General features: G+C 74.0%; 52 protein-coding genes and 1 riboswitch (1 of these 53 running past the window's edge). Of the genes, 14 read left to right on the top strand and 38 right to left on the bottom strand.

What is annotated here, in order from left to right; translation table 11 throughout:
* From ACFRAV_RS20305 to ACFRAV_RS20290, 4 genes are all read right to left on the bottom strand, one after another.
* On the bottom strand, window positions 1-522 hold the beginning of the coding sequence (locus tag ACFRAV_RS20305; protein ID WP_382557539.1) for a glycosyltransferase. Its footprint begins 639 nt before the window's first position; the window shows 522 of its 1,161 coding nt (coding positions 1-522); its start codon is at window positions 520-522; its stop codon lies off the left edge, out of view.
* Window positions 519-1,646: a glycosyltransferase family 4 protein gene (locus ACFRAV_RS20300; RefSeq protein WP_382557537.1), complete on the bottom strand. Its 1,128-nt coding sequence runs from the start codon at window positions 1,644-1,646 to the stop codon at window positions 519-521. Before ACFRAV_RS20300 ends, ACFRAV_RS20305 begins: the two co-directional genes overlap by 4 nt.
* Window positions 1,647-2,000: 354 nt before the next feature.
* A complete protein-coding gene (locus ACFRAV_RS20295) occupies window positions 2,001-3,419 on the bottom strand; it encodes a HEAT repeat domain-containing protein (RefSeq protein WP_382557535.1) in 1,419 nt (472 codons plus the stop codon).
* A gap of 336 nt (window positions 3,420-3,755) precedes the next feature.
* Window positions 3,756-4,148, bottom strand: a complete 393-nt coding sequence (locus ACFRAV_RS20290; RefSeq protein ID WP_382557533.1) for an ankyrin repeat domain-containing protein — start codon at window positions 4,146-4,148, stop codon at window positions 3,756-3,758.
* Window positions 4,149-4,600: 452 nt separating this feature from the next.
* On the opposite strand from ACFRAV_RS20290, the gene ACFRAV_RS20285 reads away from it, so the two are divergent.
* A complete protein-coding gene (locus ACFRAV_RS20285; protein WP_351118565.1) occupies window positions 4,601-4,795 on the top strand; it encodes a hypothetical protein in 195 nt (64 codons plus the stop codon).
* Window positions 4,796-4,874: 79 nt separating this feature from the next.
* Window positions 4,875-6,587 (top strand): hypothetical protein, encoded by a 1,713-nt coding sequence (locus ACFRAV_RS20280; RefSeq protein ID WP_382557531.1) that lies wholly within the window; start codon window positions 4,875-4,877, stop codon window positions 6,585-6,587.
* Window positions 6,588-6,740: 153 nt separating this feature from the next.
* Here ACFRAV_RS20280 and ACFRAV_RS20275 read toward each other — a convergent pair whose 3' ends face one another.
* Entirely contained in the window at window positions 6,741-8,240 is a 1,500-nt protein-coding gene (locus ACFRAV_RS20275) for a PLP-dependent aminotransferase family protein (protein ID WP_382557529.1), read from the bottom strand.
* 97 nt (window positions 8,241-8,337) lie between these two features.
* On the opposite strand from ACFRAV_RS20275, the gene ACFRAV_RS20270 reads away from it, so the two are divergent.
* The 4 genes from ACFRAV_RS20270 (at window position 8,338) to ACFRAV_RS20255 (ending at window position 11,818) form a co-directional block, all read left to right on the top strand.
* On the top strand, window positions 8,338-9,024 hold the full coding sequence (locus ACFRAV_RS20270) for a YitT family protein (RefSeq protein WP_382557528.1): 687 nt from the start codon (window positions 8,338-8,340) through the stop codon (window positions 9,022-9,024).
* Complete coding sequence (locus tag ACFRAV_RS20265; protein WP_382557526.1) at window positions 9,021-9,791, top strand: glycerophosphodiester phosphodiesterase; 771 nt, start codon at window positions 9,021-9,023, stop codon at window positions 9,789-9,791. Before ACFRAV_RS20270 ends, ACFRAV_RS20265 begins: the two co-directional genes overlap by 4 nt.
* A gap of 36 nt (window positions 9,792-9,827) precedes the next feature.
* On the top strand, window positions 9,828-11,174 hold the full coding sequence (locus ACFRAV_RS20260) for an MFS transporter (protein WP_382557524.1): 1,347 nt from the start codon (window positions 9,828-9,830) through the stop codon (window positions 11,172-11,174).
* Between the two features lie 266 nt (window positions 11,175-11,440).
* Window positions 11,441-11,818 carry an RNA polymerase-binding protein RbpA gene (locus tag ACFRAV_RS20255; RefSeq protein WP_108957122.1) on the top strand — a complete coding sequence of 126 codons (378 nt, stop codon included), beginning with the start codon at window positions 11,441-11,443 and terminating at the stop codon, window positions 11,816-11,818.
* Window positions 11,819-12,023: 205 nt separating this feature from the next.
* On the opposite strand, the gene fxsA is transcribed toward ACFRAV_RS20255, so the two are convergent.
* The 4 genes from fxsA to ACFRAV_RS20235 all read right to left on the bottom strand — a co-directional run bounded on the left by fxsA (window position 12,024) and on the right by ACFRAV_RS20235 (window position 16,200).
* Window positions 12,024-12,686 (bottom strand): FxsA family membrane protein, encoded by a 663-nt coding sequence (fxsA, locus tag ACFRAV_RS20250; RefSeq protein WP_382557522.1) that lies wholly within the window; start codon window positions 12,684-12,686, stop codon window positions 12,024-12,026.
* 26 nt (window positions 12,687-12,712) lie between these two features.
* On the bottom strand, window positions 12,713-13,507 hold the full coding sequence (locus ACFRAV_RS20245) for a polyprenol monophosphomannose synthase (RefSeq protein ID WP_382557519.1): 795 nt from the start codon (window positions 13,505-13,507) through the stop codon (window positions 12,713-12,715).
* 569 nt (window positions 13,508-14,076) lie between these two features.
* A complete protein-coding gene (locus ACFRAV_RS20240; RefSeq protein ID WP_382557517.1) occupies window positions 14,077-15,696 on the bottom strand; it encodes an amidohydrolase in 1,620 nt (539 codons plus the stop codon).
* A 63-nt stretch (window positions 15,697-15,759) separates the two neighbouring features.
* A complete protein-coding gene (locus tag ACFRAV_RS20235; RefSeq protein WP_108957118.1) occupies window positions 15,760-16,200 on the bottom strand; it encodes an Lrp/AsnC family transcriptional regulator in 441 nt (146 codons plus the stop codon).
* A 231-nt stretch (window positions 16,201-16,431) separates the two neighbouring features.
* Here ACFRAV_RS20235 and ACFRAV_RS20230 point away from each other — a divergent pair, with 231 nt between their 5' ends.
* Window positions 16,432-16,875 carry a hypothetical protein gene (locus ACFRAV_RS20230; RefSeq protein WP_382557514.1) on the top strand — a complete coding sequence of 148 codons (444 nt, stop codon included), beginning with the start codon at window positions 16,432-16,434 and terminating at the stop codon, window positions 16,873-16,875.
* A 383-nt stretch (window positions 16,876-17,258) separates the two neighbouring features.
* On the opposite strand, the gene ACFRAV_RS20225 is transcribed toward ACFRAV_RS20230, so the two are convergent.
* The 3 genes from ACFRAV_RS20225 to ACFRAV_RS20215 form a co-directional block, all read right to left on the bottom strand.
* A complete protein-coding gene (locus ACFRAV_RS20225; RefSeq protein WP_382557512.1) occupies window positions 17,259-18,440 on the bottom strand; it encodes an acyl-CoA dehydrogenase family protein in 1,182 nt (393 codons plus the stop codon).
* 283 nt (window positions 18,441-18,723) lie between these two features.
* Window positions 18,724-18,867, bottom strand: a complete 144-nt coding sequence (locus tag ACFRAV_RS20220; protein ID WP_351118429.1) for an SCO1431 family membrane protein — start codon at window positions 18,865-18,867, stop codon at window positions 18,724-18,726.
* Window positions 18,868-19,027: 160 nt separating this feature from the next.
* On the bottom strand, window positions 19,028-20,407 hold the full coding sequence (locus ACFRAV_RS20215) for a peptidase C39 family protein (RefSeq protein ID WP_382557509.1): 1,380 nt from the start codon (window positions 20,405-20,407) through the stop codon (window positions 19,028-19,030).
* Window positions 20,408-20,594: 187 nt separating this feature from the next.
* On the opposite strand from ACFRAV_RS20215, the gene ACFRAV_RS20210 reads away from it, so the two are divergent.
* The gene (locus tag ACFRAV_RS20210) at window positions 20,595-21,242 is read left to right on the top strand and encodes a uridine kinase (protein WP_382557506.1); all 648 of its coding nucleotides are present in this window, start codon (window positions 20,595-20,597) and stop codon (window positions 21,240-21,242) included.
* Window positions 21,243-21,633: 391 nt separating this feature from the next.
* Complete coding sequence (locus tag ACFRAV_RS20205; RefSeq protein ID WP_382557503.1) at window positions 21,634-23,505, top strand: AAA family ATPase; 1,872 nt, start codon at window positions 21,634-21,636, stop codon at window positions 23,503-23,505.
* Between the two features lie 90 nt (window positions 23,506-23,595).
* On the opposite strand, the gene ACFRAV_RS20200 is transcribed toward ACFRAV_RS20205, so the two are convergent.
* From ACFRAV_RS20200 to ACFRAV_RS20160, 9 genes are all read right to left on the bottom strand, one after another.
* Entirely contained in the window at window positions 23,596-24,624 is a 1,029-nt protein-coding gene (locus ACFRAV_RS20200) for a hemolysin family protein (protein WP_382557502.1), read from the bottom strand.
* A complete protein-coding gene (locus ACFRAV_RS20195) occupies window positions 24,621-26,051 on the bottom strand; it encodes a hemolysin family protein (protein WP_382557500.1) in 1,431 nt (476 codons plus the stop codon). The genes ACFRAV_RS20200 and ACFRAV_RS20195 overlap by 4 nt, the downstream gene beginning before the upstream one ends.
* A 281-nt stretch (window positions 26,052-26,332) precedes the next feature.
* Entirely contained in the window at window positions 26,333-26,782 is a 450-nt protein-coding gene (locus ACFRAV_RS20190) for a PH domain-containing protein (RefSeq protein ID WP_382557498.1), read from the bottom strand.
* Between the two features lie 69 nt (window positions 26,783-26,851).
* Window positions 26,852-27,700, bottom strand: coding sequence for an ATP phosphoribosyltransferase (gene hisG, locus ACFRAV_RS20185; RefSeq protein ID WP_351118422.1), 849 nt, complete (start codon window positions 27,698-27,700; stop codon window positions 26,852-26,854).
* A 137-nt stretch (window positions 27,701-27,837) separates the two neighbouring features.
* Window positions 27,838-28,125: a phosphoribosyl-ATP diphosphatase gene (locus ACFRAV_RS20180; RefSeq protein WP_382557496.1), complete on the bottom strand. Its 288-nt coding sequence runs from the start codon at window positions 28,123-28,125 to the stop codon at window positions 27,838-27,840.
* Window positions 28,126-28,157: 32 nt separating this feature from the next.
* Window positions 28,158-28,643 carry a 6,7-dimethyl-8-ribityllumazine synthase gene (ribH, locus tag ACFRAV_RS20175; RefSeq protein ID WP_382557494.1) on the bottom strand — a complete coding sequence of 162 codons (486 nt, stop codon included), beginning with the start codon at window positions 28,641-28,643 and terminating at the stop codon, window positions 28,158-28,160.
* Between the two features lie 58 nt (window positions 28,644-28,701).
* Window positions 28,702-30,015 (bottom strand): bifunctional 3,4-dihydroxy-2-butanone-4-phosphate synthase/GTP cyclohydrolase II, encoded by a 1,314-nt coding sequence (locus tag ACFRAV_RS20170; protein ID WP_382557491.1) that lies wholly within the window; start codon window positions 30,013-30,015, stop codon window positions 28,702-28,704.
* Window positions 30,012-30,656: a nicotinamide riboside transporter PnuC gene (locus ACFRAV_RS20165; protein ID WP_382557488.1), complete on the bottom strand. Its 645-nt coding sequence runs from the start codon at window positions 30,654-30,656 to the stop codon at window positions 30,012-30,014. The genes ACFRAV_RS20170 and ACFRAV_RS20165 overlap by 4 nt, the downstream gene beginning before the upstream one ends.
* Window positions 30,653-31,261 (bottom strand): riboflavin synthase, encoded by a 609-nt coding sequence (locus ACFRAV_RS20160; RefSeq protein WP_382557486.1) that lies wholly within the window; start codon window positions 31,259-31,261, stop codon window positions 30,653-30,655. Before ACFRAV_RS20160 ends, ACFRAV_RS20165 begins: the two co-directional genes overlap by 4 nt.
* A 223-nt stretch (window positions 31,262-31,484) precedes the next feature.
* Window positions 31,485-31,615, bottom strand: a riboswitch (FMN riboswitch).
* A 148-nt stretch (window positions 31,616-31,763) separates the two neighbouring features.
* On the opposite strand from ACFRAV_RS20160, the gene ACFRAV_RS20155 reads away from it, so the two are divergent.
* On the top strand, window positions 31,764-33,047 hold the full coding sequence (locus tag ACFRAV_RS20155; RefSeq protein ID WP_382557483.1) for an MFS transporter: 1,284 nt from the start codon (window positions 31,764-31,766) through the stop codon (window positions 33,045-33,047).
* A gap of 101 nt (window positions 33,048-33,148) precedes the next feature.
* Complete coding sequence (locus tag ACFRAV_RS20150; RefSeq protein ID WP_382557480.1) at window positions 33,149-34,570, top strand: uracil-xanthine permease family protein; 1,422 nt, start codon at window positions 33,149-33,151, stop codon at window positions 34,568-34,570.
* Here the strand turns inward: ACFRAV_RS20150 and ACFRAV_RS20145 are convergent.
* Entirely contained in the window at window positions 34,552-35,634 is a 1,083-nt protein-coding gene (locus tag ACFRAV_RS20145) for a glycoside hydrolase family 6 protein (protein WP_382557564.1), read from the bottom strand. The genes ACFRAV_RS20150 and ACFRAV_RS20145 overlap by 19 nt on opposite strands.
* A gap of 206 nt (window positions 35,635-35,840) precedes the next feature.
* On the opposite strand from ACFRAV_RS20145, the gene ACFRAV_RS20140 reads away from it, so the two are divergent.
* Complete coding sequence (locus tag ACFRAV_RS20140) at window positions 35,841-36,542, top strand: DUF5995 family protein (RefSeq protein ID WP_382557477.1); 702 nt, start codon at window positions 35,841-35,843, stop codon at window positions 36,540-36,542.
* A gap of 36 nt (window positions 36,543-36,578) precedes the next feature.
* On the opposite strand, the gene ACFRAV_RS20135 is transcribed toward ACFRAV_RS20140, so the two are convergent.
* The 10 genes from ACFRAV_RS20135 to fmt all read right to left on the bottom strand — a co-directional run bounded on the left by ACFRAV_RS20135 (window position 36,579) and on the right by fmt (window position 47,644).
* On the bottom strand, window positions 36,579-38,276 hold the full coding sequence (locus ACFRAV_RS20135; protein WP_382557474.1) for a flavin monoamine oxidase family protein: 1,698 nt from the start codon (window positions 38,274-38,276) through the stop codon (window positions 36,579-36,581).
* Window positions 38,277-38,388: 112 nt separating this feature from the next.
* Window positions 38,389-39,180 (bottom strand): carbon-nitrogen hydrolase family protein, encoded by a 792-nt coding sequence (locus tag ACFRAV_RS20130; protein WP_382557471.1) that lies wholly within the window; start codon window positions 39,178-39,180, stop codon window positions 38,389-38,391.
* A 159-nt stretch (window positions 39,181-39,339) separates the two neighbouring features.
* A complete protein-coding gene (locus tag ACFRAV_RS20125) occupies window positions 39,340-40,533 on the bottom strand; it encodes an MFS transporter (protein WP_382557469.1) in 1,194 nt (397 codons plus the stop codon).
* A 110-nt stretch (window positions 40,534-40,643) separates the two neighbouring features.
* Window positions 40,644-41,108: an Lrp/AsnC family transcriptional regulator gene (locus ACFRAV_RS20120; RefSeq protein ID WP_382557466.1), complete on the bottom strand. Its 465-nt coding sequence runs from the start codon at window positions 41,106-41,108 to the stop codon at window positions 40,644-40,646.
* A 47-nt stretch (window positions 41,109-41,155) separates the two neighbouring features.
* On the bottom strand, window positions 41,156-42,598 hold the full coding sequence (locus tag ACFRAV_RS20115; protein ID WP_382557465.1) for a GuaB1 family IMP dehydrogenase-related protein: 1,443 nt from the start codon (window positions 42,596-42,598) through the stop codon (window positions 41,156-41,158).
* Between the two features lie 125 nt (window positions 42,599-42,723).
* Window positions 42,724-42,978, bottom strand: coding sequence for a hypothetical protein (locus ACFRAV_RS20110; RefSeq protein WP_382557463.1), 255 nt, complete (start codon window positions 42,976-42,978; stop codon window positions 42,724-42,726).
* Window positions 42,979-43,242: 264 nt separating this feature from the next.
* Window positions 43,243-44,286, bottom strand: coding sequence for a sugar-binding domain-containing protein (locus ACFRAV_RS20105; RefSeq protein ID WP_351118407.1), 1,044 nt, complete (start codon window positions 44,284-44,286; stop codon window positions 43,243-43,245).
* Window positions 44,287-44,399: 113 nt separating this feature from the next.
* A complete protein-coding gene (gene rpe / locus ACFRAV_RS20100) occupies window positions 44,400-45,086 on the bottom strand; it encodes a ribulose-phosphate 3-epimerase (protein ID WP_382557460.1) in 687 nt (228 codons plus the stop codon).
* A gap of 109 nt (window positions 45,087-45,195) precedes the next feature.
* Window positions 45,196-46,626, bottom strand: a complete 1,431-nt coding sequence (locus tag ACFRAV_RS20095) for an RsmB/NOP family class I SAM-dependent RNA methyltransferase (protein ID WP_382557458.1) — start codon at window positions 46,624-46,626, stop codon at window positions 45,196-45,198.
* 85 nt (window positions 46,627-46,711) lie between these two features.
* Complete coding sequence (fmt, locus tag ACFRAV_RS20090; protein ID WP_382557455.1) at window positions 46,712-47,644, bottom strand: methionyl-tRNA formyltransferase; 933 nt, start codon at window positions 47,642-47,644, stop codon at window positions 46,712-46,714.
* Between the two features lie 207 nt (window positions 47,645-47,851).
* Here fmt and ACFRAV_RS20085 point away from each other — a divergent pair, with 207 nt between their 5' ends.
* Window positions 47,852-48,343, top strand: coding sequence for a hypothetical protein (locus tag ACFRAV_RS20085; RefSeq protein ID WP_382557453.1), 492 nt, complete (start codon window positions 47,852-47,854; stop codon window positions 48,341-48,343).
* Between the two features lie 240 nt (window positions 48,344-48,583).
* Here the strand turns inward: ACFRAV_RS20085 and ACFRAV_RS20080 are convergent, their stop codons facing one another.
* Window positions 48,584-50,743, bottom strand: coding sequence for a primosomal protein N' (locus ACFRAV_RS20080; RefSeq protein WP_382557451.1), 2,160 nt, complete (start codon window positions 50,741-50,743; stop codon window positions 48,584-48,586).
* 138 nt (window positions 50,744-50,881) lie between these two features.
* Here ACFRAV_RS20080 and ACFRAV_RS20075 point away from each other — a divergent pair, with 138 nt between their 5' ends.
* Window positions 50,882-51,277, top strand: coding sequence for a hypothetical protein (locus ACFRAV_RS20075; RefSeq protein WP_382557448.1), 396 nt, complete (start codon window positions 50,882-50,884; stop codon window positions 51,275-51,277).
* Window positions 51,278-51,384: 107 nt separating this feature from the next.
* On the opposite strand, the gene metK is transcribed toward ACFRAV_RS20075, so the two are convergent.
* From metK to ACFRAV_RS20050, 5 genes are all read right to left on the bottom strand, one after another.
* Window positions 51,385-52,593 (bottom strand): methionine adenosyltransferase, encoded by a 1,209-nt coding sequence (gene metK / locus ACFRAV_RS20070; protein ID WP_382557445.1) that lies wholly within the window; start codon window positions 52,591-52,593, stop codon window positions 51,385-51,387.
* A gap of 190 nt (window positions 52,594-52,783) precedes the next feature.
* Entirely contained in the window at window positions 52,784-54,019 is a 1,236-nt protein-coding gene (gene coaBC / locus ACFRAV_RS20065; RefSeq protein ID WP_382557442.1) for a bifunctional phosphopantothenoylcysteine decarboxylase/phosphopantothenate--cysteine ligase CoaBC, read from the bottom strand.
* Window positions 54,020-54,172: 153 nt separating this feature from the next.
* On the bottom strand, window positions 54,173-54,457 hold the full coding sequence (gene rpoZ / locus ACFRAV_RS20060; protein ID WP_108957089.1) for a DNA-directed RNA polymerase subunit omega: 285 nt from the start codon (window positions 54,455-54,457) through the stop codon (window positions 54,173-54,175).
* A gap of 253 nt (window positions 54,458-54,710) precedes the next feature.
* Window positions 54,711-55,307: a guanylate kinase gene (gene gmk / locus ACFRAV_RS20055; protein WP_382557440.1), complete on the bottom strand. Its 597-nt coding sequence runs from the start codon at window positions 55,305-55,307 to the stop codon at window positions 54,711-54,713.
* A gap of 37 nt (window positions 55,308-55,344) precedes the next feature.
* Entirely contained in the window at window positions 55,345-55,668 is a 324-nt protein-coding gene (locus tag ACFRAV_RS20050; RefSeq protein ID WP_108957087.1) for an integration host factor, read from the bottom strand.
* Window positions 55,669-56,039 lie beyond the last annotated feature (371 nt).

Below are 56,039 nucleotides of genomic sequence, written 5' to 3'. Positions count from 1 at the left end.
CCTCAGGAACTCCCGCTCGGCGTACTCGGTCGTGCACACGACGCGGGTGTAGGCGTCCGCGGTCCGGGCGTTCAGGCGGTCGGCGGCCTCGCGGGCGACCGCGCCGGGGACTCCCCAGGTGCGCAGGACGCCGTCGGCGCTCTCGTGGGCGACCATCACCGCGCGGACGCCGGCGCGGCGGGCCCACTCGCCGGTCCAGCGCAGGGTGGTCCGGTCGCTCACCTCCAGCCGGTCGGGGGCCAGTTCCCGCAGTAGACGGGCCAGGCGCCGACGGCCGGTGAGCACGCGGTAGCCGCCGGTGCCGGGGAGCACGGGGGCGGGCAGGGTGATCACCCGGCCCTGCCCGGTCTCCCGGTCGCCGGGCTCGGGGCCCGGGACGACCAGCACCGGCCGGTGTCCCGCGGCCGCGTATCCGGCGCCCAGTTCCCGCAGGGCGGTGCGCAGGCCGCCGGAGGACGGCGAGACGAAGTTGGCGAGCCGCACGATGGTCAGCGGCCGGTCGACGGGGTGGGTGAGGCTCATGCGGCCACCGCCGTCCTGGTGCGCAGTACCTCCGTGTAGTGGGTGAGCAGGCTGTCCCCCACGGCCTGCCAGGTGCGGCTCTCCACCGCGGCCCGGCCCGCCGCCCCGTAGGCGGCGCGGAGGTCCGGACGCTCCGCGAGCAGACGGACGGCGTCGCGCAGCGCGTCGGGGTCGAAGGGCCGCACGAGCAGACCGGTCCGGTCCGGCTCCACCAGGTCGAGGGGGCCGCCGGCCGCCGGGGCGATCACGGGCAGGCCGCTCGCCATCGCCTCCTGGACGGTCTGGCAGAACGTCTCGAACGGCCCCGTGTGCGCGAAGACGTCGAAGGAGGCGAAGGCGCGGGCGAGCTCGGAGCCGGTGAGGGCGCCGAGCAGGGTCGCGCCGGGCAGCGCCCGCGCCACCGAGCCGCGGCTGGGCCCGTCCCCGACCACGACCACCTTGACGCCGCGCAGGGCGCGCACGCCGGCGAGCAGTTCGACGTGCTTCTCGGGAGCCAGCCGGCCGACGTAGCCCACGACCAGTTCGCCGTTCGGGGCGAGGCGGCGGCGCAGTGCCGGGTCGCGGTGGGCGGGGTGGAACCGGTCGGTGTCCACACCGCGGGGCCACAGCCGCACCCGGGGGACGCCGTGGGTCCGCAGGTCGGCCAGGGCGGAGCGGGAGGGGGCCAGGGTGCGGTCGGCGGCGGTGTGGACGCGACGCAGGCGGCGCCAGGCGGTGCCGGATCCGGCCCCCACGTAGGTGCGGGCGTATCCGGCGAGGTCGGTCTGGTACACGGCGACGGCCGGCACTCCGAGACGAGCGGCGGCGGCCATGCCGCGGGCGCCGAGGACGAAGGGGCCGGCCAGGTGCACGATGTCGGGACGGTGGTCCCTCAGGACCGCGGTCACGCGGCGGCTGGGAAGCGCCACGCGGACCTGCGGGTAGCCGGGGAGGGGGATCGACGGGACGCGGACGACCGGGCAGGGGGCGAGGCGGTCGCTCTCCGCGTCCGCGGGGCCGGTGGCGGGGGCGACGACGAGGGTGGCGTGGCCGCGGGCCGCGAGGTGCCGGGCGGTCTGGTGGGCGCAGTGGGCCACGCCGTTGAGGTCGGGCGGGTAGGACTCGGTGACGATGACGACACGCATATCCGCGTTGTCGTCATCGTGGGCGTGGGGCGGTCGACGGGGACGTGTCCTCGCGCGGAACGTCCCGTGAGCGTTGGTCTCCCGGCGGTCCGCGGCACCCCGTCCGTCCACGAGGCCTCCGACGCCCCGCAGGCGCGCCCTCGTGCCGCGCGGTGGGTGCGTGCCGCCGGCGGTGGACCGTCGTGCCGGGCCCCCGGGCGCCTCGCGGCCCGCCGCGGACCGCGGGAAGGCACCGCCCACCGCCGCTCCCGGAGACACCGCCGGCCGGGGAACGGCACCGCCCGCCGCCGTCCCCGGACATGCCGCCGCCCGCCGTCGCCCCGGATACGGGACGACGGCGGGCGGTGGGTGGGATCAGGCGGCGGACTTGTCCGTGGCGATGCGGGAGCGGACGGCGAGCTGGACGTCGTCCTCCTCGGCGGGGTCGGCCGCGAGCCGGCGGAGGCGCTCGGCGACACGGGCGTCGCCCGTCTCGGCGTGCCGCGCGGCCAGTTCCCGCGTGGACTCCTCGCAGTCCCACAGGCACTCGACCGCGAACCCGGCCGCGAAGGACGGGTCGGTGGCGGCCAGCGACCGCGCGGCCCGGCCGCGCAGGGACGAGGAGGCCGTCTCGCGGTAGACGTGCCGCAGCACCGGCGCGGCGCAGCCGATGCCCAGGCGGCCGGCGCCGTCCACGAGGGTCCACAGGGTCGGCGCGTCCGGCCCCTCGGTGCGTACCGCGGTCCGCAGCGCCGCGAGCACCAGGGCGCCGTCCCGGGCGTCGCCGCGCAGGGCGAGCACGCGGCCGGCGGCCGCGCCGAGCGGGTCGGGGCGGTGGGACCAGGCGCGGGCCGCGTCGACGGCCGCGGCGGAGCGCATCCGCTCGAAGGCGTCGACGGCGGCCTCCTGGACGACGGAGGAGCCGTCCGCGACGGCGGCGTCGACGAGGTCGAGGGCCAGCGGGTCGCCGGTGTCGGCGAGGTGGCGCAGGGCGGCGGCGCGGGCGCCGTCGGGGCCGGACCTGGCGGCCTCCAGGAGTTCGGGGCGGTCCTCGGGGCCGGCCACCGCGAGCAGGCAGCGGGCGGCGGGCGCCTGGAGCTGCACGCCCCGTTCGGCTCCTTCCTGGGCCCAGTCGAGGATGGCGCGCACGCCCCAGGAGGGCCGTGGGCCGGTGGAGTCGAGCTGGCGTTGCCAGCGGTCGAAGCTGGCGGCGTCGCGGGCCGCGCGGACCCGGTCGCGGACGGCGGGGCGCCGGTCGTCGGCCCACAGCCGCCAGGGCCGGGGCTCGAAGACGTCGCGTACCACCCCGGCCAGTTCGGCGTCGCCCGCGGCGTCGGCGGGGAACCGGGCCAGCACGGGCTCGGCCAGGGCACGCAGGCCGGCGTCGTCGTCGCGCAGGGCGAGCTCGTCGAGGGCCCAGGCCCAGTTGGAGCCCTGGGCCGCGTAACGGCGCAGCAGGTCCAGGGCGTCACGACGGCCGTAGGAGGCGAGGTGACCGAGGACCGACAGGGCCAGTCCGGTGCGGTTCTCCTCGGCGTCCAGGACGTCGTCGGGTCCGAAGAGGTGGGCCTCGACCGCCGCCAGGGCTCCGTCGAGGTCGAGATAGAGCCTGGCGTAGTAGAGGGAGCGGTTCTCCAGCTGCCAGTCGTGGCGCGGATCGTGGAGCACGCACCCGTCGAGGGCCGCCAGCGCCTCGGCGCGGGGGGCGGTGAGCGCGTGCAGGGTCCCGTCGCCTCGGCCCCGCTGGAGCAGGCCGAGCAGGGTGCCGCTGGGCGCTATGACCGGATCGAACATGGGAAACAGCCTCACATCAAGCGTCGACGCAACCGGGAGATCACTGCACCTGGCCGCGACAACACGTCCGGGCTCCCGCCGTTTTCTGCTCGTGGTAGACCATTTTCCTCTGCCTCTCGTCTGTGGTCCTCACGGACCGCTCACGGCCCACGCGGTTCGGCAACTCCTGCCCAACCGTCGCGTCCGTGAATCACCAGGCCATCATGACTCGCCGGTTCGCCGCGTGGCGACCGGATTTCGGTGGGGGCGTCCGGAGCGTCCCCCTCGGTCGGCGTCCGCCCTCGGTCGCCGGGGTCCCGCCGTCGCCCGAGGTCAGGGCGGTGCGGCGGCCAAGGGTCAGGCGGCGCCGAAGAGTTCGAGCACCTCTGCCCGTCCGAACATGCGGGCCGTGTCGACGGCCGAGGGGGTGCCGGCGGCCGGGTCCGCGCCGCCGGCCAGCAGGGCCCGGACGACCTCGGTGTCCCCCTTGAAGACCGCGCCGGCCAGCGGCGTCTGCCCTCGGTCGTTGACCCGGTCGGCCTGGGCGCCGCGGTCCAGCAGGGCCCGGACCGTCTCCGCGTGGCCGTGGTAGGCGGCGAGCATCACCAGACAGTCGCCCCGGTCGTTGGTGAGGTCCGCCGGGACGCCCGCGTCGAGGTATCGGACGAGCGGCCCGGTCTCACCCTTGCGCGCCATCTCGAAGACCCTGGTCGCGAGTTCCACGACCTCCGGGTCGGGGGCTTCGCTCATCGCCCGGTCCGCCTCTCTCCTCGTGTCCGTACGGGGTGGTGTCCACGGTGCCCGTCGGCCCGTACCGCCGTCCGGCGCAACGGCCGGCGGGGCGCGTCCGGGTGGACGGGACCCCGCAGAGCCTACGGCGTGCGGGCGGACGGCCGGTCGAGGGCTCACACCCGGGCGTGCGCACCGCAACACACGCTCCACCGTACGAGTGAATCGACGACATGCCGGAGGCGGCTGCCCGGGTCCCGCGAACACGGCGGTGAGGATCATCGGCGTCCGCCAGCGACCCCGCCGGGGCGGCGGTGTACGCCATCGGGCACACGGAACCCCGCACGACACCTCCACCAACCGGGGGAAAACGTCAGGAAATCACTCAGTTGCACCTTTTGTCGTATCGATACATGCTGTGATCCTGGAACAACTCGTGGTGACTGTCCCCACCCGAACACCAGGAGATCCCCATGATCCTGTCCATCTCCGGCGTCGTGCTCTTCGGCATCATCGTCGTCCTCTTCTTCAGGAAGGACGGCCTCAAGGGCTCGCACGCCGTCGTCTCGGTCCTGTTCGGCTTCTACCTGTCCAGCACGGCCATCGCGCCGAGCATCAAGGCCGGCGGCGAGAGCCTGGCGAGCCTGCTGGGCGGACTGAAGTTCTGACCCGGGCGGCCCCGTCCCGCCTTCCCTCCCCCGCACACCCCGCGACCCACCGCGGTCGGCACGGAACCAGGAGATCTCAGTGGCCCGGCGCCCCCTCCCCCGCATCCTGACCAACAGCGGCGCACGCGTCGCCCGCGGCCGGGAGCTGGCCCGGACGGCGGGCGCCGGGGCCACCGACGTGCTCCATCCGCTGATCACGGTGGCCCGCGGGCTGGGCCGGCTGGCCGCGGCGGCCCGCCGGCGGTGGGCGGCCGCGCCCAAGGACCGGCGCGGGCCCCTGCTGTTCCTGGTGGCGTCGGTGCTGCTGGTGGTCGTGCTGACGCCTTACGGCCCGGTGCTGGCCGTCGCCGCGACCATGGCGGCGGCCGCGTGGAAGGGCCGCGACGGCGCGGGCCGCCGGGCCCCGGGCACCCCGGACGAGGACCAGGCCCGGCGTCTGACGTCGTTGTACGAGGCTCTGGTCCCCTACTTCTCCACCGCCGAGGATCCCGCGCCCCTCTACGCGCACGGCGGGGAGTGGCAGGGCCCCTTCGAGGCCCACGAGTTCGACGACACCGGCCGGGTCTCCCGGCTGGTGCTGCGTTATCCCGCCTACTTCACCGACGGCGAGCCCGAGGCGCGCGCCCGGGTCGAGCAGCTGCTGCACGCCAAGGCCGGGCGCGGCCGCGAGTACCGGTTCGTCTGGGACGAGGAGGCGAACCGGCTCACCCTGGAGGTGCTGCCGCCGCTGCCTGCGGACCTCACGGCGCAGACGTTCGTCACCGCGCCGGGCGAGACGGTCCTCGGCTTCACCGACCCGACCGAGGTCTCCCGCACGCTCCCGCTGGGCGAGGGCGAGGAGGGCCGGGACGTGCCGCCGGTGGTGTGGCGCACCGGCGCCCGCTCCACCGAGCCTCACCTGCTGGCGCTCGGCTCCCCCGGCAGCGGCACGTCGACGCTGCTGCGGTGCGTCGCCCTGCAGGCACTGCGCCACGGCGACGTGCTGATCGTGGACGGCGGGGCCGCCGGGGAGTACGCCTGCCTCACCGGGCGCAACGGCGTGGTCGCCGTGGAGTGCTCGCCCGCGGGCGCCCGGGCCTCGCTGGAGTGGGCCTCGCGCGAGACGGAGCGCCGGCTGATCGCCGCCAACCGGGCCCGGCAGTCCGGGCTCCCCGTGCCGGAGGACTCCCGACGGCCGCTGTGGATCGTGGTCGACCGCCCAGCCGCGCTGGGTCACCTGGCGGCGGCGGAGGGCGGGTCCGACCCGCAGGCGCTGCTCCAGGTGCCGCTGCGGCACGGACGGGCCGCCAACGTCACGGTGGTGGTCGCCGAGCACCTGGAGAGCGCGGAGGCGCTGAGCGAGGCGGTACGCCAGCACACCCGGGCGCGGGTCGTGCTGGGCCCCGCGTCGGTGGCCCAGCTGGCGGCCGTGCTGGGGGCGGCGCCCCGGACCACTCCGCCCGCGCTGGTCCCGCCCGGGCGGGGTTACGCCCGCCTCGGCGCCGGACCGGTGCTGCGGGTGCAGGTCCCGACGACGCCGGACCCCTACGACGAGACGGCCGAGGAGGCACACCGCGCGGCCGTGCTGGAGCTGCTCCCGCCGCGGGCCGCCGGCATGACGGGGGGAACCGGGGGGACGGAGGCGACCGGGGGTGCCGCCGCGGCGGCCGCCGAACCGGTCAACGAGGCGGTCGAGCCGCCCGAGGTGGCCGGGGTTCCCGCGGTCGACATCGTGAAGGACCCGAAGACCCTGGACGAGCCGCACCTCGCCCCCGACCCGGAACCGGCGGAACCCGCCCGGGCGGAGCTGTAGGAGAGCGGCCCGCCCCGGAAGAAGACGCGTCCCGCCGGACGACCACCCACTCGCTCTCCCCCACGGGCCGCCCACCTGGCGGCGGCACCCCCGCGGACGGGCGCCGGGAGGCCCCGGCGACCGGGCGGCCGGGCGCGCGGCCGAGAGGCTCCCTCAGGCGACGAACGTGCGGGTCGGTTCCGGGCCCAGGTGGGCGCCGGAGGCGACGAGGCGGGCCGCCGCGGCCAGGCGCGCGGCCGCCTCGTCGGCGAGCGGGCCGCCCACGGTGAACGGCAGCCGGACGTACCCCTCGAAGGCCCCGTCGACCCCGAAGCGGGGCCCCGAGGGCACCCGGACGCCGACCCGCTCCCCCGCGACGGCGATCCGGGAGCCGGAGAGCCCTCCCGCCCGGACCCACAGGGTGAGCCCGCCGGACGGCACCGCGAACTCCCAGTCGGGCAGCTCCCGCCGGACCGCCGCGACCAGGGCGTCCCGGTTCCCGCGGGCCTGGGCGCGCCGCCAGGCGACCGCGTCCGCCCACTCCCCCGTGTCCATCAGCCAGGCCACCGCCAGCTGCTCCAGCACCGGGGTGCCGAGGTCCGCGTACGCGCGGGCGGCGACGAGCGACCGGACGATCTCGGGCGCGGCCCGCACCCAGCCGATCCGCATGCCCGCCCAGAAGGCCTTGCTGGCGGACCCCACCGTGATCACGGAGGAACCCGCGGGGTCGAAGGCGCACATCGGCCGCGGCAGCTCGACGTCCTCGTCCAGCGGCAGCTCCCGCATGGTCTCGTCGGCGACCACCACCGTGCCGGCCGCGCGCGCGGCGTCGACCAGCATCCGCCGGCGCTCCTCGTCGGCGAGCGCGCCGGTGGGGTTGTGGAAGTCGGCGACCACGTAGGCCAGCCGCGGCGCGGACTCGCGCAGCACCTGCCGCCAGCGGTCCATCTCCCACCCGGAGAGCCCCTCCCCCATGGCCACCGGCACCAGCCGGGCCCCGGCCTCCCGGATCAGCTGGAGGATGTTGGCGTAACTGGGGGACTCGACGGCGACCCGCTCGCCCCGGCCGGCGAAGAGGTGGCAGATGGCGTCGATGGCCCCCATGGCGCCCGTGGTGACCATGATCTGCTCCGGCATGGTGGGCACCCCGAGCTCGGTGTACCGCCGGGCGATGGTGGCCCGCAGGGCGGGCAGTCCGGCCGGGTAGTCGCCGTGCGTGGTGGCGTAGGGCGGCAGCTCCCCCAGGGCGCCCTGGACGGCGCGGGTCAGCCAGGGTTCCGGCGCGTTGAGCGCGGCGGTGCCGAGGTCGATCAGCGTGCCGAGGGACTCCGGTGGCAGCGGCTCGAGGCCGCGGGCGGGCAGCGGGTTGCCCGGCGGCACGGCGGTCCAGCTGCCGGCGCCGCGCCGGGACTCCAGGAAGCCGTCGGCGCGCAGCGCCTCGTAGGCGGCGGCGACGGTGGTCCGGCTGACCGAGAGCGCCAGGGCGAGCTCCCGCTCGGCGGGCAGCCGCGCGGCGACCGGCACCCGCCCTTCCAGGACCAGCAGCCGGATGCCGTCGGCGAGGGCCCGGTAGGCGGGCGGACGCCGTCCGCCCGGCGCGGAGGGCCGCTCCTGCTGCGAGGCGAGCTGCCGCGCCAGCTGAGCGGCTCCCACCACGGAGGTCCACCGTTGCATCCGTCCAGTCCACCTTCCGCGAATTGGCCCTGTCGAGCCGCAGGACACGAGCCACAGAGTGGCATGCGCCGGTCCAACATCACCACAGGGGGTCGCCTTGCTCGCCCGACGTCTCGTCCAGCTCTACCTCGGCCTCACGCTCTACGGGGTCAGCACCGCGCTCCTGCTGCGGGCCGAACTGGGCCTGGAGCCCTGGGGAGTCCTCAACCAGGGAGTCTCCGAGCTGACCGGCCTGACGGTGGGCACGGTCTCGATCCTGATCGGCGCGCTGGTCCTGCTCCTCTGGATACCCCTGCGGCAGCGTCCCGGCCTCGGGACCGTCTCCAACGTGTTCGCCATCGGTCTCACCATGGACGCCACCCTCTCCCTTGTCCCCGAGGCCGACGCGCTCACGGTGCGTTGGCCGCTCCTGCTCGCCGGTCTCGTCCTCAACGGCGCGGCCTCCGGGCTCTACATCGCCGCGGGGTTCGGCGCCGGCCCGCGGGACGGGCTGATGACCGGGCTGCACAGCCGCACCGGCCGCTCGATCCGCAGCATGCGCACGGCGATCGAGGTCGTCGTCGTGCTGACGGGCTTCCTGCTGGGCGGCACCGTGGGCGTCGGCACCCTCCTGTACGCGCTGGCCATCGGCCCGCTGGTGCAGTTCTTCCTGCGCCTGTTCACCCCCGCGACCCCCCTGTCCCCCGCGTCCCCCCAGTCCCCGGCGTCCCCCGAGGAGGCGGCGGCCGTGGCCACCGCCCCCCTCTGCTCCGTCGACCCACGGGGCGCGATACTGCGACCGTGACGACGACCCGCACCCCGCACCCGTACCTGGACCACCCCGGCCCGATCCCCTTCGCCCACCGCGGCGGGGACGCCGACGGGCTCGAGAACACCGCCGCCCAGTTCCGCCGCGCCGCCGACGCCGGGTACCGGTACATGGAGACGGACGTCCATGTCACCGCGGACGGCGTCCTGGTCGCCTTCCACGACGACACCCTGGACCGGGTGACCGACGGCGCCGGCCGGATCGCCGAGCTGCCCTGGAGCGAGGTCCGGCAGGCGCGGGTCGCAGGGCGGGAGCCGGTGCCGCTCTTCTCCGAGCTGCTGGAGACCTTCCCCGAGGTCCGCTGGAACGTGGACGTCAAGGAGGAGGGCGCCCTGCTGCCACTGCTGGACGTGGTGGAACGCACGAACGCCTGGGACCGGGTGTGCGTCGGGTCGTTCTCCGAGTCCCGGGTCGCCCGGGCCCAGCGGCTGGCCGGGCCGCGGCTGGCCACCTCCTACGGCACGGCCGGCGTCCTCGGCCTGCGGCTGCGCTCCTGGGGCCTCCCCGTCGGACTGCGCGCCTCCGCGCTGGCCGCGCAGGTCCCGGTCGCCCAGTCCGGTGTCCCGGTGGTGGACCGCCGCTTCGTCCGGGCCGCCCACGCCCGCGGCCTGCAGGTCCACGTCTGGACGATCAACGATTCCGTAGAAATGCACAGGCTCCTGGACCTCGGGGTCGATGGCATCATGACCGATCACATCGACACGCTGCGCGCGGTCATGGAGGACCGGGGCACCTGGGTCTGAGCACGCGCGGCTCCCACGGCGCGAAGCGAGGATCGGGTGGGCAGCATCACAGTGCAGACGGGGGCGGCCGGCACGGCCGACGGACGTCGGCGCGAACAGCGCGGCTGGTACTTCTACGACTGGGCCTGCTCGGTCTACTCCACCAGCGTGCTCACCGTCTTCCTCGGCCCCTACCTGACCTCGGTCACCAAGGCCGCCGCGGACGACGAGGGCTTCGTCCATCCCTTCGGCATCCCCGTGAGCGCGGGATCCTTCTTCGCCTACACGGTCTCCCTGTCGGTGATCGCCGCCGTGCTGCTGATGCCGCTGGTCAGCGCCGTCGCGGACCGCACCGGCCGCAAGAAGCCGCTGCTGGGGGCCTTCGCCTACCTCGGCGCCCTCGCCACGGCCTGCATGTTCTTCCTGGACGGCGACCGCTACCTGCTGGGCGGCGTGCTGCTGATCGTCGCCAACGCCTCGCAGTCGGTGGCGGCGATGCTCTCCAACGCGTTCCTCCCGCAGATATCCACGCCGGAGGAGCGCGACGCCGTTTCCTCCAAGGGCTGGGCCTTCGGATACGCGGCGGGCGCGCTGATGCTCGTCCTGAACCTGGTGCTGTACACGATGCACGACTCCTTCGGCCTGACCGAATCGGTGGCGGTCCGCATCTGCCTGGCCTCGGCGGGCGTGTGGTGGGGCGTGTTCGCGCTGATCCCGCTGCGCCGCCTGCGCGACCGCAGGGTCGAGGTGACCGAGGCATCCGCCTCCGCCCCGCGCCGTCTGCTCGAGACGCTGCGCGACATGCGGCGTCACCCGCTGACGCTCGGCTTCCTGCTCGCCTATCTGGTCTACAACGACGGCATCCAGACGGTGATCTCGCAGGCGGCGATCTTCGGCTCCGAGGAGCTGGGCCTGGAGCAGTCCACGCTGATCACCGCGGTACTGCTGGTACAGGTGCTGGCGGTGGCCGGCGCGCTGGCGCTCGGGCGGATCGCCAGGCGGTACGGCGCCAAGCGCACCGTCCTCGGCTCGCTCGCCGCGTGGACGCTGGTCGTCGGCACCGCCTACTTCATGCCGTCCGGGAACGCCGTCTGGTTCTTCGCCCTCGCGTCCGGGATCGGCCTGGTGATGGGCGGGAGCCAGGCGCTCTCGCGGTCCCTCTTCTCGCACCTGATCCCCCCGGGCAAGGAGGCCGAGTACTTCGCGGCCTACGAGATCAGCGACCGGGGCACCAGCTGGCTCGGCCCGCTGGTCTTCGGACTGACGTATCAGCTGACCGGCAGCTACCGGGACGCCATCATCTCGCTGGTGATCTTCTTCGCGCTCGGATTCCTGCTCCTCGCTCGCATACCCGTGCGGCGTGCCGTCGCCGAGGCGGGGAACACGGTTCCGGAGAAGCTCTGATGTTTTTGGCGGCGGAGATGGCGGGGCGGTAGTGTACGCGTTTGGCCTGCCAGGCGTACCGTTACTGCGCGACAAAGGCGCCGCAACGTCGAGTGACATCTCCTGCCAGATGTGACAAACCGGGCAATGGTGGGTACAACAAGGGGCGGCTACGACGGCGACGCATTGGCGCGGAACGGGAATCTTTACCGCCGACCGGACGTTGAGCCGGATGACGACGACAGCGACACCTGTCCTGTGGGCGACAAGCCCGGGAGGCACGATTCATGAGTGAGCGAGCTCTTCGCGGCACGCGCCTCGTGGTGACCAGCTACGAGACCGACCGCGGCATCGACCTGGCCCCGCGCCAGGCGGTGGAGTACGCATGCGAGAAGGGGCATCGTTTCGAGATGCCCTTCTCGGTCGAGGCGGAGATTCCGCCGGAGTGGGAGTGCAAGGTCTGCGGGGCCCAGGCACTCCTGGTGGACGGCGACGGACCGGAGGAGAAGAAGGCGAAGCCGGCCCGTACGCATTGGGACATGCTCATGGAGCGTCGTACCCGTGAGGAGCTCGAGGAAGTTCTCGAGGAGCGACTCGCGGTGCTGCGTTCCGGAGCGATGAACATCGCCGTTCATCCCCGCGACACGCGCCGCAAGTCGGCGTAGGCCTCGCCGCGGCCCAGCGCCGCGAACCGCACACGGCCGCGGGCGCCGTACGTGTTCTCACGTACGGCGCCCGCGGCCGTTGTCGTGGCCCCGCCCGGGGAGGACGCCCACTTCCCCCGCACGGGGCGCCGGGGTGGCACTCGTAGCGGCGTGAGCGACCCGCCGGCAGTCCGGCGGTGCAGGGCACGGCGCAGGGATCAGGGGATCAGGGGATCAGCGGAGGCCGCGGATCCTGGCCGTCACGGCCGTCACGGCCGTCGCGGCCGGGGCCGCCGGCGCCGTCGGGCCCCCCGGTGGGCTCCTCGCGGACGACCTCGCCCTGGACGACCTTGCCGTCCGGCCTGTGGATACGCGCCTGCTGGAGGAGGCCCTCCATGCCCGCGGTCGCCCGCCTCAGCCGCCGCTCAACGGTCCGCTCGAGCGCCGACCTCACCGTGCGCTGCACCGGCGGCACGAGGAGCAGCAGCCCGGCCACGTCGGTGATCAGTCCGGGCACGATCAGCAGGATGCCGCCCAGCATGGTGAGCCCGTTGCCCTCGCTCCGCGAGGGGTCGCGCCGCCCGGCGTCCGACTCCACGCCGCCGCCCTGCGCACCGCGCACGGTCGCGTCGAGGGAGCGGAAGGCGCGCCGCCCGGCCCGCTTGACGATCGCGCCGCCCAGCAGCACGCCCGCCGCCAACAGCGCGAACACGGTGAAGCCGCCGGCCGCGTCCGCCACCAGGGTCAGCAGCCAGATCTCGAGCACCAGCCACGCGGCCAGCGCGAGCGGCACCGCGACGCGCGCCCGGGAGCGGGGCCTGCGGGCGGGGCGCGGTGAGGAGGAGCCGGGAGAGCTGGGAGGGAAGGAGCGCTGAGGACCGGTCGTCATGTCTCCAGTGTGCCTGCCGGCCCCGCTCAGCCGCGCCGGGGCCGCCCGAGCACGCGGCCGGCCCGCTCGGTGACGCCCCAGGCGGTGACCCGCCAGAGCGCCTCGACCAGGATGTCGCGGCTCATCTTGGAGTCGCCGTGCTCGCGCTCGACGAAGGTGATCGGCACCTCGACCACGTGGTAGCCGGCCTTCACGGCCCGCCGGGCCAGGTCCACCTGGAAGCAGTACCCCTGGGAGGCCACGTCGGAGAGCCCCAGCCCTTCGAGGGTGGTCCGGCGGAAGGCGCGGAAGCCGCCGGTGACGTCGCGGATCGGGACGTCGAGCAGGACCCGGGAGTAGAGGCTGCCGCCGCGGGAGATGAACTCGCGCGAGCGCGGCCAGTTCACGACCCGCCCGCCGGGCACCCAGCGCGAGCCGAGGACCAGGTCGGCGCCCTTGAGGGCGGTGAGCAGCCGGGGCAGTTCCTCCGGCTGGTGGGAGCCGTCGGCGTCCATCTCGACCAGGACGTCGAAACCGTTCTCGATGCCCCAGCGGAAGCCGGCCAGGTAGGCGGCGCCGAGACCTTCCTTGCCCTTGCGGTGCAGCACCCGCACCTGGTCGTCCTCGGCCGCCAGTTCGTCGGCGATCTTGCCGGTGCCGTCCGGGCTGTTGTCGTCGGCCACCAGGACGTGCGCCTCGGGAACGGCTGCCCGGACGCGGCGGACGATCGGCGCGACGTTGTCGGCCTCGTTGTAGGTGGGGATGATCACCAAGGCCTCGCCGAGCGGGCCGAACCGTCTCTCCTGGCCACCCGCAGTGGGGGCACCCACGCCGTCGTTCACTGCTGACCTTCCGTTTCCGCGCCGTCGTCCCCGCGGAAAGCGGGCGCCGTGCACAGCCAAGTCCCTACGCAGGGGACCACCTTAGTGCGCGGCATGCGGCAGGACACGGCAACGCGACGCGGCGTGGGCGGCGCGGCGGGGGCATCGGCGGCAAAACGCCGGAAAGCGTCCGCCAGGCGGGGGCCGGAGCCCTTCGGGCCGGCCCGGGACCCGCCGGCTGCGGATCCTCCCGGGCCGTTGTCTGTTGAGCTCCGGCACCCCGCCCTGGTCTCACCTGCCGACCGGCCACGGCCTCCCTCGGGGCGTCACGGCCGCTGGGCCTGGCACAGCGGGCCGGTGCGCCGCCCCGGCGCACCGGCCCGACCCAGCGGCGGCGCCACGAGTGCGCGAAGGCTCCCGGTCGGGCGTCCGGTGGTGGACCCGGCCGAACCTACCCGCCGCCCGCCGCGACCTGTCAAACCCGGGCCACGGGCGGACGCAGGGCGTTCGGGGAACGTTCCTTCTCCCCGGGGCGCGGGGCGGGGCGGTGGATCCGAGGGGCGCGGGAGCGGCCGCCCCCGCGCCGGAGATCACTCGCCCGGCCGTACGAAGACCGTCTCGCCGCCCACCACCGTGCGCAGGCAGACCGGGAGTCCGCTCCCTGGCGTGAGGTCGGGCAGCCCGGGGGTGCCCGAGCGCGGATCGGTGGACCAGCGGGCCACCCGGTCGTCGGGGGCCTGCACGATCAGCTCGCCGGTGCGCCACAGGGCGTAGTCGGCGGGGGCGCCCGGCACCAGCACGCCGGCGTCGTCGCGGCCGACGGCCCGCCAGCCGCCTCGGGTGTGGGCGGTGAAGGCGGCGCGGACGGAGACCCGGTGACCGGGGGTCCGGTGGAAGGCGGCGGCGCGGACGGTGCCCCACGGGTCGAGCGGGGTGACGGGGCTGTCCGAGCCGAAGGCCAGGGGCACGCCCGCACGCAGCATGGCGGCGAACGGGTTGAGGGTGCGGGCCCGCTCCGCGCCGAGCCGCTGGGCGTACATGCCGTCCTCGCCGCCCCAGTGGGCGTCGAAGGCGGGCTGCACGGAGGCGGTGAGCCCCAGTTCGGCGAAGGCGGCGATCGTCTCCGCGGTCATCATCTCGGCGTGCTCGACGCGGTGCCGGGCGGCGCGGATCCGGGCCAGGCCGACCTTCTCGGCGGCGGCGCGGACCCCTTCGACCACGGCGGTGACGGCGGCGTCCCCGATGGCGTGGAAGCCGGCCTGCAGGCCCGCCTCGGTGCAGGCGGCCACATGGGCGGCCACCGCGGCGGCGTCCAGGTAGGGGGTGCCGGAGTGGCCCGCGTCGGCGTAGGGGTCGTGCAGGCAGGCGGTGTGCGACCCGAGGGAGCCGTCGGCGAACAGGTCGCCGGCCGCGCCCAGGGCGCCGAGTTCGCGGGCCTTGTCGACGTCCTGCTCGGCCCAGTAGCCGACGACGCGCGGGCCGGGCTCGTCGGCGGCGAGCCGCAGCAGGCCGGTGAAGTCGTCCTCGGAGGAGATGTTCGGGCCGCCGCACTCGTGGACGGTGCCGATGCCGACGGAGGCGGCGTGGGCCAGGGCGGCGCGCTGGGCCTCGGCGCGCTGGGCGGGGGTGACGGCGTCGAAGGCGGCGGCGCGGACGGCGTGGTGGGCGTCGCCGGTGAGCGGGCGGTCGGCCTCGAAGCCGGTCAGGGCGGTGACGCCGGGGACCAGGTCGAGCAGCGCGGTGGTGACCACGGCGGAGTGGACGTCCACCCGGGAGAGATACAGCGCGCGGCCGTCGGTGGCCTCGTCCAGCTCGGCGCGGGCCGGCGGGCGGCCGCCGGGCCAGCGCGCGGCGTCCCAGCCGTGGCCGAGCAGCACCCGGTCGGCGGGGCGGGCGGCGGCGAAGTCACGGATCCGGCCGAGGGCCGCCTCCAGCGTCGGGGCGCCCGACAGGTCGAGGCCGGTGAGGGCGAAACCGGTGCTGGTGGTGTGCACGTGGGCGTCGGTGAACGCCGGGGTCACCAGGGCGCCCTCCAGGTCGACGACCTCGTCGACCCCCTCGGCGAAGGCGTCGGCGGCGCCCTCGGATCCGACCCAGGCGACGTGGCCGTGTTCGACGACCATGGCGGTGGCGAAGGGGTCGGCGGGGCTGTGGACCTCACCGCCGCGCAGCAGCACGGTGCGGGAGGTCGGGGCGGTGCCAGTACTCATGGGGAACAGTCTCCCGCCCCGCCGCACCGTTCGGCGCGCGGGGGTCGGGCGGCTCCCGGCGGGTCAGAGGCGGGGCGGGCGGGCCTCGTAGGGCGTGGAGAGCACCACGGTGGTCCGGGAGGACACCCCGGCGAGGGCGCGCACCCGGGCCAGCAGTTCCTCCAGCTCGTGGGGCGTGGCGACGCGGACCTTGAGGATGTAGTTCTCGTCGCCGGCGACGCTGTGGCATGCCTCGATCTCCGGCACCCCGGCCAGCCGCTCGGCGATGTCGTCGGGGGCGCTGGGGTCGAAGGGCTTCACCGAGATGAACGCCGTCAGCGGCAGGCCCACCGCCTCGGCGTCCACGACCGCCGCGTAGCCGCGGATGACGCCGCGCTGTTCCAGCCGGCGCACCCGCTGGTGCACGGCCGACGTGGACAGGCCCGTGGCCTTGCCCAGGTCGGTGTAGCTCATCCGCCCGTCCTCGACGAGCAGCCGCACGATCTGTCGGTCCAGCTCCTCCATGCGCAAAAGCTACAGGCAGCACGCGGGGCGGGCACGGACGAGTCCACGGGTCGGTCGGCGTGGAGGGCAGGGGTGGGCGGTGTGTGGCGTTTGCGCATGAGTATGTGATGAAGGACACACTTCTCGACCGGGCTCCATGATGTTCACGTGATTACCTGCCCGGGGTGCAGGGAAATGCTTGCTGTGGTCGAGGCCGCAGAGCCGTTCGGCCCAGCCCGAGGGGGAGTACCCATGCACAGTCTTCAGCGCCCTGGCCGTTCCGCGTCCAGGAAGTTCCAGCAGGTCGTCCAGCCCGAGCCGGAGGGCGTCGAGCCGGACGCCGCGGACGACGAGTTCGATGCCTACGAGGCCTTCGAGATGTACCGGGTCGTCTGCCCGGACTGCGCGCAGCCCATCGCCCTCCTGGCGGACGAGGAGGTCCTGCCGGAGCACGCACTGTGCGCCTCGCCGTGGAACCCGTTCGGCCTCACCGTGTGCAGCGGCACCGGCCGGGCCGCCGAGGACGCCGAGGCCGCGGACGCGGCGACGGACCCGCGGGAGCAGGAGACCGGTCTGCTGCTCACGCTGCCCGCCGGGCTGGACTGGCGGACGCAGCCCTTCTCGCACGTCGGCGGCCCGGGTTCGCGCCCCATGCGCGCGCCGATCACCCGCCGCCAGATGGACCGCGCCGCCTGACGCCGCCGCGCCACCGCCGCGCCGCACAGCTGCCCGACATCGCCGCCTGCGCCGCGCCGCCCGGCGCCGTCACGAGGGCCGCGCGCCGCCCGACGCCACGCGGCCGCGAGCCCGAACTGATGCGCTGACGCCCGGCACGGTGACGTGCCGCCACCCCGGGCGTTCTCCCGGTATGACCGCAACCTCATCGGCCGTCGCCAGACGCCGACGTGTGTTCGTGCCGGGCCCGGTGGAGGCGCCGTCGGCTCCGGAGCCGGCGGCCGAGGATCCGCCCATCTACCGCGACCTCCTGCGGAGCTGGGCGGAGGGAGGGCGGGCCCTTCCGGGCCGTCACGACCCGGAGTGGACCCGCCTGGCGACCCCGCCGGGCCGGCGGCAGCCGGTCAGCGGGACTCGGGGCCCAGCAGGTGACGGCCGATGACCATCCGCTGGATCTGGTTGGTGCCCTCGACGATCTGCAGCACCTTGGCCTCCCGCATGTACCGCTCCACCGGGAAGTCCGCGGTGTAGCCGTAGCCGCCGAGCACCTGGACGGCGTCGGTGGTGACCTTCATGGCGGCGTCGGTGCAGAACAGCTTGGCCATCGCCGCCTGCCGGGAGAACGGACGGCCGGCGTCGCGCAGCCGTGCGGCGGCGAGGTAGAGCGCGCGGCCCGCCTCGACCTGGGTGGCCATGTCGGCGAGCAGGAAGCGCAGGCCCTGGAAGTCGCCGATGGGGCGGCCGAACTGGCGGCGGTCGCCGGCGTAGGCGGCTGCGGCGTCCAGCGCGGCCTGGGCCACGCCGATCGCGCAGGCGGCGATGCCGAGGCGGCCGGAGTCCAGTGCGGCCAGCGCAATGGTGAAGCCCTGGCCCTCGTCGCCGATCCGGCGGTCGTCGCCGAGCCGGACGCCGTCGAAGTGGACCTGGGCGGTGGGCGAGCCCTTCATGCCCATCTTCTTCTCGGGCGCGGCCGCGGAGAGGCCGGGCGCGTCGCCCGGTGCCAGGAAGGCGCTGATGCCGCGGGGGCCCTCGCCGCCGGTGCGGGCCATCAGGGTGTAGAAGTCGGCGATGCCGCCGTGGGTGATCCACGCCTTGGTGCCCTCGACGACCCAGTCGCCGTCCGCGCCGTCGCGGACCGCGCGGGTGCGCAGCGAGCCGGCGTCGGAGCCGGAGGCGGGCTCGGACAGGCAGTAGGCGCCCAGCAGACCGCCGCCGAGCATCGCGGGCAGGTGCTCCAGCCGCTGCTGCTTGGTGCCGAAGTGGGCCAGCGCGTGGCAGGAGAGGGTGTGGACGCTCACTCCGAGGCCGACGGTGAGGCGGGCCGCGGCGAGCTCCTCCAGGACCTGCAGGTAGACCTCGTAGGGCTGGTCGCCGCCGCCGTACTCGACCGAGTAGGGCAGCCCGAGCAGTCCTGCCTCGGAGAGCAGGGCGAAGAGCTCGCGCGGGAAGACGCCCGCGTCCTCCTCGTCGGCGGCCTTGGGGGCGATCTCGCGCTGGGCGATGTCGCGGACCAGCGCGAGCAGGTCCCGGGCCTCCTCGGTGGGCAGCGCGCGGTCTACCGGCTGCGGGGCACCATGATCGGTCATGGCGGTGTTCTCCTCCCTGTACAGGCGCAGGGCGGGCTACCGCGTGGATGATGCGGGACCCGCCGGCTCACGGGCAGATCCGACGCCCTTCCGGGTCGCGGAAGAAAACGGCAGGTCGGCGGCTGCGCGCTGTGAGTATGCCCGGTAGCCGTCGCCGCGTCACCGGTTAACGGTCGCTTACTTGTAACGGATGGAGAACATGTCCTCCGGGTGCGCCCTGGGGGCGGCGGAAAAGCAGTGGAGCCCGGCCGTGGGGCCGGGCTCCTTCTGCTGTGCCGTCGGGTCAGACCAGGCCGAGGCGGGTGACCAGCATGGCCACCACCACGACCAGGACCCAGCCGGCGATGTTCTCGACGAGGCTGTTGTCGTCGTCGTCCTTCGGGCCGCCGGTGAGGGTGCGGGTCAGGGTGGCAGTCGCTGCGCTCATGGTGTCTCGCTCGGGTCGCGTGCGGTGGAGGATCCCCCCGGCGCCCGGCCGCGCGGCCGGATTCCGTATCCCCACCATGCCATCGCCCGGGGCCCCCCGGGCGGAGACCTTGGTCACAAGATCGCAGGTCAGCGCTCCGGGAGGCCCTTGCCGGGGGTCGTCAGCGGATGCCGACGGCCTCCAGCGCGCGCCGCTGGGCGGGCGTGGGGTGCGCCGGGAAGTACAGGTAGCAGACGCCGCCCGTGCCGGAGGAGACCTTGCCGCTGGCGTTGTACCGCTTGGTGCGGAGCCAGATGTTCTCCCACTCGGCCCGCTTGTAGACGCGGCGGACCGCCTCGTTGCTCGGCGAGGCCGGGTCGTTGGCGATGACGTCGCCCTCGGCGGTGAAGCCGATCACCGTCATCAGGTGGCCCGAGGTGCCGTAGCCCGCGCCGGTGAGCTCGGTGGCGAGGAAGGACTGCGACGTTATGGCCGGGATGCCCGCGGCGACCAGCGTCTCCAGGTCGGTGAGCGACTCCAGCCGGGTCACCACGCCCTGCAGCCCGGGGTAGGTGGCGGCGTAGGCGGCGTTGAACGGCCAGTTGCCACAGCCGTCGTACTGGAAGTCGAAGGTGTGGCGCGCCGCGTGGCAGACCTGCGGGTCGGCGAACTCCGGGTTCACCCAGGCGAGCTGCTCGGCGGTGGGCCTGCGGCCCCAGTACTCGATGATCATCTGCGAGGAGGTGGGGCTGCACCAGGCCTCGCCGCCGTTGTCGTACTCGGGGTACTGGCCGACGTGGGTGTTCTGCGAGTAGCGCGGCACCGGCAGCTCGCGGGCGACCCGCGGGGTGGAGGCGGGGACGGTGAAGCGGTCCGGGACGTCGGAGCCCATCGCGCCCAGCCGCCAGACCGTGGGCGTGGCCTTCGAGCCCGGACGGCGGTAGAGGGTGAGGCGCAGCCGGTAGGAGACCAGGCGCAGGCCGGTGGAGGCGTCGTCGACGGAGAAGGTGTCGGTCCAGATCGTGCTCTTGCCGTCGGTCTGGTCGTCCACCGAGGTGCGGCGGATGTCCTGGTCGCCGGCGGCCCAGCGGCCCATCACGTACCAGGGGGTGTCGGTGCCGTCGTTGTAGGCGCCCTGCAGCTCGACCTGGATCCAGGTGCCGTCCGGGGTGTCGGCGTTCCAGCTGGGGATCACCTCGGTGGCGGGAACCTTGAGCCGGTGGGGCTGCGAGGTCCAGGTGGCGTACTCCCAGGAGGCGGTGGTCCCGGTGTGCGGGTCGGTGTAGTCGCTCACGCCCGCGGGGGTGGCGATGACGATGCCCGGGCGGGCGCCGGCCACGGGCCGCACGCCGCGGGCGCGGCCCTCGGACCAGTCGGCGTAGGTGACCCAGGCCCGGTTGTCCACCAGCCCCTTGACCTTGGCCGCGGCGGCGCCCGTGCCGGCGTCGGCGGCGTCCGTCGGGGCCGCGGTCGCGGGAACCGCGGCGGCCCCGGTGACCGCCACGGCGACCGCCGCGGCGAGAACGGTTCTGCGGGACGGCTGCTGTGCTCTGCTGCTCATGGCTGATCGGCCCCCTGGGGTGTGTGTCAGGTGACGGTGTCCGCGGCACCGGCCCCCACTATGGCCATGCGATCCGCCGCTGATCCAGTACCTCGGCCGTTCCCGGTCCGACAATATTGGTATGGACCTCTGGCGGATGCACCGGCGCGGGGCCGAGCGGGGAGACGGCCGGACCTAGAGTGGAGGCGTGTCCGAAGCCCTCGCCGCCGCGTTGCTGCGGCTGCCCCCTTCCTGCGGCCCGGTCCGGCTGATCGGCGTCGACGGGCACGCGGGTTCCGGCAAGAGCACCTTCGCGGACCGCCTGTCCCGGGCTCTCGGCGGCGCCCCGGTCCTCCATCTCGACGACGTCGCCACCCACGAGGAGCTGTTCTCCTGGACCGGGCGGCTCGCCTCCCAGGTGCTGGAGCCACTGCGGGCGGGCCGCGCGGCCCGGTACGCGCCCTACGACTGGACCGCCCGCCGCTTCGGCGCCCCCCGCCTCCTGCCGCCCGCGCCGGCGGTGCTGCTCGAGGGCGTCGGCGCGGGGCGCCGGGAGCTGCGTCCGCACCTGGCACGGCTGATCTGGATGGACCTGCCGGCCGAGGAGTCCTGGCGACGCGGCCGCCGCCGGGACGGCGAGGAACAGCGGGCGTTCTGGGACGGCTGGGAGGCGGCCGAGCGCGCGCACTTCGCGCGCGACCCCTCGCGTCCCCACGCACACCTACTGGTCCGTCAACTGGGTTCGGGGTATCGGTTGTCGGAGGGTGCGACCTCCACTTTTCTCACGTTCGGTGACGAGTCGTCGGCGCCCCGCGAACACCCCTTCCAGCACCCGGGACACGACGCCCGGCCGTGACGTCGGGACGGGTTGACCCCGGGGCCGTGCAGGTCTTACGTTCTCCATGCGCGGCCGGTGAACGACCGCTCATGGACGCGAAGCCCCCGGTTGTTCCCCCGTGACCGGGGGCTTCGTTCTGCCCCGGCCCAACCTCACGGGCGCCCCGCACCCCCTCACGCTCACCGTCCGTGACCGCGCGATCCCGCAGCGATGCGCCGGTGGTGCTCCACGCGCCCTCACTTCGCCCTTCGGGCCCCGTCGACCCCATGGGTACGATGCCTTCGGTGCGTCCGTCGGTCCGCCGCCGCATGGCCAACCGGGGCCGGTGGCCGGGCGGTTCGGCCGAGGCGGTCACCGGGGCCGGCCCGGTGGCGAGGGGACGGGGGCACGGTTTGTGGGGGACGACGACGTGAGGGAATTCGGCACGCGGGGCCCCGGCTCCCCCGCCGATCTGGCCTGGCTGCGAGGGGTGGACGCCTACGCCATGGGCGCCTACCCGCAGGCGGAGGAGGAGTTCCGCACCGCGGTGCGGCTGGACCCCGGCATGGCGGACGCGTGGCTGGGCCTGCACGCCCTGCGGGTGGACACCACGACGGCGCTGCTGCGGATGCACCAGCACGGCGACCGTTTCGGCGAGCAGCGCACCCGGCACGGCAGGCCGCTCAACTCCTGGTACTGGCTGGGCTGGTGGGTGCAGCCGGTGCTGGAGAGCGGCCGGGACCTGCTGCTGGCGTACGCCTCGCACTGGCTGGACGGCCGCCACGTGCCCGAACTCGACAGGGCGCTCGGCTCGTTACCGCCGGCCGCCTCGGACGCCCAGGTCCGGTTCCTGCACGCCTGCCGCGCCTACCTGGTCAAGGACTGGGACCAACTGGTGCGGCACACGGAGCCGTTGCTGGACGACCCGGCGCTGGGCATCGAGGCCAGGCTCTTCGGCGGGATGGCCCGGGTGCGGCTGGAGATGTACGGGCAGGCCGAGCCGCTGCTGTCGGCCGCGCTGATGCGGTGCCGCAGCGAGCAGCCGCAGCGCAAGGAGCTGCGGTACTGGCTGGCCCGCGCCCACGAGGGCACCGGCCGGACCGCCGCCGCCCTGCCCCTGTACCGCGCGGTGCACCACGTCGATCCCTCGTTCATGGACACCTCGGCCCGGCTCGCGGCCATCTCCGAAGGGGACGGCTGGGACGAGGACGCGGAGCTCGGCATTGACGGCTACGCGGGTTTCCCCCTCTCCCCCGCCGGCGAGGGCGCGGAGGGCCTGGACCCGATGGCCGGGACGGCGGGACGGGACGTGGGGGTGAAGGTCTCCGACCCGGACCCCGGCACCACGCCGCTGTCCTCGCCGGACACGGTGCGCGAGAAGGCGTTCGCCCCGCTCCGGCACGTCCCCTCGGGGCCCGCCGATCCGGCGCTGCTGGAGGAGGCGCTGGCCGAGCTGGAGCGCATGGTCGGTCTGGAGCCGGTGAAGCGGCAGGTCAAGGCGCTGTCGGCACAGCTGAACATGGCGCGCCTGCGGGCCGACCAGGGGCTGCCGGTACGGCCCCCGAAGCGGCACTTCGTCTTCTCCGGGCCGTCGGGAACGGGCAAGACCACGGTGGCCCGGATACTCGGACGGGTCTTCTACGCGCTGGGGCTGCTCGGCGGGGACCACCTGGTCGAGGCGCAACGGGCCGACCTGGTGGGCGAGTTCCTCGGCCAGACCGCCGTGAAGGCCAACGAGCTGATCGACTCCGCGCTGGGCGGGGTGCTGTTTGTCGACGAGGCGTACTCGCTGGTCAACACCGGGTACGGCAAGGGCGACGCCTACGGCGACGAGGCCCTGCAGGTGCTGCTGAAGCGGGCCGAGGACAACCGGGACCATCTGGTGGTGATACTCGCCGGCTACCCCGAGGGCATGGACCGGCTGCTGGCCGCCAACCCCGGTCTGTCCTCCCGCTTCACCACCCGGGTGGACTTCCCCTCCTACCGGCCCGACGAGCTGTGCGCGATCGGCGAGGTGCTGGCCGAGGAGAACAAGGACGTCTGGGACGCGGAGGCGCGGGAGGAACTGCTGTCCATCAGCGCCTACGTGGTCGAGCAGGGGTGGATCGACGAGCTGGGCAACGGGCGGTTCCTGCGCACCCTGTACGAGAAGAGCTGCGCCTACCGCGACCTGCGGCTGTCGGCGATTCCGCAGGACACGGAGCTGTCCCGGGAGGACCTGTCGACGCTGCGGCTGGCGGACCTGATGCAGGCGTACGGGGAGGTCCTCGCGGGACGCGAACCGGCGTCCGGCGACGAGTGACGCGAGCGGGCCCCTGCCCTGGAAGCTCCCGCGGGAGGGCACGGTGCGCCCTCCCGCGGGAGCTTCCTCTCAGGCTGCCCACCGGTGGGCTCAGGACGCCAACCGGTGGGCCGGGTCACGGACCTCGCCGACCAGGAGCTCCAGGACGTCCTCCAGCGCGACCAGGCCGAGCGCGCGGCCCGAGCCGTCGGTGACCGCCGCGAGGTGGGCGGCGGCCCGGCGCATCACGGTGAGCGCGTCGTCCAGCGGGAGACCGGCGGGCAGCTCCGTCATCGGGCGGCGGGCCCTCGGGGGGACCGGCCCGTCGGCGTCGTCCAGGTCCAGGACGTCCTTGACGTGCAGGTAGCCCAGGAAGACGCCGCCCTCCCCCACCACCGGGAACCGCGAGTACCCGGTGCGCGCGGTGAGGCCGACCACCTCCCCCGGGGTGACCGAGGGGCCGACGGTGACCAGGGACTCGCGCGGCAGCAGCACGTCCGTGACCGGACGCGAGCCCAGTTCGAGGGCGTCCTCGAGCCGTTCGGCGTCCTCCGGGTCGAGCAGGCCGGCCTGGCCCGCGTCCTCGACCAGCCGGTTGAGCTGCTCGCTGGTGAAGACCGCCTCGACCTCGTCCTTGGGCTCGACCCGGAACAGCCGCAGGACCGCGCCCGCGCAGGCCCCGAGCGCCGCGGTGACGGGGCCGCACAGCCGCGCGAAGGCGACCAGTCCGGGTCCCAGCCACACCGCGGCCCTCTCGGGCGCCGCCATGGCCAGGTTCTTGGGCACCATCTCGCCGATCACCAGGTGGAAGAAGACCACCACGGCGAGGGCGAGGACGTAGCCCAGCGGATGGATCATGGCGTCCGGCACCCGGAGGGCCGTGAACACCGGCTCCAGCAGGTGCGCCAGGGTCGGCTCGGCTACCGCGCCCAGGGTGAGCGAGCAGACGGTGATGCCGAACTGGGCGGCGGCCATCATGCGGGGCAGGTGCTCCAGGCCGTACAGGACCTGCCGGGCGCGGGCGGTGCCGAGCGGTTCGATCTGGCTGCGGCGCACCGAGACCAGCGCGAACTCGGCTCCGACGAAGAAGCCGTTGCCCAGCACCAGCAGGGCCGCGAAGAGCAGTTGCAGCGCGCTCATCGGGCGGCCTCCGCCAGGTGCTGTGCGGCCGGCCGGTCCTCGGCGGAGGGTGCGGCACCGGAGGCCGCCTCCGGCACCACGGCCGGGGACGGGGCGGCCGGCACGGCGGCCACCGCTCCGGCCTTCAGCAGCCGGACCCGCTCGGCCCGGTTGTGCCCGACCTGGAGGACCCGCAGCCGCCAGCCCGGCAGCTCGACGGTGTCCCCCACGGCCGGGATCCGCCCGAGGAGGACGGCGACCAGTCCGGCCACCGTCTCGTAGGGGCCCTCCGGCGGCCGCAGTCCGGCCCGTCCCAGCAGGTCGATCCGGCAGGCGCCGTCGGCGTCCCAGGCGGGCGCGCCGTCCTCCGCGGGGACGGGGGCCAGCTCGGGCACGTCCAGCCCGTCGTGCTCGTCGCGGACCTCGCCGACCAGTTCCTCGACGATGTCCTCCAGGGTGACCACGCCGGCCGTGCCGCCGTACTCGTCGACGACCACCGCGATCGGCTGCTCGGTGCGCAGCCGGGTCAGCAGGGGCCGCACCGGGAGGGTCTCGGGAACCAGCAGCGCGGGCCGGCACAGGCGGGTCACCGGGGTGCGCAGGCGCTCCGCGGCGGGGACGGCGAGCGCGTCCTTGAGGTGGGCCATGCCGACGATCTCGTCGATCCGTTCCCGGTAGACGGGGAAGCGGGAGAGGCCGGTGGCCCGGGTCAGGTTGATCACGTCCTCGGCGGTCGCCGAGGCCTGCAGGGCGGCGACGCGCACCCGCGGGGTCATCACGTGCTGGGCGGTCAGGTCGCCCAGGGAGAGGGTGGACAGGGTGCGCACGAACAGGTCCGCGGTGTCCTGTTCGAGGGTGCCGGCCCGGGCGGAGTGCCGGGCCAGCGAGACCAGCTCGCCCGGGGTGCGGGCGGAGGCGAGTTCCTCCGCGGGCTCGAAGCCCAGGGCGCGCACCAGCCGGTTGGCGACCGTGTTCAGCCCGGCGATCACCGGGCGGAAGAGGCGGGCGAACCGGTGCTGGGGCCCGGCCACGAAGCGGGCGACCTGGAGCGGCCGGGAGACGGCCCAGTTCTTGGGCACCAGCTCGCCGATCACCATCTGCACCGCGGAGGCGAGCAGCATGCCCACCGCCACGCAGACGCCGGGGACGACGCCCTCGGGCAGCCCGGCCGCGGTGAACGGGCCGTGCAGCAGTTCGGCGAGCGCGGGTTCGGCGAGCATGCCGACGACCAGGGAGGTGATGGTGATGCCGAGCTGGGTCCCGGAGAGCTGGAAGGAGAGTTCCCTGAGGGAGTCGACCACGCGGCGGGCACGCCGGTCGCCCTCGGCGGCCGCGCGCTCCGCCTCGGGGCGGTCGACGGTCACCAGGCCGAACTCGGCGGCCACGAAGAAGCCGTTGGCCAGGATCAGCAGGAAGGCGGCTGCCAGGAGCAGCAGGGGGATGGTCATGTGGCCGCCGCCTCCGCGATGCCGCGGAACGGGTCCGCGTCAGGTCGGGCAGGGGCGGCGCAAGTACTGCAGGACGGTCCGTCCATCGCCGGAGTCAGTCACTCCTCGGATCGCAGGAGCCCCCGGGGTGCCGGCCGGCGGGCCGGGCTGGGCTCGGGGGCGGAGGCGTCACCGTGACGCCCCGGCTGACAGGTTAATCAACACAGGGCCGTCCGCGGCAGGGGTGACTGCGCCGTGCGGGGGTGCCGGTGCTTCCGCGCGCCCCCACGGGCGGTTCCGCCTCAGGTGGGGCGGACCGCCGTCCTGGCCTCCACCAGGGCCCGCAGGGCGCGGGCGTCGCGCAGCGCCTGTTCCCTGGCCACGCCCGGCTGGATGCCCAGGACGGGCAGGCTGGTGCCGTCGGAGAGGTCGAGGAAGACCCACGGGTCGCCGGGCCGCAGCCGGACCTGGAGGATCTCCGCCCACTCCAGCCGCCGGCGGGAGGCGATGTTGACCACCGTGACGCAGGTCTCCTCGGCGTGCACCCGGGGCCGGGCCAGCATCCACAGGACGCCGAATGCCAGTGCGCCGGTGAACACGAAGCTGAGCCGCTCCCCCACGCCGAGGTGGGGCAGCAGCAGGGCCACGACGGTCAGCACCACGAACATCACGGCGCCCAGCGCCAGCAGCACCGCGCGGGTGCGGCCGGGCCGGAAGGTGACGGGGAGCGCGGGCAGGTCCGTCGTGGTCATGCGGTGTCCTCGGTGTGCTCGGTCTCCTCGGAGCGGGCCCGCCCCCGGGATCGCCGGGGGCGCGGCGGCTCAGAGGCGGCAGGCGTGGATGGCGGTGGTCAGGATGGCGCGGGCGCCGATGTCGTAGAGGTCGTCCATGATCCTCTGCGCGTCGGCGGAGGGCACCATGGCGCGGACCGCGACCCAGCCCTCGTTGTGCAGCGGGGAGACGGTCGGGGACTCGAGGCCGGGGGTGAGCGCGACGGCCTTCTCCAGCTGCTCGACGCGGCAGTCGTAGTCCATCATCACGTAGGTCCGGGCCACCAGGACGCCCTGCAGGCGGCGCAGGAACTGCTGGACCTTGGGCTCGTCGGCGGGGGCGCCGGTGCGGCGGACCACCACGGCCTCGGACTTCATGATCGGGTCGCCGAAGACCTCGAGCCCCGCGTTGCGCAGCGAGGTGCCGGTCTCCACGACGTCCGCGATGACCTCGGCGACGCCCAGCTCGATGGCCGTCTCGACCGCGCCGTCCAGGTGGACCACGGAGGCGTTCACGCCCTGCTCGGCCAGGTACTTGTCGACGATGCCCTCGTAGGAGGTGGCGACGGTCTTGCCGGAGAGGTCCGACAGGTCCGTCACGGCGCCGGGCCTGGCGGCGAACCGGAAGGTGGAGCGGGCGAAGCCGAGCGGGAGGATCTCCTCGGCGTCCGCGCCGGAGTCGATCAGCAGGTCGCGGCCGGTGACGCCGATGTCGAGGCGGCCGGAGGAGACGTAGATCGCGATGTCGCGGGGGCGGAGGTAGAAGAACTCCACCTCGTTGACCGGGTCGACGACCCGCAGCTCCTTGGACTCGCGGCGCTGCTGGTAGCCGGCCTCATGCAGCATCGCCGCCGCAGGCCCGGAGAGGGAACCCTTGTTGGGGACGGCGATGCGCAGCATGAAACGGCTTCCTTCGGTCGACGTCGGGTGACGTGGGAGGTGGGACGAACAGGGCGTGCGGACGAACAGGGGGAACCGGCGCCGCGGAAGGCGGCGCGGCGGGGGCGTGCGAAGACGGGGAAGGCGCGGAAACGGGCCTAGAGATGGGCGTACACGTCGTCCAGGGAGATGCCGCGGGCGACCATCATCACCTGGACGTGGTACAGCAGCTGCGAGATCTCCTCGGCGGCGGCTTCCTTGCCCTCGTACTCGGCGGCCATCCACACCTCGGCCGCCTCTTCGACCACCTTCTTGCCGATGGCATGGACACCCTTGTCCACCAGTTCGGCGGTGCGGGAGGTGGCGGGGTCGCCGTGCTCGGCCTTGTGCCGGAGCTCCGTGAAGAGCTCCTCGAAAGTCTTCTTGGCGTCATTGTTAACCGACATGGTGACCCCACCCTACGCGCCCCCGCGACACGTCACCGCCAGGGTTCAGATACTGAACGCAGGGTGGTCGCGGTGGAGACCGCGGCGGTCACCGCCTCGTGCCCCTTGTCCTCGTTCGAGCCGGGCAGTCCGGCGCGGTCCAGCGCCTGCTCCTCGGTGTCGCAGGTGAGCACGCCGAACCCGACGGGGACGCCGGTGTCCACCGAGACCTGGACGAGCCCCCGGGTGACGCCCTCGCACACGTAGTCGAAGTGCGGGGTGCCGCCGCGGATGACGACGCCCAGGGCGATGACCGCGTCGTAGCCGCGCTGCGCCAGCACCTTGGCGACCACCGGGAGCTCGAAGCTGCCCGGGACGCGCAGCAGCGTCGGCTCGGTGATGCCGAGCTCGGTCAGGGCGCGCAGGGCGCCGTCGACCAGTCCGTCCATGACCTTCTCGTGCCACTGCGCCGCGACGACGGCGACCCGGAGGTCTCCGCAGTTCTCGACGGTCAGTTCGGGTGCGCCCTTGCCGCTCACGTTCTCTCCTGGGGTGCTTCGGGGTGGGATGGGGGACGGATGGTGGTGGACCGGTGGGTCACTGGTCGCCGCAGCCGGCCACCGCGCCGTCCTGGTCGAGCCAGGGCAGGTCGTGGCCCATCCGGTCGCGCTTGGTGCGCAGGTACCGGACGTTGTGCTCGCCGGCCTGCACGGGCATCGGGATCCGGGAGAGGATCTCCATGCCGTGGCGGGCGAGGGCGTCGGTCTTGTCGGGGTTGTTGGTCATCACGCGCACGGTCCGGGCGCCGAGGTCGGCGAGGATCTGCGCGCCGGCCCCGTAGTCCCGGGCGTCGGCGGGCAGGCCGAGCTCGAGGTTGGCGTCGAGGGTGTCGTGGCCGCGTTCCTGCAGTTCGTAGGCGCGCAGCTTGGACATCAGGCCGATGCCGCGGCCCTCGTGCCCGCGCAGGTAGACCAGCACCCCGCGGCCCGCCTCGTGGATGCGTTCCAGCGAGGCCTCCAGCTGGGGTCCGCAGTCGCAGCGCAGCGAGTGGAAGACGTCGCCGGTGAGGCACTCCGAGTGCAGCCGCACCAGCAGGTCCCGGCCCTCGCCGATGTCCCCGTGGACCAGGGCGACGTGCTCGACGCCGTCGACGGTGGAGCGGTAGCCGTAGGCGGTGAAGTCGCCGAAGCGGGTGGGCAGGCGCACCTGGGCCTCGCGGCGCACGGTGGGCTCGGCGGAGCGCCGGTAGGCGATCAGGTCCTCGATGGAGACGATGGTCAGCCCGTGCTTGCGCGCGAAGGGCACCAGGTCGGGCAGCCGCAGCATCCGGCCGTCCTCCCCGGCGATCTCCACGATGACGCCGGCGGGCCGCTTCCCGGCGAGCCGGGCCAGGTCGACGGCGGCCTCGGTGTGGCCGGGGCGCTCGAGTACGCCGCCGGGGCGGGCGCGCAGCGGGAAGACGTGGCCGGGGCGCACGAAGTCGTCCGGTCCGGCCGTGCCGCCGGCCAGCAGGCGCAGGGTGGCGGCGCGGTCCTCGGCGGAGATGCCGGTGGTGACGCCGTGCGCGGCGGTGGCGTCCACGGAGACGGTGAACGCGGTCTTCATGGACTCGGTGTTCGCCTCGTCCTGCACCATCTGCGGCAGGCGCAGGCGGTCGAGCTCGTCGGCCTCCATGGGGGCGCAGATCAGCCCGCGGCACTCGCTCATCATGAAGGCCACGACCTCGGGGGTGGCCGCCTCGGCGGCGATCACCAGGTCGCCCTCGTTCTCGCGGTTCTCGTCGTCGACGACCACCACGGGGCGGCCGGCCGCGATGTCCGCGATCGCCTGCTCGACGGGATCGAGGGCGAGGATCAGTGCGTCGGGGTCCTCGGGGTGGCGGGGGTTCGGGGTCCAGGCGGGTGCCGTCATGCCGGCGTTCCTTCCAGAGCGGGTCGCTGGGCTGCGCGGGAGCGGATCCACCAGTCGCGCATGCCCCACAGGACGAGTGCCCCGTAGACGAGATAGATGAGACCGGAGAAGGCGAGACCGCCCGCGAAGTTCAGCGGGACGCCGACCAGGTCGACCAGGAGCCAGGCGAACCAGAACTCGACCATGCCCTTGGCCTGCGCGTACATGGCGACCAGGGTGCCGACGAAGATGTAGGCGTCGGCCCAGGGGCTCCAGGACAGGGTGGGGAACAGCGTGAACAGCCCGCCGACAGCGAGGGTTCCGATCAGGGCGCCCGCGACCAGCGCGGCGCGCTCGCCCGGGGTCGCGAAGCGGACCTGGACGGCGCCGTCCGCGGAGGTCCTGCGGCCCAGCTGCCAGGCGCGCCAGCCCCAGACGGCCACCGCGACGACCACCAGCTGCTTGCCGACGCCGCCCGCCTGCTGCACGGATATGTTCGCGGCGATCAGCACCAGGCCGGAGACCAGCTGCAGCGGCCAGGTCCAGACGTTGCGCCGCCAGCCGAGGGCGAGCGCGAGGAGGCCCAGGGTGTTGCCGATCAGGTCGGACCAGATGATGTCCTGCCCGAGGACGGTGAACGCCTCCGCGTTGAGCCCGTTCACCGGTCGCCCTCCGTCCGGCCCGCGAGGGTGAGCCGCTCCACGTACTTGGCGACGACGTCCACCTCGAGGTTGACCGGGTCGCCGGCCTTCTTGGCGCCGAGCGTGGTCAGCGCGAGGGTGGTGGGGATGAGGCTGACGGTGAAGAAGTCCTGGCCGGCCTCGACGACGGTGAGGCTGATGCCGTCGACGGTGATGGACCCCTTGCCGACCACGTAGCGGGACAGCTCGGCGGGCAGCGAGATCCGGACGACCTCCCAGTGCTCGGAGGCCTGGCGGTCCAGGATCGTGCCCGTGCCGTCGACGTGGCCCTGCACGATGTGCCCGCCCAGGCGGCCCCCGACGGGGGTGGGGCGTTCGAGGTTGACGCGCGATCCCACGGTCAGCGCGCCGAGGCTGGACCGCTTGAGGGTCTCGGCCATGACGTCCGCGGTGAACTCGTCGCCCTCGTGCTCGACGACGGTGAGGCAGACTCCGTTGACGGCGATCGAGTCGCCGTGTTTGGCGCCCTCGGTGACGACGGGGCCTCGCAGCCGGAACCGTGCGGCGTCGTCGAGCTGCTCGACGGCCGTCACCTCACCCAGCTCTTCGACGATGCCGGTGAACACTTCCCGGGTCCTCCTGCCGTGACGGGCACGGACTCCGGGGCTGCCGACGACGGCAGGACATACGGGCACACGGTTCGCACCGTGTACGGCTCGACCACGTACGAAACGCCGGACGGGAAGGGACCACGGGCGCACGCCTGCCGACCGCGCCCAGGGCACGGCCAGGACGACGACCCGCGGGCGACCACCCGCTCCGACGGCCCGGCACGGTCGTGCCTGCCCGTCGCGCACTGCCTCCCATCCGGACTTTAACCGTCGGTCCAGGAATTTCACCTGGTCAGCCGACCGCTGGAGGCGGCCGGGTCGCGGACTGTAACCGCCGGTTCGGATTTTCACCGACCCCGGAGTGCGCTGTTGGTCATTGATCTGACACGCCCAGTGTGCCATGTCACCCGGTGCCCGCAGAAGGCCCCCTCTGTGGACTGACTCACATTGGGTGGTCGCTCACGTGTACGGTCAGATCGGTGCACGGTGCACCGGATCGCCCCCGGGGAGGGACCGCGTGTCCGACACGTCGACCGGTCGGCCGGCCTACGGAGCAGGTCAGGTACGGAAGGCCCGCTACGCGGTGGCCACGGTGTTCGCGGTGCACGGCGCGGTGGCGGGATCGTTCGCCTCCCGGGTGCCCTGGGTCGCGGACCACGCGTCGGTGAGCGCGGGACAGCTGGGTCTGGCGCTGGCGATGCCCGCGCTGGGCGCCTCGCTGGCGATGCCGCTGGCCGGCCGGATCACGCACGTACTGGGCGCCCGGGCGGCGCAACGGATGCTGCTCGCGGCGTGGACGCTCACCCTGGTGCTGCCCGGCCTCGCCCCGAACCTCCTCGCCCTGTGCCTGGCCCTCTTCACGTTCGGCGCCACCGCAGGGATGGCGGACGTGGTGATGAACGCGAGCGGCGTGGAGGTGGAGAACCTCCTGGACCGGTCGATCATGTCCGGACTGCACGGCATGTGGAGCACGGGCGCGCTGCTGGGCTCGGCGGGCGGCACCCTCGCCGCGCACCTGGAGGCGGACGGGCGTCTGCACTTCATGATCGCTTCCGCGGTCCTGACCGTGGCCGGCCTGGTGGCTTGTTCCTGGCTGCTGGACATCCGGTCCGCGGTGGACGAGGAACCGCCGCCGCGGTTCGCGCTGCCGCCGCGTTCCGCGCTGCTGATCGGCGCGATCGGCTTCTGCGCGGTCTTCGCCGAAGGCGCCAGCCTCGACTGGTCGGCGGTCTACCTGCGCGACGTCCTCGGGTCCTCGGCGACCCTGGCCGCCGCCTGCACCACCGGTTTCACCCTGACCATGGCGCTGGCCCGGTTCGCCGGCGACCCGGTGGTCGACCGCTTCGGCGCCGTGCGCTCGGTGCGGGTGAGCGGCGCGCTGGCCGCGCTCGGCGGGGTGCTGGTGGTCCTCGCCCCGCACCCGGCGGTCGCCATGACCGGGTTCGCGCTGCTGGGTCTGGGCATCGCCGTGGTCGTGCCGCTGTGCTTCGCGGCCGCCGGCCGCAGCGGCCCCAACCCGAGCCAGGCCATCGCGGGCGTCGCCACCATCACCTACACCTCGGGGCTGGTCGCCCCCGGGGCGATCGGCGCGCTGGCCGAGGCCACCAGCCTGGTGGTGTCGTTCGCCCTGGTGACGCTGCTCGCCTGCGGGGTGGCCGGCTTCGCCGGGGTGCTGCGCGCGGGGGACCGTGAGCGGGGAGCGGGACCGGCGGGCGGATCCGGCCCGGGTCCGGCGTCGGGGAAGGGCGAGCGGACCGGGGTGTCCGGTGCGTCCCGGGCCTCGGAGCATCCCGCGGGGTGATCGCTGTCGCCATCCGCCACAATGATGCGGACAGCGATCCTCCGGTTGAACAGAATCGATCAGGCCCGGAGATCTAGGGAACCCCAGAAAGCGGAACATCTATGGACCTCGGCGTGCGCTGGAAACTGCACGGCGACGGGCGTACGCCCGCACCCGGAGCAGTGGTACGCCCGGACGAACGGCTCTCCTGGCCGCGGACCGCCGGGCTCGGCGCGCAGCACGTGGTCGCCATGTTCGGCGCCTCGTTCGTGGCTCCCATCCTGATGGGCCTGGACCCGAACCTGGCGATCATGATGTCGGGCGTCGCGACGATCATCTTCCTGCTGGTGACCCGCGGCCGGGTGCCCAGCTACCTCGGCTGCTCGCTCTCCTTCGTGGGCGTTGCCGCGGTGATCCGCGCCCAGGGCGGCTCCAGCGCCACCGTGACCGGCGCGGTGTTCTGCGTCGGCGTGGCGCTCTTCCTGGTCGGTCTGGCGGTCCAGAAGTTCGGCGCCCGCATCATCCACGCGGCGATGCCGCCGGTGGTCACCGGCGCCGTCGTGATGCTGATCGGCTTCAACCTCGCCCCGGTCACCGCCACCACCTACTGGCCGCAGGACCAGTGGGTGGCGCTGCTGACCATGCTGTTCACCGGCTTCGCGGTGATCGCCCTGCGGGGTTTCTGGTCACGCGTCGCGATCTTCCTGGGCCTGATCTTCGGCTACGGGATCTCCTGGCTGTTCGACGCCGTCTTCGGCCAGATCCACTCCGCCGACGCCGCCGGCAAGGTCGTCGACCACTGGCGCCTGGACCTCTCCGGGGTGCGGGACGCCGCCTGGTTCGGCCTGCCCGACTTCCACGGCCCGGCGTTCGACTGGTCCGCGATCCTGGTGGCGCTGCCCGTGGTGATCGCCCTGATCGCCGAGAACACCGGCCACATCAAGGCCGTCGGTGAGATGACCGGCGACCCGATGGACGACAAGCTGGGCAAGGCGATCTCCGCCGACGGCATCGGCTCGATGCTGTCCACCGCGGTGGGCGGCCCGCCGAACACCACCTACTCCGAGAACATCGGCGTGATGGCGGCGACCCGGGTCTACTCGACGGCCGCCTACTGGGCCGCCGCCTGCTTCGCCCTGCTGTTCGGCCTGTGCCCCAAGTTCGGCGCGGTCGTGGCGGCCATCCCGGGCGGCGTCCTGGGCGGCATCACGGTGATCCTCTACGGCATGATCGGCCTGCTGGGCGCGCAGATCTGGCTCAACGGCGGGGTCGACCTGCGCAACCCGCTCAACCTGGTGCCGGCCGCGGCGGGCATCATCATCGGCGTCGGCAACGTCTCCATGAAGATCACCGACACCTTCACCCTGAGCGGCATCGCGCTGGGCACCCTGGTCGTCATCACCGGCTACCACGCGCTGCGCGTGTTCGCCCCGGCCCACATGAAGACGCAGGAGCCGCTGCTCGACGAGGGCACCTCCCGGTACGACGCCGGCTCCTCCCCGAAGGGCGAGGACGGCGAGGGCGGTCAGCGCGCCAGTTCGTAGGCGTAGTCGGGGCTGAAGGCGCCGGCCTGACCCCGGCAGCCGTCGGACTCGCCCGGCAGCTTCACCCACAGATAGGCGTCGACACGGGCCTCGCCCGGGGAGAGCGCGGGCGCCCGGCCGACCTTACGGCCGGCCGGGTCGCACCACTTCCCCTCGGGCGGAGGCCCGTTGCCGTTGCGGCTGGTGTCGATCACCGCGCCGTGGCTCGCCGGGGCGCCCATCGCCTCCAGCACCTGGCGGACGTACCGGACCTCGTCCGCGGTGGCGCGGAAGTTGGAGACGTTGCTGAAGATCCCGTCCGAGGACCGGGGCGAGTCCGCGCCCGCCCGGCGCAGCAGCGCGGCCTGCTGGGCCGCGGAGTTCCAGCCGGAGTGCCCGGCGTCGTAGTAGACGCGGGCGCGCGGCGCGACCCGCTTGACGACCCGCCCGGCCCGGGCCAGCGAGGCGAAACGGTCGGCCCGGTCGCTCTCGGAGAGGCAGTGGGACTGGGCGATCGCGTCGGGCTCCAGGATCACGATCACCTCGCCGGTGCCGAGGCCGGAGGCGAACCGGTCGATCCAGCCGTCGTAGGCGTCGAGGTCCTGGGCGCCCCCGGCCGAGTACTGCCCGCAGTCCCGGTCCGGGATCGTGTAGGCGACCAGCACCGGCACCCGGCCCTGCGCGGCGGCGCGTGAGGTGACGGCGCGGACCCGGGCGGCGACCGTGGTGGCGTCGGGGTCGGCGAACCAGACGGCGGCGGGGCGGGAGGCGATCCGCCGCGCGATCACCGGGCGGCGCCGGTCCTGCGGGTTCTGCCGCACCCACTCCCCCACCTGGGAGTCGGGATGCAGGTACAGCCGCCCGCCTCCGGCGGCCCGCGGTGAAGGGCTCGGCCTCGGCCGGGGCGAGGAGGTCGACGCGATCTGCGGCGGGGCGGACGGGGACGCCGTGCGTTCCCGGGGCGAGGGCGCGGCCACCGCGTCCGCGCGCCCGTCGGGGGGCGAGGGCGGGGTGTCCGAGGCTGCCTGGGCCACCAGGCCCGCCGTCAGGGCGACGGCGGCCACCCCCGCGGACGCCGCGAGCAGGAGCCCTCTGCGGCGCCGGGCGCGTCGCTGCGGTGGCTGCCCCGCCTGACCCGATCGGTCCACGAGTGGTGCTCCCCCATGGTGCTGAGTTGCTCCGGCGTCATCGCGCCGTGGCCCGCGTCCCCCGCAGGGAGGAAGCAACCGGCACGGCGGCCTCGCGGTCAGCCTAGGACTGCGACGCTGCTCCCATGGCCCGGATGACGAAAATGTCGCCCCCCTTTGACACGGTGGGCTGCGCACCGCTACGCGCGGTTGACGCCGTGCTCGAACGGCTGCGCGCGCTGGACGCCTCGCTGCACCCGCGGGACGGCGTCGCCGTCTTCAACCGGGTGTACCTGACGGTGACCTCGGAGTTCGCCGAACTGCTCGGCGACGGCCGCTTCCCCGACCGCCGGTCGGCGTCCGCGCTCGGCACGCTGTTCGCCGAGCGCTACCTGGCGGTCGCCGACACCGACCGCGGCGGCGGCCGGCTGCCGGCCTGCTGGCGCCCGCTGTTCCGGCTGCGCGGTCATCCGGGTGTGCGGCCCGTGCAGTTCGCGCTGGCGGGCGTCAACGCGCACATCGGCCACGACCTGGTGCTGGCCGTGGTGGACACCTGCCGGGCGGTGGGCTGCCGCCCGGCCGACCTGGAGGACGAGTTCGAGCGGGTCGGCGACCTCCTCGCCTCGCTGGAGGAGCGGGTGCGCGAGGAGTTGATGCCGGGGCCGGACCTGTTCCAGGTCGCCGACCCGCTGACGCACCTGGCGGGCGCCTGGAGCCTGGAGAGGGCCCGGGACACCACCTGGTCGATGGCCCGGGCCCTGTGGGCGCTGCGGCGGACGCCGGAGCTGGCCGAGGAGTTCACCGAGCGGCTGGACGCGGCCGTGGGGGTGGTGAGCCGGATGCTCCTCACCCCGCTCGACCGCTGACCGCGCCGTCGCGTGGCGCTCCGCCGGCCCGGGGTCTCAGTCCTCCGGCAGCTCGACCGGGGCGATCTCGTCGAAGACGTCGCCCGGGCCCGGGTTGGTCGGGTCGGTCTCGCCGCCGAGGTGGCGCATCACGCCCCACACCGCGTTGAGCGCGGTCTGCACGGCGCCCTCGGCCCAGCCGGCCGTCCAGGAGATGTCGTCGCCCGCGAGGAACAGGCCGCGCCGGTCCTCGGGCAGCCGGTCCTGCACGAAGTGGGTGAACAGGCGGCGCTGGTACCGGTAGTGGCCGGGCAGGTTGGCCTTGAACGCGCCCATGAAGTAGGGCTCGTTCTCCCAGGAGACGGTGACCGGGTTGCCGACGATGTGGCTGCGGATGTCGAGGTTGGGGTAGATCTCGCCGAGCGACTTCAGCATGACCTCCATCCGCTCGTGGGCGGACAGCGGCAGCCACTTGAGGCTGTCGTCGCACCAGGTGTAGGAGAGGCAGATGGCCGCCTGGCCTTCGGGGCCGTTGTCCAGCAGGTAGGTGCCGCGGGTCATCCGGTCGGTGAGGGTCATCGACATCAGGTCACGGCCCGTCTGCGGGTCCTTGTCCCGCCAGAACGGCCGGTCCACCGGTACGAACAGCTTGCTGGACTCCATGTAGTGGGTGCGCTCGACGGCGGTCCAGTGGTCGATCGGCAGCAGCGCGTCGTCGCACTGGATCTTGGAGAGCAGCATCCAGGACTGGGCGGTGAACACCGCCGCCCGGTAGGTGCGGATGTCGCCGTCCGCGTCGGTGACGGTGATCCGGTTGCCGGCGGTGCGGTGCAGCCGGGTGACCGCGGGGCGGGGCTCGCCGGCCGGGTGCAGGGAGCTCAGCGAGGTGCCGTAGGGCCAGTGGACGATCTTCTCCGGCTCCCGGGTCCACAGCCGCAGCGGCAGCTGCTGGGTGCCGCCGACGATGCCGCGGTGGTGGTCGTCGGCCTCGGTGTAGACGACGCGGAGGATCTCCAGGATGGAGTTGGGGAAGTCGGTGTCCCAGCCGCCGGTGCCGAAGCCGACCTGGCCGAAGATCTCCCGGTCGCGGAAGGAGGAGAAGGCCGGGGAGTCGCAGAGGAAGCCGTAGAAGGTCTGGTTGTCCAGCTTCTCGACCAGGCGGGCCCAAATCTCGCGGATGCGCGGGACGTCGCGCTCGCGGATGGCGCGGTTCATGTCGGAGAAGTCCGCGCCCTCCTCCAGGCACCGGGCCCAGGCGTCGGCGACCCTGCGGTACACCTCGGGCAGGTCCTCGGCGGACTCCGCATAGTGCGACTCGCCCTTGAGGTCGACCACCGTCGAGGGGGTGCAGGGGGCCAGCGGGTTGGGGAACGGCGTGGTCTCCAGGCCGACCAGGTCGATGTAGTGCTGGAGCGCGGTCGAGCTGGGCGGGAACCGCATCGCGCCGAGCTCCGCCGTCAGGCCTGGGTCGCAGCCGTCGAAGCCGACGGTGCGCAGGCGCCCGCCGAGCTGGTCCGCCTCGTAGACGACGGGCTTGAGGCCCATCTTCATCAGCTCGTAGGCGGTGACCAGGCCGGACAGACCGCCGCCGATGACGGCGACCTCGGTGCCGTGCTCGGTGGCGGGCACCTGGCCGAGCCCCGCCGGGTGGGCCAGGTAGTCGTCGTAGGCGTAGGGGAAGTCCGGGCCGAACATGGTGACCGGGGGCAGCCCGTCACCGGGGTGCGGGACGGCGGTGGGCACGGTGGACGTCATCGGGCACGGACTCCTGTGGACGCTGCTGACGGGGCGGGGGGCGAGGGCGGGGCGAGGTTGCGGCGGTGCGCGGCGCGCGGTGTGAGGCGCGCGGTCTGCGGGCGCGGGCGGATCAGACGGCCAGGGAGCCGTAGAGGCCGGGGCGGCGGTCGTCGAGGTAGGGGTTGGCCTTGCGGGAGGCGGCCGGGAGCAGTGGGTCGACGTCGGCGAGGAGCAGTTCCTCCCCCTCGCCGGCCCGGGCCGTGACGACGCCGTCCGGGGCGGCCACCGTCGAGAGCCCGACGAACCGGAACTCGCCTTCCGGGCCGGTGCGGTTGACGTACGCGACGTACATCTGGTTCTCGAACGCCCGCACCGGGACGAGGGAGTCGGCGACGAACCGGTAGGGGTGCATCAGGGCGGTGGGCACCAGGAGGAGGTCGGTGCCGGCCAGGGCGTGGGCCCGGGTGTTCTCCGGGAACTCCACGTCGTAGCAGATCAGCAGCCCCACGGTGAGCGGGCCGAGGCGGGCCTGGACGACGGGGTCGTCGCCGGGGGTGAAGTGGCCGCGCTCGAAGTCGCCGTAGAGGTGCGTCTTGCGGTAGTTCGCGAGCGGGGCGCCGTCCGCGGAGATCAGTTGCACGGAGTTGTACACGTGCTCGCCGTCGCGCTCCGGGTAGCCGTAGGCGATCGCGATGCCGTGGCGGTCCGCGACGGTGGCCAGGGCATGGGCGGACGGGCCGTCCGCGGGCTCGGCCAGCCGCCGGACGTCGTCGCCGATCGCGTAGCCGGTCAGGAACATCTCCGGTGCGGCGATCAGTTCCGCCCCCGCGCGGGCGGCGCGGGCGGCCGCGGCGTCGAGGGCGCGCAAGTTCGCGTCGACCTCGCCGGGGCGGCCGGAGCTCTGGAGCAGGGCGGTGCGCATGACGGGGTCTCCGACGGGAAGGTGGGGGTGTTGAGCTGCGGTTTCGCCGCGCAGACGACAGTACGGTCCGCGGCTCGGGGCGGACAATACGCATCCGTTGCGGACAACCGCCCGAAACGTTGCGCGTTCCCCGCCCCTCCCGACGATTCGTTGCGTCCCTCACCGCGGGGCCCGGCGGCGCAGGATCAGCAGGATCGCGGGGGCGGCGTAGGCGGTCGCGAGCACGGCGAAGGTGAGGCCGTGCGGGAGGGACAGCACCCCGTAGGCCGCGTAGGTCGCGATCACCGCGAGGTCGGTCCCCATCCCCGCGACGGAGGTGATCGTCGCCCGCCGGGACCCCCGGATCGCCGCCTGCAGCCCCGCGTCCGCCAGCACCGTGGCCAGCTGGAACCCGGCGAAGGCGACCCCCACCAGCACCGCCGTCGCCGACGGCGCACCCCACAGCGCGCCGGTCGCCAGCAGGCCCGCCGAGACGAGCAGCAGCACCCCGAGACCACGGCCGCCGCCCCGCGGGCCGAACCTGCGCTCCGCGGGCCCCGCGAGCAGTCCGCCGGCCGCCGCGCCCGCCCAGATCACCAGCAGGTACCAGGACGCCTCGCCGTCACCCGCTCCGGTCTCACGGACCAGCAGCGGCGTGTACTCGTCGAGCGCGCCCCACACCCCGGCCACCGCCGGCACCAGCAGCAGCGCGCCGACCGGCCACCCCCGCGGCCACAGCCGGGCTCCCTCGCCCCGTGCCGTCCCGAGGCCCCCGGTCCGTCCGCCCCCGCCCCGTCCGCCCCCAGCACCGGCTCCCGCCCCGGCTCCGGCTCCCGCTCCCGCTCCCGCTCCGGTGTCCTCGATCCCCGCGTCCCCGCCCCGCTTCCGCCGTCCCTCCGGCATCGTGTGCGCCGCCGCCGCTGCCAGCAGGCACGCCGCCACCGACGCCGCGCCGACCAGCGCGAAGCCGCCCACCCGCAGCAGCGGGCCGGCGACGGCCATCGAGGCGACGATGCCGAGCATCTCGGCCGTGCGGGCGCGGCCCATCACCGCGGGATAGGTGCTGCTCGCGGCGCCCGCCCGCTCGAGTTCGTCGTGGACCAGCGCCTCCAGCGCGCCGGAGGAGAACGAGCCGCCGAGCCCCCACAGCACGAAGCCGGCCGCGAAGGACCAGAAGGAGGGCGCCCAGACCCAGAGGGTGAAGCCGACCGCCGTCAGCAGCGGGCCGGCGCGCAGCAGCGCGCGCCGCGACCACGCGTCGGCGAGCAGCCCCGAGGGGGCCTCGGCGAGGACGCCGGTCAGCGACCACAGCGCGAAGAGGGTGGAGATCTGCCCCGTGGACAGCCCGGTGTCGGCGAAGAGCAGCGCGTACACCGGGTACAGGGCGACGCAGTCGCCCAGGAAGGAGTAGCCGTACAGGGCCGCCGTCAGACGGCGCGTGCCGGCCGTCGCGGTGGCGGTGTCAGGTCAATGTCGTCGGCGCTTCATACCGTAGAGGGTAGCCCGGAACCGCCGGAGAAGCGCCTCAACAGCGGAGAGAGGACGAGCACGGACTTGGTCCGCTCGACGAACGGCTCCCCCGCGATCCGCTCCAGCACCTGCTCGAAGTGGCGCATGTCCGCGGCGAACACCTGGACGACCGCGTCCGCCTCCCCGGTGACGGTGGAGGCGGAGACGACCTCGGGATAGCGCGCGAGCCCACGCCGGATGGTCTCCGGCGAGGTGTTGCCGCGGCAGTAGACCTCGACCAGGCCCTCGGTGGCCCAGCCGAGCGCCGCCGGGTCCACGCGGACCGTGAACCCGGTGATCACTCCGGTCGCCCGCAGCCGGTCCACCCGCCGTTTCACGGCGGGGGCCGACAGGCCGACCGTCTGGCCGATGTCGGCGTAGGACCGGCGCGCGTCCTCGGCGAGGGCGCGCACGATGCGTTCGTCGAGCTCGTTCAGCAAGGTGCGAAGGTCACTTCCGTACGGGGTGGTACGGGCAGTAGAACAGATCAGCTCCAGCTGGCGTGCAGCGGCTTGCCCTCGGCGTAGCCGGCGGCGCTCTGGACGCCGACGACGGCCTTGTCGGCGAACTCCGCCAGGTCGCCCGCGCCGGCGTAGGTGCAGGAGGAGCGGACGCCCGCGATGACGGAGTCGATGAGGTCCTCCACGCCCGGCCGCTGCGGGTCGAGGAACATCCGGGAGGTCGAGATGCCCTCCTCGAACAGGCCCTTGCGGGCACGGTCGTACGCGGACTCCTCCGAGGTGCGGTTGGCGACCGCGCGGGCGGAGGCCATGCCGAAGGACTCCTTGTAGTAGCGCCCGTCGGGCGCCTGCTGGAGGTCGCCCGGGGACTCGTAGGTGCCGGCGAACCAGGAGCCGATCATCACGTTGGAGGCGCCGGCCGCCAGGGCCATCGCCACGTCGCGCGGGTGACGGACGCCGCCGTCGGCCCAGACGTGCTTGCCGTGCTTCTTCGCCTCGGCGGCGCACTCCAGGACCGCGGAGAACTGCGGACGGCCCACGCCGGTCATCATCCGGGTGGTGCACATGGCGCCCGGGCCGACGCCCACCTTGACGATGTCGGCGCCCGCCTCGATCAGGTCGCGCACGCCCTGCGCGGAGACGATGTTGCCCGCGACGATCGGCACCCGCGGGTCGAGCGCCCGGACGGTGCGGACGGCGTTGATCATCGACTCCTGGTGGCCGTGCGCGGTGTCGATGACCAGGGTGTCGATCCCGGCGTCGAGCAGCTGCTTGGCCTTGCCCGCCACGTCGCCGTTGATGCCGACGGCGGCGGCGATGCGCAGGCGGCCCTGGTCGTCGACGGCGGGGGTGTACAGGGTGGCGCGCAGCGCGCCCTTGCGGGTCAGGATGCCCGCGAGGCGGCCGTCGGCGTCCACGGCGGGGGCGTAGCGGCGGTTGGCGTGGTCGAGGGTGTTGAACGCCTCGCGGGGGTCGATGTCCGCGTCGAGCAGCAGGAGGTCACGGGACATGACCTGGGCCAGCTGGGTGAAGCGGTCGACGCCGGAGAGGTCGCGGTCGGTGACGACGCCGACCGGCTTGTAATCCTCGTCGACGACCACGCCTGCGTTGTGGGCGCGCTTGGGCAGCAGCGAGAGCGCGTCGGCGACGGTCTGGTGCGGCGAGAGCACGATCGGCGTGTCGAGCACCAGGTGGCGGCCCTTGACCCAGCCGACGACCTCGGTGACGACCTCGATCGGGATGTCCTGCGGGATGACGACCAGCCCGCCCCGGCGGGCGACGGTCTCGGCCATGCGGCGGCCCGCGACGGCGGTCATGTTGGCGACGACCAGCGGGACCGTGGTGCCGGTGCCGTCCGGCGCGGAGAGGTCGACGGCCTGACGGGAGCCGACGGAGGAGCGGCTCGGAACCATGAAGACGTCGTCGTAGGTGAGGTCGTACGTCGGCTGGACGTCGTTGAGGAATCGCACGTGCACATCCCGAAAGAACAGATACGGCCCTGCGGCGTGGACCGCCGAGGGAAAAAGGCACGTACTTCAGTCTCCCCCGGCGGATCCCGGGAGAACCAGCCACAGAACGTCCGGAAGTGCGATCTTCAGCCTTGTATTTTCCTACCAAGACGGTGGGCGGACCGGCGGGGTCGCAGGTACGGGAAGCGCTCCCTGGCGTGCCAGCCGAGCTGGATGCGGGTGTTGACGCCCGCCGCGTCCATCATCTGCCGGATACGCCGCTGCACGGTCCGCTGCCCGATGCCCAGCCGTACGGCGACGGTGGCGTCCGTGCACCCTTCGAGCAGCATGCGCAGGATCTTCAGGTCGAGGCTTCCGGTTTCGGCTCCGTGCGCTTCCATCCGCTGTCCCTTCTCGCGCGGCGGTCCCGGTCCCGGCAACCCGGCCATTTTGCGATCATGTCCATGACCGCACAACACGGGCGGCGTCTTCCGCACGGGGTTGGCCGAAAGCCGCCGACCGGGCCGCCGGGCGCGTGGACCGCCCCGTTCCGGGGTAGCGCGGGAGGCCGTGCGGGGTGAAGGGCCGCGGCAGGGCCCGGAAAACGCCGGACGGCCCACGCGAGGAGCGTGGGCCGTCCGGACGGGCCGGAGCCGTGGGAGCCGTCAGACGCCGTCGGGGTCCGCCCGGTTGAGGGCGGGAGCCGGCGTCGGGCCCGCGGTCAGCAGGTAGTCGGCGGCCGAGGTGTCGGTCACCAGGCTGGTGACCAGCCCCGAGCGCAGCACCGCGTCGATCGCGGAGCCCTTGCGCGCGCCGCCGGCGATGGCGACCACCTCGGGGATGCGGCGCAGCTGCTCCGCCTTCACCGTGATGCACCGCTCACCCAGGTCCCGACCGACCCGCCGGCCCTGTGCGTCGAACAGGTGCGCCGACATCTCCGCCGCGACGCCCAGCGAGGCGTAGTGCTCCCGCTCCTCGTCGCTGAGCATGTCGTGCACCGTGGAGACGCCCGGGTCCCAGGAACCGATCGACACGCAGGCGACGGTGACCTTGTCGAAGTACTCGAAGGCCCGGGCGATGCCCGTCTGGCTGCGCAGCGCGGCCGCGGTGGCCACGTCGGGCAGCAGCATCGGCGCGTAGATGGGGTGGGCGTCGCCGCCCGACACCTGGGCGGCGCGCCGCACCGCCTCCACCGAGCCGCGCTCGGCGGTTCCGGCGTCGTAGACGCCGGTCAGCTGGACCACCGTGCACTGCGGCAGCTTGCTCAGCGCCGCAGCCATGTGGATGGTGGACCTGCCCCAGGCCAGGCCCAGGACGTCTCCCTCGTCGATGAGCTCGCCCAGGAGGTCCGCGGCGACCTCGCCGAGGTTCTCCGGGTCCGGGGAGTCCTGGGCCTCCGCGGGGGACTCGACCACGACGGCGTGCCGCAGGCCGTACCGGGCCCGGAGCGCGTCGGAGCGCTCCGCGTCCAGTTCGGCCGGGACACGGATCTCGATCCGCACGAGGTCCCTCTCGAGGGCGGTCTCCAGCACCCGCGCCACCTTGAAGCGGCTCACGCCGAACTCCTCGGCGATCTGGATCTTGGACTTGCCCTCGAGGTAGAAGCGGCGGGCCATGGCCGCCGCCTGCACCAGCTCAGCGGGACCCATCCGCATGGCTGACCGGCCCGCCGACATACCCGACACGGCGCTCTCCTCACTGCTGTTCACATCTTGGACCTGCCGTCCATCCTTGCAGATACGGCAGGGCGGATCCGCCTCTGTCGGCGTCGTTCACATTCCGTTGGCCCGGCAGGTGCCGGGCGCGGCGTGGCGGGCGCGGTTCAGTGGGCGCACGCCCAGGACGCGGCGGCGGTGGCCGCCTCCGCCTTGGCGCGCAGCGCGCGCACCGCCTCGGCCGGGTCCTCGGCGCTGTACACCGCGGAACCGGCCACGAACACGTCGGCGCCGGCCTCGGCGCAGCGCTCGATCGTGGACTCCGAGACGCCGCCGTCGATCTGCAGCCAGAGCTCGAGACCGTGCTTGGTGATGAGCTCACGGGTGCGGCGGATCTTGGGCAGCATGATGTCCAGGAAGGCCTGGCCGCCGAAGCCGGGCTCGACCGTCATGATCAGCAGCATGTCGAGCTCGGGGAGCAGGTCCTCGTAGGGCTCGATCGGCGTGGCCGGACGCAGCGCCATGGAGGCGCGGGCTCCCTTGGCGCGGATCTCGCGGGCCAGGCGCACCGGCGCGGCCGCCGCCTCGACGTGGAAGGTGACGGAGCCGGCGCCGGCCTCCACGTACTGCGGGGCCCAGCGGTCGGGCTGCTCGATCATCAGGTGACAGTCCAGCGGGGTGTCCGTCGCCCGCGCCAGGGACTCGACCACCGGCACGCCGAGGGTCAGGTTGGGCACGAAGTGGTTGTCCATCACGTCGACGTGGAGCCAGTCGGCCCCGGCGACCGCCTTCGCCTCGTCGGCGAGGCGCGCGAAGTCGGCGGACAGGATGCTCGGGTTGATCTGCACGGCCATGCCCACAGCCTCCCATGGAGCGGGCCCCCGGGCGGCATCCGGGGGCCTTCCACTTTCCGCCCGGGGCCGGTCGCAGGGCCCGGTCGGGGGCGCGCCCCGGGTGCGGTCGTTACGCGACGCGGCGCAGCAGCGCCAGATACATCGCGTCGGTGCCGTGCAGGTGCGGCCACAGCTGGACGTCGGGTCCTGCCCCGAGGTCGGCCACGCCCGGCAACAGGGGCCGCGCGTCGAGGAGTTCGGCCTCGCCGGCGTGCTGCTTGAGCACGTCGTCGACGACGGCACGGGTCTCCGCGAGGTGCGGGGAACAGGTCACGTAGCCGACGACCCCGCCGACCCGCACCGATTCCAGTGCGGTGCGCAGCAGTGCCCGCTGCAGCGGGGCGAAGCCGTCCAGGTCCTCGGGACGCCGCCGCCAGCGGGCCTCCGGGCGGCGCCGCAGCGCGCCCAGGCCGGTGCACGGCACGTCCATCAGGACGCGGTCGAACGAGCCGGGACGCCACGGCGGGCGCGTGCCGTCGGCGGTGATCACCTGGTACGGGCCGGGGTTGCCTTCCAGTGCCCGGGCGACAAGGCCTGCCCGGTGCGGCTGCTTCTCCGAGGCGAGCAGCACGGCCCCGCGCTCGGCGGCCAGCCCGGCGAGCAGCGCCGCCTTGCCGCCGGGGCCCGCGCAGCCGTCCAGCCAGGCCTTGTCGGGGCCCTCCAGCGGCGCGTTGGCCAGCGCCAGCGCGACCAGCTGGCTGCCCTCGTCCTGGACGCCGGCGCGGCCCTCGCGCACGGCCTCCACCGCTCCGGGCTCGCCGCCCTCGGTGAGCCGGACCGCGTACGGGGACCAGCGCCCCGGCGCGGCCGCCTCCTCGTCCAGCGACTCCAGCAGCTCGGCCGCGGTGGCCCGCCCGGGGCGCGCCACCAGGGTCACCTCGGGCCGCTCGTTGTCCGCGGCCAGCAGCTCCTCGACGCCGGCCCGGCCGCCGCCCAGGGAGTCCCACAGCGCGGAGACCACCCAGCGGGGGTGCGAGTGGACCACGGCGAGGTGGTCCTCCGGGTCCTCGTCGTAGGGCGGGGCGACCTGCTCCAGCCAGGCGTCGAGGTCCTGCCGGGCGATCTTGCGCAGCACGGCGTTGACGAACTTGGCGCGGCCGTCCCCGAGCACCACGCGGGCCAGCTCCACGGTGGCGGAGACCGCCGCGTGCGGCGGGATCCGGGTGCCCAGCAGCTGGTGCGCGCCGAGCGAGAGGACGTCGAGCACCGGCGGGTCCACCTCGCGCAGCGGCCGGTCGACGCAGTCTGCGATGATCGCGTCGTAGGTGCCCTGGCGGCGCAGCGTGCCGTAGACCAGCTCGGTGGCCAGGGCGGCGTCGCGGCCGTCGAAGCCCTCCTTCTCGCGGGCCTTGCGCAGCAGCGGCGGCAGGACCAGGTTGGCGTACGCGTCCCGCTCGTCGACGGCGCGCAGCGCCTCGAAGGCGAGGACACGGACCGGGTCCTTCTGGGGCCGGCGGTACGGCTTGGCGGGCCTGCGGGGGCGGCGGGAGGGGTCGCTCACGAAAAAGGTGCTCCGGATCAGTCATCGAGAAGGTGGTACCTCCCCAGACTACGGCCCGCGGCGCCCCGCTCCCCCGCCGACCGCCTCAGCCGCCCAGCGTCTCCCCGGCGGCGATCCGCACGCCGCGGGCCCAGTCGGCGGCGCGCATGGGCTTCTTGCCCTGGGGCCGCAGCCACATCAGCTCCACGGCGTGCGAGCCGGTGCCGACGTACACGTTGTTCTTGGCCGCGGCGATCTCGCCGGGCGCCAGGTCGGTCCGGTCGGGGACCGGGGTGACCTGGGTGAGCTTCAGGCGCTCGCCGCGGAAGGTGGTCCAGGCGCCGGGGGCGGGGTTGCAGCCGCGCACCACCCGGTCGACCCGCAGGGCGGGCGCCGCCCAGTCGACGCGCGCGTCGTCGACCGTGATCTTCGGGGCGAGGCTGATCCCGTCGGCGGGCTGCGGCACGGGCTTGAGGGCGCCGTCCTCGATCCCGTCCATGGTGGCGGCCAGCAGGCCGGCGCCGGCCAGCGACAGGCGGGTGAGCAGGTCGCCCGCGGTGTCGGTGGGGCGGACCGTCTCGGTGACGGTGCCGTAGACGGGGCCGGAGTCCAGGCCCTCCTCGATCAGGAAGGTGGACGCGCCGGTCATCTCGTCGCCCGCCATCACGGCGTGCTGCACGGGGGCGGCGCCGCGCCAGGCGGGCAGCAGCGAGAAGTGCAGGTTGACCCAGCCGTGGGCGGGGACGTCGAGGGCGACGCGGGGCAGCAGGGCGCCGTAGGCCACCACCGGGCAACAGTCGGGGGCGATCTCGCGCAGCCGGGCCAGGAAGGCCTCGTCGCGCGGGGTGGCGGGCCTGAGCACCTCGATGCCCGCCTCCTGGGCACGCTCGGCCACCGGGCTCGCCACCAGCCGGCGGCCCCGTCCGGAGGGCGCGTCGGGGCGGGTGACGACGGCGGCCACCTCGTGCCGCCCGGAGGCGATCAGTGCGTCCAGGGCGGGGAGGGCGACCTCGGGGGTGCCTGCGAAGACGAGCTTCATGGGTGGGTCAGGGCCTCTCGGGGCGGGGATGCGGGCGGCGCACCAGTCTAGGAGGCCACGGGGCGTCCCGGGGCGCGCGGCGAGGGCCGAGCGCCCCCGCGACCGTGACCCCCCGGGGGTCGGGAGCGTTGGTCAAAGGAGAGTTGACCACAACGGGCCGCCTTCGTCGCGGCCGATCCTTTCATCGCCGGTTCGAGAGGCTTGTTCATGGCCGACCACGCAACCCACGACGCCCAGGCTCGGGCCAGCCTGCACCTGCTGGTACGGGACATCGAGCGGGTCCGCCGGCAGGTGGACGCGTTGCGCACGCTCACCGCCCAGCTGGGGAACGTCTACCGCCCGCGCCGTACGGGTTCCTCCGCCGGCTTCGTCGTCTACGGGCGGGCGCCGGCGCCGACGGTCCGTCTCGCGCAGGAACTGCGCGACAGTGTCGAGACGCTGGTCACGGCGGCGGTGGACTTCGACCGGTCGCTGGGGTTCTCGTGGGACGCGGTGGGGTCCGCGCTGGGGGTCACCAAGCAGGCGGTGCACCGGCGGTACGGGGCGCGGAGGGCGGCGCAGCAGGCGGCCGCCGAGGCGGAGCGGCAGTCCCGGCAGCAGCCGCCCCCTGCCCCGGGTGACCTCCCCACGGTCCCCGCGGCCCGCCAGCCCCTCCCCGACCGCCCCACCCCCTTCCCCTCCCCCCGCAACGGCACGTAGGGGGTCGCCCGTCGCGTCACCCTGCGGGCGGACACCCCCGCCACTCCTCCGCAGGGGGCCACGACACCCACCCTTCGGGCACCCTCGGGGCTCGCACCCACCACCCCCTGCAGGCGGCTGGGCCGCCCAGGGGGCGTCGCCCGCAGGGCATAGGGGGCGTGACGTGGGATGCCGCCGCGTGGTGGCTCCGCCATGCGAACGGGAGGTCCTGCAGGACGGCACCGGCGCCCGCAGGCGAGGTCAGCCGATGTCCGGGGGGTCGATGCGGAGGCGAACGGGGGTGGCGCCGCCGCGGGCCATGCGGGCGGCCTGCGCGGACTTGAGGGCGGCGGCCAGCGCGGCCCCCCGCCCCGGCGGCACCCTCACGAGAGCCCGCTCCCAGATCTCCCCCGGCGGCGGCGCCCCCCGCCGGGCACCCCCCGCCCTCCCCGCCGGCGTCACCGGCAGCGGCACGGGCCCCAGCACCTCCGCCTCCCGCGGCAGCTCCGCCGCCGCGAGGAACTCCGCCACCGCCTCCGGCGGCCCCGACACCGCGGCCATCCGCGACACCGGCGGGAACCCGAGCTCGGACCGCTCCGACAGCTCGCGCAGCGCGTGCCCCACGGGGTCCCACCGCACCAGCGCCTGCACCGGACGCAGCGTCGGCTCGGCGACAACCACGACCGTCCCCCCGGCCTCCTGCCCCCGCACCAGCGCCGCCGCCGCGATCCACCGCCGCAGCGCCTGCTCGTCGGAGCGCAGGTCCTGCCGCCCCAGCATGGCCCAGCCGTCGAGCAGCAGCGCCGCCGCGTAGCCGCCCTCCGCGACCGGTTCGGCGCCCGGCGTCGACACCACCAGCGACGGCGTGCCCGGCACCGTGTCCAGCACCTGTTCGCGCCCCGAGGTGCGCACCGGCACCGAGGGGAAGGCCCGCCCCAGCTCCTCGGCGGTCCGCCGCGCACCCACCACGCTGGCCCGCAGCCGGAACGCCCCGCACTCCGGGCAGTGCCACCGCGGCTCGGCCCGCCCGCACCAGGCGCACGCCAGCCGCGACTCGTCCTGTCCCTCCAGGGGGCCGGCGCAGTGCCGGCACCGGGCGGGCGTCCGGCAGTTCGCGCAGGCCATCCGCGGGGTGTAGCCGCGCCGCGGCACCTGCACCAGGACCGGTCCGCTGCGCAGACCCTCGCGTGCGATCTGCCAGGCGAGGGTGGGCAGCCGGGCGCTGCGCGCCGCCTCGTCCCGCGCGAGGTCATGGTCGCCGACGGTCCGCACCAGCGGCGCGGCGGCCCGCACCAGCCCCCGCCCGGCGACCAGCGGCCGCGCCCAGCCGCTCTCCACCAGCTGCGCGGCCTCGACCGTGGTGGACCACGCGCCCAGCAGGAACCCGCACCGGGCCTGGGCGGCTCGCAGCTCGAGCACCTCCCGGGTGTGCGGCTGGGGGGCGTGCGGCTCGCTGTGACTGTCGTCGCCGTCGTCCCACACCACCACCAGGCCGAGATCGCGGACCGGCGCGAACATGGCGGCGCGGGTACCGACGACCGCGCGCACCGAGCCGCGCCGCACCGCCAGCCACTGGCGGTAGCGCTTCTCGGGCCCGGCGTCGGCGGTCAGCAGGACGTGCCGGGCCTCGCCCAGCACGGTGGTCAGCGCGGCGTCGACCCGGGCGGCGGTCCGCCCGTCGGGGACGACGACCAGCGCGCCGCGCCCGGAGGCCAGGGTGGCGGCCACCGCGCGGGCGATCTCCTCGCTCCAGCCGGGGCCCGGCAGCGCGTTCCACACCGCCCGCGGGGAGCCGCCGACGGCCAGGCTCTCCAGGAACGCGGACCCCTGCTCGTAACGGCTCCAGGAGCCGGGGGCGGGCGCGGCGGGCGGCGGCAGCGGCTCGGGCGAGGGGGCCCGCTCGGCGCCGGCGTTGCGCGGCGGGACGGCGAGCTGGAGCACGTCGGCGAGGCTGCCGGCGTAGCGGTCGGCGACGGCACGGCAGAGCGCCAGCAGGTCGGGGCCGAGCACCGGCTCGGGCGAGACGACCTGCGCGAGCGCGGCGAGCGGGCCGCTGTAGTCGGACTCGGCGAGGCGCTCGACGATGAAGCCGTCCACCAGCCCGCCGCCCTCGCGGCGTCCGCCGCGGACCCGGCCCCGGCCCGCGCCGAAGCGGACCCGCACCCGGACGCCGGGCTGTGCGTCGGCGTCCAGGTCGACGGGCACGGCGTAGTCGAAGTAGCGGTCGAGGTGCAGGACGCCCTTGTCGACGAGGACGCGCGCCACGGGAAGGTGCTCGGCGACGGGCGCGCCGCGCCAGGTCCGCGGCTTGGCCTTGGGCGCCTTCTCCTTGCCCTCGCGGACGCCCGCCCGGATGAGCGCGAGCTGCTCGGGCGGCGCGCCCGTCGCGCTGCCCTCCTGCGAGGTCTCTTCGCTGCTCACGCCGCCATTCTTCCACCGCCCTCGGACACCGCGCCGCGCCCGGCCCGGCTTCGCCCACCGGTTGCGGCGCCTCAGTGGTTGACGGGTCTGCCGACCTCCACGGTGCCGAACCGCACCCGGATGCCGCATGCTCGAACGATGTTGATCGACGTCGAGAAGATCGCGCGGTTTCCCTGGAGTCCCTGGCTGGCCCAGATTCAGACGCCCTTCGGCAGGACCGCGGTCCGCTGGTGCGGTGACGAGAACGCGGAGCCGGGCGAGTACCACGTCGAGTGGACGGTCGACGCCGAACTCACCTGGGGGCGGAACGCCAAGCCGGCTGGCGCTGCCGGGGCGGAAGTCCGGCCCGGTGGACACTGCGTCGTCCTGCGCGGACTTCTGCGCCTCACCGAGGACGGGGCCGCCGTGCTGGACCTGGACGGCAGTCCGATTCTGCTGGACATCGCCGGTCCGCTGCCGGAGGACGTCGACGGCACGTGGATCGAGCTGTTCGTCGAGCGCGAGAAGATCAGTTTGTACCCGTACGAACTCTGACGTGCCGCCCCGTCCCGCGTCGCGCGGGGAAAGGGTCTTGGGACACACCCGAGGCCCGGCCGCTGCCTCGAAGGGCGCGGCCGGGCCTCGTCACGAACAGGGGAGGATCAGGCCCCCGCGGCCTTCTTCAGCTCCTCGACGCGGTCCGTGCGCTCCCAGGTGAAGTCGGGCAGCTCACGGCCGAAGTGGCCGTAGGCGGCCGTCTGGGAGTAGATCGGACGCAGCAGGTCGAGGTCGCGGATGATCGCGGCCGGACGCAGGTCGAAGACCTCGGTGATGGCGGCCTGGATCTTCTCCACGTCGACCTTCTCGGTGTCGAAGGTCTCGACGAACAGGCCCACCGGCTCGGCCTTGCCGATCGCGTACGCGACCTGGACCTCGCAGCGCGCGGCGAGGCCGGCGGCGACGACGTTCTTGGCCACCCAGCGCATGGCGTACGCGGCGGAGCGGTCGACCTTGGACGGGTCCTTGCCCGAGAAGGCGCCGCCGCCGTGGCGGGCCATGCCGCCGTAGGTGTCGATGATGATCTTGCGGCCGGTGAGGCCGGCGTCGCCCATCGGGCCGCCGATCTCGAAGCGGCCGGTCGGGTTGACCAGCAGGCGGTAGCCCTCGGTCTCCAGCTTGATGCCGTCGTCGGAGAGCGCCTTCAGCTCCGGCTCCACCACGTACTCGCGGATGTCCGGGGTGAGCAGCGAGTCCAGGTCGATGTCCGAGGCGTGCTGCGAGGAGACGACCACGGTGTCCAGCCGGACCGCCTTGTCGCCGTCGTACTCGATGGTGACCTGGGTCTTGCCGTCGGGGCGCAGGTACGGGATGGTCCCGTTCTTGCGCACGTCCGACAGGCGCTTGGAGAGGCGGTGCGCCAGGAAGACCGGCAGCGGCATCAGGGTCGGCGTCTCGTCGGAGGCGTAACCGAACATCAGGCCCTGGTCGCCCGCGCCCTGGCGGTCGAGCTCGTCCTCGTCACCCTCGACACGCGCCTCGTAGGCCGCGTCGACGCCCTGGGCGATGTCGGCGGACTGCGAGCCGATGGAGACCGACACGCCGCAGGAGGCCCCGTCGAAGCCCTTCTTGGAGGAGTCGTACCCGATCTCGAGAATCTTCTCGCGCACCAGCTGCGGGATCGGGGCGTAGGCCTTGGTGGTGACCTCGCCGGCGACGTGCACCAGGCCGGTGGTGATCAGCGTCTCGACCGCGACACGGGAGGTCGGGTCCTCGCGCAGGAGCGCGTCGAGAATGGTGTCGCTGATCTGGTCAGCGATCTTGTCGGGGTGACCTTCGGTCACGGACTCCGAGGTGAACAGGCGACGGGACACAACGCTCCCTGGGTTTGCAGCGGCTGCTGGCTGAATCTTGGGCGACGACGCGGGGCTGCGCCCGGACGTCCGGCACAGTCTAGTAGGTGTTGCCCGTTTGGCGGGCCATCGATCTCACCCTACGGGCGGAAGAGGCCGGGACGGACCGGAACATCCGGCACATCACACCCCGCGCGCGCCCGGGTGCGGCTCACGGGTCGAGACGTCCGGCGACCAGGTCCCAGACGATGTCGGCCAGGTCCTCCTTGGGGCCGCGCGGCACCGGCGTCTCGCTGCCGTCGGCGCCGAGGACCAGGGCCTCGTTCTCCTCGGACCCGAAGGTGAGGTTCTCCCCGACCTGGTTGACCACCAGGAGGTCGCAGCCCTTGCGCTTCAGCTTGGCCCGGCCGTTGGCGACCACGTCGTGGGTCTCGGCGGCGAAGCCGACCACCACCTGGCCGGGGCGGGAGCGCCGGGCGGAGATCTCCGCGAGCACGTCGGGGTTGCGCACCAGCGCGACCGGCTCCGGCTCCTGGCCGTCCTTCTTCTTGATCTTGCCCTCGGCGTAGTGGGCCGGGCGGAAGTCGGCGACGGCGGCGGACATGACCACGGCGTCGGCCTCCCGGGCGGCCGCCACCACGGCCTCGCGGAGTTCGACGGCGGTGCCCACGCGGACCACGTCCACGCCCGCCGGGTCGGGCAGGGCGGCGTTGGCGGAGACCAGGGTGACCCGGGCGCCGCGGGCGGCGGCGGTGCGGGCCAGGGCGTAGCCCTGCTTGCCGGAGGAGCGGTTGCCGAGGAAACGGACCGGGTCCAGCGGCTCGCGGGTGCCGCCCGCGCTGATCACCACGTGACGTCCGGCCAGGTCGGGTTCGGCCGGTCCGCGGGTCAGCACGCGGCGGCAGATCTCGAAGATCTCGGCCGGGTCGGGGAAGCGGCCCTTGCCGGTGTCGACGCCGGTGAGGCGGCCCACGGCCGGCTCGATCACCACGGCGCCGCGGCGGCGCAGCGTGGCCACGTTCTCCTGGGTGGCCGGGTGCTCCCACATCTCGGTGTGCATGGCGGGCGCGAAGACCACTGGGCAGCGGGCGGTGAGGAGGGTGTTGGTGAGCAGGTCGTCGGCGAGGCCGTGGGCCGCCTTGGCCAGCATGTCGGCGGTGGCGGGGGCCACCACGACCAGGTCGGCGGCCTGCCCGATGCGCACGTGGGGCACCTCGTGGACGGACTCCCACACCTCGGCGGAGACCGGGTGGCCGGAGAGCGCGGACCAGGTGGGCGCGCCGACGAACTGCAGTGCCGAGGCGGTGGGCACCACCCTGACGTCGTGGCCGGACTCGGTGAACCGCCGCAGCAGCTCGCACGCCTTGTAGGCGGCGATGCCGCCGCTGACGCCCAGGACGATCCGGGGCCGGCCGTCCCTCTCGTGCTCGTGCACCGTCGTCTCCACCGTGTCTCTCCCCTGCAGTGCGTACCTGTGCCGGTCCCGAGCCTACGGCGGGCCGGCGGCCGTCCCGGAGGGTGTCCGGGCAGACCACAGGCCCGGCAGGTCGCTGCCGGGCCTGTGGCTGATGAAAACACGCGGCTCCACGGAGCCGGCGAGTCAGCGCGTGGGGTCCGTCGCCGGGCCGTCGACGGCCTCGGAGGTGAGCAGACCGGCGTTGATCTCGCGCAGGGCGATCGAGAGGGGCTTCTCGTGGACGTGGGTGTCGACGAGCGGGCCCACGTACTCGAGGAGGCCCTCACCGAGCTGCGAGTAGTACGCGTTGATCTGGCGGGCACGCTTGGCCGCGTAGATCACCAGGCTGTACTTCGAGTCGGTCGCCTCGAGGAGCTCGTCGATCGGCGGGTTGATGATGCCCTCGGGCGCGGTCATGGAAGAGGACACGCTCTGACCTTCCGATAAGGATGAATGAGATCTGGGAGCTGTCCCGCCCGGATCGCTCCGACGGGATCGGCGGGCACCGGGCCCACCCTGCGACGGTCCTCCCGACCGCCGGACAGGTCCGTGACCTGTCGCGTGCCGGCCCGCGCGTTCTGGCACGCGTTTCGGCCGACACCCCGGAGTATAGCTTCGCGCCCGGACGATCCGCGCAGCGTACCTCGCGCGGACCCTTCGCACGAGGGGCCGGGGAGGTCCGTCAGACGGCGCCCATCAGCGCCAGCAGCTCCCGGGCCACGGCGTCCACGGAGGTGTTGACCAGGGTGACGTCGAACTCCGGCTCGGCGGCCAGTTCCACCGTGGCGGCCTCCAGCCGGCGCTCGATCACCTCGGGCGACTCGGTGCCGCGCCCGGTGAGGCGGCGCACCAGCTCGTCCCAGGAGGGCGGCGCGAGGAACACCAGCTGGGCCTGGGGCATGGACTCGCGCACCAGGCGGGCGCCCTGGAGATCGATCTCCAGGAGCACGGGCTTGCCCGCCTCGAGCCGCTCCATCACGGCGCCCCGAGGGGTGCCGTAACGGTTTCCCGCGAACTCGGCCCATTCCAGCAGCTCGCCGTTGGCGATCATCTTGTCCATCTCCTCGTCGGTGACGAAAAAGTAATGGACACCGTCCTGCTCGCCCGGGCGGGGCTTGCGGGTGGTCGCCGAGACGGAGAGCCACACGTCGGGGTGCTCGTTGCGCATATGGGCGACGACCGTGCTCTTGCCGACCCCGGAGGGGCCGGAGAGCACGGTCAGACGCGGACGTACGTCCTGGGGGACGGGGGTGGTCGTCCCCCGGGGTGTTGCAGCCATGCGCCGATTATTCCAGTAATCCCGGGTGGTCCGGGACTCAGGAGGCGCTGCCGCCGAACTCCCGCTCCAGGGAGGCGATCTGGTTGGAGCCAAGGCCACGCACCCGGCGGCTCTCGGAGATCCCGAGTCGCTCCATGATCTGCTTGGCGCGGACCTTGCCGACGCCCGGCAGCGACTCGAGCAGGGCGGAGACCTTCATCTTGCCGATGACGTCGTTCTCCTGGCCCTGCTTGATGACCTCGTGAAGGGAGGCGCCGGAGTGCTTGAGTCGATTCTTGACCTCGGCCCGCTCCCGGCGAGCCGCGGCGGCCTTTTCGAGCGCGGCTGCGCGCTGTTCGGGGGTAAGGGGCGGAAGAGCCACGCCTACGTCACCTCGGATGTCGAACTGTCGGATACGGACCGGTGAGGAACTCGCTTGCCCCACAGCCGGTGAGCCACACACCACAGTTGGCCTGTGGCTCTGGTCGGAGACTAGCGGTCCGGGCAGCGAGAGTCAGCGAGAACGACGGAAAAGTCCTGGTCAGACTCAGGAGCGGCCCGATAGCGCCCGACATTTACGACAAACCGGAGCGGTTTTGCGCGGAGGAAGGCGGAGATACGGATGAAGCGGGTCCGCCACGGGGGGCCATCCCCCTGGCGGACCCGCGTACAGGGCGCCCAGCGCCCACCGTCGGCGGGCCCGCTCAGCCGGCGACGGCCCAGCGGCCCACGGCGGCGAAGCGGTCGGCCGCG

The sequence above is a fragment of the Streptomyces sp. NPDC056600 genome (genome assembly GCF_042792855.1).
Lineage (GTDB): Bacteria > Actinomycetota > Actinomycetes > Streptomycetales > Streptomycetaceae > Streptomyces.
The sequence above is the reverse complement of the archived record's forward strand: the minus strand, read 5'-3'. Positions and strand labels throughout refer to the sequence as shown.

What these genes read in the sequence shown, in the direction of transcription:
- ACFRAV_RS20300 (WP_382557537.1), bottom strand. Translation starts at nt 1,646, where the DNA reads ATGCGTGTCGTCATCGTCACCGAGTCCTACCCGCCCGACCTCAACGGC.
- ACFRAV_RS20295 (WP_382557535.1), bottom strand. Translation starts at nt 3,419, where the DNA reads ATGTTCGATCCGGTCATAGCGCCCAGCGGCACCCTGCTCGGCCTGCTC.
- ACFRAV_RS20290 (WP_382557533.1), bottom strand. Translation starts at nt 4,148, where the DNA reads ATGAGCGAAGCCCCCGACCCGGAGGTCGTGGAACTCGCGACCAGGGTC.
- ACFRAV_RS20285 (WP_351118565.1), top strand. Translation starts at nt 4,601, where the DNA reads ATGATCCTGTCCATCTCCGGCGTCGTGCTCTTCGGCATCATCGTCGTC.
- ACFRAV_RS20275 (WP_382557529.1), bottom strand. Translation starts at nt 8,240, where the DNA reads ATGCAACGGTGGACCTCCGTGGTGGGAGCCGCTCAGCTGGCGCGGCAG.
- ACFRAV_RS20255 (WP_108957122.1), top strand. Translation starts at nt 11,441, where the DNA reads ATGAGTGAGCGAGCTCTTCGCGGCACGCGCCTCGTGGTGACCAGCTAC.
- fxsA (WP_382557522.1), bottom strand. Translation starts at nt 12,686, where the DNA reads ATGACGACCGGTCCTCAGCGCTCCTTCCCTCCCAGCTCTCCCGGCTCC.
- ACFRAV_RS20240 (WP_382557517.1), bottom strand. Translation starts at nt 15,696, where the DNA reads ATGAGTACTGGCACCGCCCCGACCTCCCGCACCGTGCTGCTGCGCGGC.
- ACFRAV_RS20235 (WP_108957118.1), bottom strand. Translation starts at nt 16,200, where the DNA reads ATGGAGGAGCTGGACCGACAGATCGTGCGGCTGCTCGTCGAGGACGGG.
- ACFRAV_RS20230 (WP_382557514.1), top strand. Translation starts at nt 16,432, where the DNA reads ATGCACAGTCTTCAGCGCCCTGGCCGTTCCGCGTCCAGGAAGTTCCAG.
- ACFRAV_RS20225 (WP_382557512.1), bottom strand. Translation starts at nt 18,440, where the DNA reads ATGACCGATCATGGTGCCCCGCAGCCGGTAGACCGCGCGCTGCCCACC.
- ACFRAV_RS20220 (WP_351118429.1), bottom strand. Translation starts at nt 18,867, where the DNA reads ATGAGCGCAGCGACTGCCACCCTGACCCGCACCCTCACCGGCGGCCCG.
- ACFRAV_RS20215 (WP_382557509.1), bottom strand. Translation starts at nt 20,407, where the DNA reads ATGAGCAGCAGAGCACAGCAGCCGTCCCGCAGAACCGTTCTCGCCGCG.
- ACFRAV_RS20200 (WP_382557502.1), bottom strand. Translation starts at nt 24,624, where the DNA reads ATGAGCGCGCTGCAACTGCTCTTCGCGGCCCTGCTGGTGCTGGGCAAC.
- ACFRAV_RS20195 (WP_382557500.1), bottom strand. Translation starts at nt 26,051, where the DNA reads ATGACCATCCCCCTGCTGCTCCTGGCAGCCGCCTTCCTGCTGATCCTG.
- ACFRAV_RS20190 (WP_382557498.1), bottom strand. Translation starts at nt 26,782, where the DNA reads ATGACCACGACGGACCTGCCCGCGCTCCCCGTCACCTTCCGGCCCGGC.
- hisG (WP_351118422.1), bottom strand. Translation starts at nt 27,700, where the DNA reads ATGCTGCGCATCGCCGTCCCCAACAAGGGTTCCCTCTCCGGGCCTGCG.
- ACFRAV_RS20180 (WP_382557496.1), bottom strand. Translation starts at nt 28,125, where the DNA reads ATGTCGGTTAACAATGACGCCAAGAAGACTTTCGAGGAGCTCTTCACG.
- ACFRAV_RS20170 (WP_382557491.1), bottom strand. Translation starts at nt 30,015, where the DNA reads ATGACGGCACCCGCCTGGACCCCGAACCCCCGCCACCCCGAGGACCCC.
- ACFRAV_RS20150 (WP_382557480.1), top strand. Translation starts at nt 33,149, where the DNA reads ATGGACCTCGGCGTGCGCTGGAAACTGCACGGCGACGGGCGTACGCCC.
- ACFRAV_RS20140 (WP_382557477.1), top strand. Translation starts at nt 35,841, where the DNA reads ATGTCGCCCCCCTTTGACACGGTGGGCTGCGCACCGCTACGCGCGGTT.
- ACFRAV_RS20135 (WP_382557474.1), bottom strand. Translation starts at nt 38,276, where the DNA reads ATGACGTCCACCGTGCCCACCGCCGTCCCGCACCCCGGTGACGGGCTG.
- ACFRAV_RS20130 (WP_382557471.1), bottom strand. Translation starts at nt 39,180, where the DNA reads ATGCGCACCGCCCTGCTCCAGAGCTCCGGCCGCCCCGGCGAGGTCGAC.
- ACFRAV_RS20110 (WP_382557463.1), bottom strand. Translation starts at nt 42,978, where the DNA reads ATGGAAGCGCACGGAGCCGAAACCGGAAGCCTCGACCTGAAGATCCTG.
- rpe (WP_382557460.1), bottom strand. Translation starts at nt 45,086, where the DNA reads ATGGCCGTGCAGATCAACCCGAGCATCCTGTCCGCCGACTTCGCGCGC.
- fmt (WP_382557455.1), bottom strand. Translation starts at nt 47,644, where the DNA reads ATGAAGCTCGTCTTCGCAGGCACCCCCGAGGTCGCCCTCCCCGCCCTG.
- ACFRAV_RS20085 (WP_382557453.1), top strand. Translation starts at nt 47,852, where the DNA reads ATGGCCGACCACGCAACCCACGACGCCCAGGCTCGGGCCAGCCTGCAC.
- ACFRAV_RS20075 (WP_382557448.1), top strand. Translation starts at nt 50,882, where the DNA reads ATGTTGATCGACGTCGAGAAGATCGCGCGGTTTCCCTGGAGTCCCTGG.
- gmk (WP_382557440.1), bottom strand. Translation starts at nt 55,307, where the DNA reads ATGGCTGCAACACCCCGGGGGACGACCACCCCCGTCCCCCAGGACGTA.